62 protein-coding genes (2 of these 62 cut by a window edge) are annotated in these 55,250 nt (G+C 68.0%); 37 read left to right on the forward strand and 25 right to left on the reverse strand.

Annotated features, from left to right (window positions below; genetic code table 11):
- The 4 genes in view from prfA to prmC are tightly spaced (at most 22 nt apart) and all read left to right on the forward strand, a layout consistent with a single transcriptional unit that may run on beyond the window.
- Positions 1–616: the 3' portion of a peptide chain release factor 1 gene (gene prfA / locus AOM45_RS12525; RefSeq protein ID WP_030472470.1), read on the forward strand. Its footprint begins 449 nt before the window's first position; the window shows 616 of its 1,065 coding nt (coding positions 450–1,065); its start codon lies off the left edge, out of view; the stop codon is at positions 614–616.
- 22 nt (positions 617–638) lie between these two features.
- Positions 639–1,847: an acyl-CoA thioesterase/bile acid-CoA:amino acid N-acyltransferase family protein gene (locus AOM45_RS12530; protein ID WP_051784545.1), complete on the forward strand. Its 1,209-nt coding sequence runs from the start codon at positions 639–641 to the stop codon at positions 1,845–1,847.
- An 11-nt stretch (positions 1,848–1,858) separates the two neighbouring features.
- Entirely contained in the window at positions 1,859–3,244 is a 1,386-nt protein-coding gene (gene lpdA / locus AOM45_RS12535; RefSeq protein WP_030472468.1) for a dihydrolipoyl dehydrogenase, read from the forward strand.
- Between the two features lie 20 nt (positions 3,245–3,264).
- Positions 3,265–4,131, forward strand: coding sequence for a peptide chain release factor N(5)-glutamine methyltransferase (prmC, locus tag AOM45_RS12540; protein WP_030472467.1), 867 nt, complete (start codon positions 3,265–3,267; stop codon positions 4,129–4,131).
- Here the strand turns inward: prmC and AOM45_RS12545 are convergent.
- From AOM45_RS12545 to AOM45_RS12555, 3 genes are read right to left on the reverse strand one after another with little or no spacing between them, the layout of a single operon-like run.
- Complete coding sequence (locus AOM45_RS12545; protein WP_030472466.1) at positions 4,128–4,451, reverse strand: hypothetical protein; 324 nt, start codon at positions 4,449–4,451, stop codon at positions 4,128–4,130. The genes prmC and AOM45_RS12545 overlap by 4 nt on opposite strands.
- Entirely contained in the window at positions 4,448–6,151 is a 1,704-nt protein-coding gene (locus tag AOM45_RS12550) for an AbeC-like domain-containing protein (RefSeq protein ID WP_030472465.1), read from the reverse strand. The genes AOM45_RS12545 and AOM45_RS12550 overlap by 4 nt, the downstream gene beginning before the upstream one ends.
- 18 nt (positions 6,152–6,169) lie before the next feature.
- Positions 6,170–6,817, reverse strand: coding sequence for a serine/threonine kinase C-terminal domain-containing protein (locus AOM45_RS12555; protein WP_156094304.1), 648 nt, complete (start codon positions 6,815–6,817; stop codon positions 6,170–6,172).
- A gap of 125 nt (positions 6,818–6,942) precedes the next feature.
- Here AOM45_RS12555 and AOM45_RS12560 point away from each other — a divergent pair, with 125 nt between their 5' ends.
- A complete protein-coding gene (locus tag AOM45_RS12560) occupies positions 6,943–7,476 on the forward strand; it encodes a hypothetical protein (RefSeq protein WP_030472463.1) in 534 nt (177 codons plus the stop codon).
- Positions 7,473–8,429 carry a TIR domain-containing protein gene (locus AOM45_RS12565; RefSeq protein WP_030472462.1) on the forward strand — a complete coding sequence of 319 codons (957 nt, stop codon included), beginning with the start codon at positions 7,473–7,475 and terminating at the stop codon, positions 8,427–8,429. The genes AOM45_RS12560 and AOM45_RS12565 overlap by 4 nt, the downstream gene beginning before the upstream one ends.
- A 112-nt stretch (positions 8,430–8,541) precedes the next feature.
- Here the strand turns inward: AOM45_RS12565 and AOM45_RS12570 are convergent, their stop codons facing one another.
- From AOM45_RS12570 to AOM45_RS12610, 11 genes are all read right to left on the reverse strand, one after another.
- Positions 8,542–9,132, reverse strand: a complete 591-nt coding sequence (locus AOM45_RS12570) for a hypothetical protein (protein WP_030472461.1) — start codon at positions 9,130–9,132, stop codon at positions 8,542–8,544.
- A gap of 38 nt (positions 9,133–9,170) precedes the next feature.
- Complete coding sequence (locus tag AOM45_RS12575; protein WP_030472460.1) at positions 9,171–10,418, reverse strand: WXG100 family type VII secretion target; 1,248 nt, start codon at positions 10,416–10,418, stop codon at positions 9,171–9,173.
- Positions 10,415–10,717 (reverse strand): type VII secretion target, encoded by a 303-nt coding sequence (locus tag AOM45_RS12580; RefSeq protein ID WP_030472459.1) that lies wholly within the window; start codon positions 10,715–10,717, stop codon positions 10,415–10,417. The genes AOM45_RS12575 and AOM45_RS12580 overlap by 4 nt, the downstream gene beginning before the upstream one ends.
- Positions 10,714–11,178, reverse strand: a complete 465-nt coding sequence (locus AOM45_RS12585) for a YbaB/EbfC family nucleoid-associated protein (protein WP_051784544.1) — start codon at positions 11,176–11,178, stop codon at positions 10,714–10,716. The genes AOM45_RS12580 and AOM45_RS12585 overlap by 4 nt, the downstream gene beginning before the upstream one ends.
- A gap of 10 nt (positions 11,179–11,188) precedes the next feature.
- A complete protein-coding gene (locus tag AOM45_RS12590; protein ID WP_030472457.1) occupies positions 11,189–11,941 on the reverse strand; it encodes an ESX secretion-associated protein EspG in 753 nt (250 codons plus the stop codon).
- Positions 11,938–13,161 (reverse strand): hypothetical protein, encoded by a 1,224-nt coding sequence (locus AOM45_RS12595; protein WP_030472456.1) that lies wholly within the window; start codon positions 13,159–13,161, stop codon positions 11,938–11,940. Before AOM45_RS12595 ends, AOM45_RS12590 begins: the two co-directional genes overlap by 4 nt.
- Positions 13,162–13,184: 23 nt before the next feature.
- Positions 13,185–13,709: a DUF3558 domain-containing protein gene (locus AOM45_RS49435; protein ID WP_081902656.1), complete on the reverse strand. Its 525-nt coding sequence runs from the start codon at positions 13,707–13,709 to the stop codon at positions 13,185–13,187.
- Positions 13,706–14,149, reverse strand: a complete 444-nt coding sequence (locus tag AOM45_RS12605; RefSeq protein WP_156094303.1) for a hypothetical protein — start codon at positions 14,147–14,149, stop codon at positions 13,706–13,708. Before AOM45_RS12605 ends, AOM45_RS49435 begins: the two co-directional genes overlap by 4 nt.
- A 100-nt stretch (positions 14,150–14,249) precedes the next feature.
- Positions 14,250–14,603, reverse strand: coding sequence for a DUF397 domain-containing protein (locus AOM45_RS53780; protein ID WP_308202661.1), 354 nt, complete (start codon positions 14,601–14,603; stop codon positions 14,250–14,252).
- Positions 14,597–14,725, reverse strand: coding sequence for a hypothetical protein (locus AOM45_RS53455; RefSeq protein WP_269083639.1), 129 nt, complete (start codon positions 14,723–14,725; stop codon positions 14,597–14,599). Before AOM45_RS53455 ends, AOM45_RS53780 begins: the two co-directional genes overlap by 7 nt.
- Before the next feature lie 206 nt (positions 14,726–14,931).
- Positions 14,932–16,140 carry a hypothetical protein gene (locus AOM45_RS12610; RefSeq protein WP_030472453.1) on the reverse strand — a complete coding sequence of 403 codons (1,209 nt, stop codon included), beginning with the start codon at positions 16,138–16,140 and terminating at the stop codon, positions 14,932–14,934.
- Between the two features lie 115 nt (positions 16,141–16,255).
- Here AOM45_RS12610 and AOM45_RS12615 point away from each other — a divergent pair, with 115 nt between their 5' ends.
- The 12 genes from AOM45_RS12615 to AOM45_RS52285 all read left to right on the forward strand — a co-directional run bounded on the left by AOM45_RS12615 (position 16,256) and on the right by AOM45_RS52285 (position 28,580).
- Positions 16,256–16,906, forward strand: a complete 651-nt coding sequence (locus AOM45_RS12615) for an L-threonylcarbamoyladenylate synthase (protein ID WP_030472452.1) — start codon at positions 16,256–16,258, stop codon at positions 16,904–16,906.
- An 83-nt stretch (positions 16,907–16,989) separates the two neighbouring features.
- Positions 16,990–18,129 (forward strand): glycosyltransferase family 4 protein, encoded by a 1,140-nt coding sequence (locus AOM45_RS12620; RefSeq protein WP_030472451.1) that lies wholly within the window; start codon positions 16,990–16,992, stop codon positions 18,127–18,129.
- A gap of 89 nt (positions 18,130–18,218) precedes the next feature.
- The gene (locus tag AOM45_RS12625; RefSeq protein WP_035913245.1) at positions 18,219–18,674 is read left to right on the forward strand and encodes a Cg1360 family ATP-synthase-associated protein; all 456 of its coding nucleotides are present in this window, start codon (positions 18,219–18,221) and stop codon (positions 18,672–18,674) included.
- Positions 18,675–18,824: 150 nt separating this feature from the next.
- Positions 18,825–19,604 (forward strand): F0F1 ATP synthase subunit A, encoded by a 780-nt coding sequence (gene atpB, locus AOM45_RS12630; protein ID WP_030472449.1) that lies wholly within the window; start codon positions 18,825–18,827, stop codon positions 19,602–19,604.
- 64 nt (positions 19,605–19,668) lie between these two features.
- On the forward strand, positions 19,669–19,923 hold the full coding sequence (locus AOM45_RS12635) for an ATP synthase subunit C-like protein (protein WP_030472448.1): 255 nt from the start codon (positions 19,669–19,671) through the stop codon (positions 19,921–19,923).
- Between the two features lie 29 nt (positions 19,924–19,952).
- Entirely contained in the window at positions 19,953–20,501 is a 549-nt protein-coding gene (locus AOM45_RS12640) for a F0F1 ATP synthase subunit B (protein ID WP_169774299.1), read from the forward strand.
- A gap of 3 nt (positions 20,502–20,504) precedes the next feature.
- Positions 20,505–21,338 (forward strand): F0F1 ATP synthase subunit delta, encoded by an 834-nt coding sequence (locus AOM45_RS12645; protein WP_156094302.1) that lies wholly within the window; start codon positions 20,505–20,507, stop codon positions 21,336–21,338.
- A 46-nt stretch (positions 21,339–21,384) separates the two neighbouring features.
- Entirely contained in the window at positions 21,385–23,031 is a 1,647-nt protein-coding gene (atpA, locus tag AOM45_RS12650) for a F0F1 ATP synthase subunit alpha (RefSeq protein ID WP_030472445.1), read from the forward strand.
- 8 nt (positions 23,032–23,039) lie between these two features.
- On the forward strand, positions 23,040–23,954 hold the full coding sequence (locus tag AOM45_RS12655; protein ID WP_030472444.1) for a F0F1 ATP synthase subunit gamma: 915 nt from the start codon (positions 23,040–23,042) through the stop codon (positions 23,952–23,954).
- Entirely contained in the window at positions 23,947–25,383 is a 1,437-nt protein-coding gene (gene atpD, locus AOM45_RS12660; RefSeq protein WP_201779939.1) for a F0F1 ATP synthase subunit beta, read from the forward strand. The genes AOM45_RS12655 and atpD overlap by 8 nt, the downstream gene beginning before the upstream one ends.
- Positions 25,384–25,518: 135 nt before the next feature.
- The gene (locus tag AOM45_RS12665; RefSeq protein WP_081902655.1) at positions 25,519–27,030 is read left to right on the forward strand and encodes an ABC transporter transmembrane domain-containing protein; all 1,512 of its coding nucleotides are present in this window, start codon (positions 25,519–25,521) and stop codon (positions 27,028–27,030) included.
- Entirely contained in the window at positions 27,027–28,580 is a 1,554-nt protein-coding gene (locus tag AOM45_RS52285; protein WP_051784542.1) for an ABC transporter ATP-binding protein, read from the forward strand. Before AOM45_RS12665 ends, AOM45_RS52285 begins: the two co-directional genes overlap by 4 nt.
- Here AOM45_RS52285 and AOM45_RS12675 read toward each other — a convergent pair.
- Entirely contained in the window at positions 28,539–29,579 is a 1,041-nt protein-coding gene (locus AOM45_RS12675; RefSeq protein ID WP_059362379.1) for an IS630 family transposase, read from the reverse strand. The genes AOM45_RS52285 and AOM45_RS12675 overlap by 42 nt on opposite strands.
- 167 nt (positions 29,580–29,746) lie before the next feature.
- Between AOM45_RS12675 and AOM45_RS50780 the strand changes: the two genes are divergently transcribed.
- Positions 29,747–29,920, forward strand: coding sequence for a hypothetical protein (locus tag AOM45_RS50780; protein WP_201779940.1), 174 nt, complete (start codon positions 29,747–29,749; stop codon positions 29,918–29,920).
- Here AOM45_RS50780 and AOM45_RS12680 read toward each other — a convergent pair.
- Together AOM45_RS12680 and AOM45_RS12685 are read right to left on the reverse strand one after the other, a co-directional pair.
- A complete protein-coding gene (locus AOM45_RS12680; RefSeq protein ID WP_030473714.1) occupies positions 29,917–31,131 on the reverse strand; it encodes a hypothetical protein in 1,215 nt (404 codons plus the stop codon). The two genes, AOM45_RS50780 and AOM45_RS12680, sit on opposite strands and share 4 nt — an antisense overlap.
- Positions 31,122–31,610, reverse strand: a complete 489-nt coding sequence (locus AOM45_RS12685) for a SigE family RNA polymerase sigma factor (RefSeq protein ID WP_035913906.1) — start codon at positions 31,608–31,610, stop codon at positions 31,122–31,124. Before AOM45_RS12685 ends, AOM45_RS12680 begins: the two co-directional genes overlap by 10 nt.
- 106 nt (positions 31,611–31,716) lie before the next feature.
- Here AOM45_RS12685 and AOM45_RS12690 point away from each other — a divergent pair, with 106 nt between their 5' ends.
- Positions 31,717–32,082: a F0F1 ATP synthase subunit epsilon gene (locus tag AOM45_RS12690; protein ID WP_030473712.1), complete on the forward strand. Its 366-nt coding sequence runs from the start codon at positions 31,717–31,719 to the stop codon at positions 32,080–32,082.
- A 22-nt stretch (positions 32,083–32,104) separates the two neighbouring features.
- Complete coding sequence (locus tag AOM45_RS12695; RefSeq protein ID WP_030473711.1) at positions 32,105–32,536, forward strand: DUF2550 domain-containing protein; 432 nt, start codon at positions 32,105–32,107, stop codon at positions 32,534–32,536.
- Positions 32,537–32,590: 54 nt separating this feature from the next.
- On the opposite strand, the gene AOM45_RS12700 is transcribed toward AOM45_RS12695, so the two are convergent.
- Positions 32,591–33,163 carry a cob(I)yrinic acid a,c-diamide adenosyltransferase gene (locus tag AOM45_RS12700; protein WP_030473710.1) on the reverse strand — a complete coding sequence of 191 codons (573 nt, stop codon included), beginning with the start codon at positions 33,161–33,163 and terminating at the stop codon, positions 32,591–32,593.
- A gap of 34 nt (positions 33,164–33,197) precedes the next feature.
- Between AOM45_RS12700 and murA the strand changes: the two genes are divergently transcribed.
- A complete protein-coding gene (murA, locus tag AOM45_RS12705; RefSeq protein WP_030473709.1) occupies positions 33,198–34,463 on the forward strand; it encodes a UDP-N-acetylglucosamine 1-carboxyvinyltransferase in 1,266 nt (421 codons plus the stop codon).
- Here murA and AOM45_RS12710 read toward each other — a convergent pair.
- A complete protein-coding gene (locus AOM45_RS12710) occupies positions 34,460–34,747 on the reverse strand; it encodes a hypothetical protein (RefSeq protein ID WP_030473708.1) in 288 nt (95 codons plus the stop codon). The genes murA and AOM45_RS12710 overlap by 4 nt on opposite strands.
- 126 nt (positions 34,748–34,873) lie before the next feature.
- On the opposite strand from AOM45_RS12710, the gene AOM45_RS12715 reads away from it, so the two are divergent.
- Positions 34,874–36,868: a protein meaA gene (locus AOM45_RS12715; protein ID WP_030473707.1), complete on the forward strand. Its 1,995-nt coding sequence runs from the start codon at positions 34,874–34,876 to the stop codon at positions 36,866–36,868.
- Positions 36,869–36,885: 17 nt separating this feature from the next.
- Entirely contained in the window at positions 36,886–37,644 is a 759-nt protein-coding gene (locus tag AOM45_RS12720) for an enoyl-CoA hydratase-related protein (protein WP_059362382.1), read from the forward strand.
- Here AOM45_RS12720 and AOM45_RS12725 read toward each other — a convergent pair.
- The gene (locus AOM45_RS12725) at positions 37,559–38,413 is read right to left on the reverse strand and encodes a helix-turn-helix transcriptional regulator (protein ID WP_051784772.1); all 855 of its coding nucleotides are present in this window, start codon (positions 38,411–38,413) and stop codon (positions 37,559–37,561) included. The two genes, AOM45_RS12720 and AOM45_RS12725, sit on opposite strands and share 86 nt — an antisense overlap.
- Before the next feature lie 102 nt (positions 38,414–38,515).
- On the opposite strand from AOM45_RS12725, the gene AOM45_RS12730 reads away from it, so the two are divergent.
- Positions 38,516–39,214 carry an SDR family oxidoreductase gene (locus AOM45_RS12730; RefSeq protein ID WP_030473703.1) on the forward strand — a complete coding sequence of 233 codons (699 nt, stop codon included), beginning with the start codon at positions 38,516–38,518 and terminating at the stop codon, positions 39,212–39,214.
- On the opposite strand, the gene AOM45_RS12735 is transcribed toward AOM45_RS12730, so the two are convergent.
- Positions 39,211–39,618, reverse strand: a complete 408-nt coding sequence (locus tag AOM45_RS12735) for a hypothetical protein (RefSeq protein WP_030473702.1) — start codon at positions 39,616–39,618, stop codon at positions 39,211–39,213. The two genes, AOM45_RS12730 and AOM45_RS12735, sit on opposite strands and share 4 nt — an antisense overlap.
- Positions 39,619–39,705: 87 nt before the next feature.
- On the opposite strand from AOM45_RS12735, the gene AOM45_RS12740 reads away from it, so the two are divergent.
- Positions 39,706–40,623, forward strand: a complete 918-nt coding sequence (locus tag AOM45_RS12740; protein WP_030473701.1) for a helix-turn-helix domain-containing protein — start codon at positions 39,706–39,708, stop codon at positions 40,621–40,623.
- On the opposite strand, the gene AOM45_RS12745 is transcribed toward AOM45_RS12740, so the two are convergent.
- Positions 40,620–41,156, reverse strand: a complete 537-nt coding sequence (locus AOM45_RS12745; RefSeq protein ID WP_030473700.1) for an NUDIX domain-containing protein — start codon at positions 41,154–41,156, stop codon at positions 40,620–40,622. The genes AOM45_RS12740 and AOM45_RS12745 overlap by 4 nt on opposite strands.
- Positions 41,157–41,210: 54 nt before the next feature.
- Here AOM45_RS12745 and nucS point away from each other — a divergent pair, with 54 nt between their 5' ends.
- Entirely contained in the window at positions 41,211–41,870 is a 660-nt protein-coding gene (gene nucS, locus AOM45_RS12750) for an endonuclease NucS (protein WP_030473699.1), read from the forward strand.
- Here nucS and AOM45_RS12755 read toward each other — a convergent pair.
- On the reverse strand, positions 41,822–42,403 hold the full coding sequence (locus AOM45_RS12755; protein ID WP_059362385.1) for a hypothetical protein: 582 nt from the start codon (positions 42,401–42,403) through the stop codon (positions 41,822–41,824). The genes nucS and AOM45_RS12755 overlap by 49 nt on opposite strands.
- Positions 42,404–42,611: 208 nt before the next feature.
- Here AOM45_RS12755 and AOM45_RS12760 point away from each other — a divergent pair, with 208 nt between their 5' ends.
- From AOM45_RS12760 to AOM45_RS12780, 5 genes are all read left to right on the forward strand, one after another.
- A complete protein-coding gene (locus AOM45_RS12760) occupies positions 42,612–43,436 on the forward strand; it encodes a hypothetical protein (RefSeq protein WP_156094448.1) in 825 nt (274 codons plus the stop codon).
- Positions 43,437–43,578: 142 nt separating this feature from the next.
- Entirely contained in the window at positions 43,579–45,270 is a 1,692-nt protein-coding gene (locus tag AOM45_RS12765; protein WP_030473696.1) for a sodium:solute symporter family protein, read from the forward strand.
- 11 nt (positions 45,271–45,281) lie between these two features.
- The gene (locus AOM45_RS12770; RefSeq protein ID WP_030473695.1) at positions 45,282–45,530 is read left to right on the forward strand and encodes a hypothetical protein; all 249 of its coding nucleotides are present in this window, start codon (positions 45,282–45,284) and stop codon (positions 45,528–45,530) included.
- 199 nt (positions 45,531–45,729) lie between these two features.
- On the forward strand, positions 45,730–46,734 hold the full coding sequence (locus AOM45_RS12775) for a DUF3558 family protein (RefSeq protein ID WP_156094447.1): 1,005 nt from the start codon (positions 45,730–45,732) through the stop codon (positions 46,732–46,734).
- A gap of 76 nt (positions 46,735–46,810) precedes the next feature.
- Positions 46,811–48,316 (forward strand): aldehyde dehydrogenase family protein, encoded by a 1,506-nt coding sequence (locus AOM45_RS12780; protein ID WP_030473693.1) that lies wholly within the window; start codon positions 46,811–46,813, stop codon positions 48,314–48,316.
- A gap of 59 nt (positions 48,317–48,375) precedes the next feature.
- On the opposite strand, the gene AOM45_RS12785 is transcribed toward AOM45_RS12780, so the two are convergent.
- Positions 48,376–49,371: an ABC transporter substrate-binding protein gene (locus tag AOM45_RS12785; protein ID WP_030473692.1), complete on the reverse strand. Its 996-nt coding sequence runs from the start codon at positions 49,369–49,371 to the stop codon at positions 48,376–48,378.
- Positions 49,372–49,514: 143 nt separating this feature from the next.
- Here AOM45_RS12785 and dhaK point away from each other — a divergent pair, with 143 nt between their 5' ends.
- The 5 genes from dhaK to AOM45_RS12810 all read left to right on the forward strand — a co-directional run bounded on the left by dhaK (position 49,515) and on the right by AOM45_RS12810 (position 54,796).
- Complete coding sequence (gene dhaK, locus AOM45_RS12790; RefSeq protein ID WP_030473691.1) at positions 49,515–50,507, forward strand: dihydroxyacetone kinase subunit DhaK; 993 nt, start codon at positions 49,515–49,517, stop codon at positions 50,505–50,507.
- A gap of 1 nt (position 50,508) precedes the next feature.
- The gene (dhaL, locus tag AOM45_RS12795) at positions 50,509–51,147 is read left to right on the forward strand and encodes a dihydroxyacetone kinase subunit DhaL (RefSeq protein WP_030473690.1); all 639 of its coding nucleotides are present in this window, start codon (positions 50,509–50,511) and stop codon (positions 51,145–51,147) included.
- Between the two features lie 53 nt (positions 51,148–51,200).
- Entirely contained in the window at positions 51,201–51,851 is a 651-nt protein-coding gene (gene dhaM / locus AOM45_RS12800) for a dihydroxyacetone kinase phosphoryl donor subunit DhaM (RefSeq protein ID WP_051784773.1), read from the forward strand.
- Positions 51,852–52,392: 541 nt separating this feature from the next.
- On the forward strand, positions 52,393–54,168 hold the full coding sequence (locus tag AOM45_RS12805) for a 3-hydroxyacyl-CoA dehydrogenase family protein (RefSeq protein WP_030473688.1): 1,776 nt from the start codon (positions 52,393–52,395) through the stop codon (positions 54,166–54,168).
- 43 nt (positions 54,169–54,211) lie between these two features.
- Positions 54,212–54,796: a hypothetical protein gene (locus tag AOM45_RS12810; RefSeq protein WP_030473687.1), complete on the forward strand. Its 585-nt coding sequence runs from the start codon at positions 54,212–54,214 to the stop codon at positions 54,794–54,796.
- Here AOM45_RS12810 and sigJ read toward each other — a convergent pair.
- Positions 54,793–55,250: the 3' portion of an RNA polymerase sigma factor SigJ gene (gene sigJ / locus AOM45_RS12815; RefSeq protein ID WP_030473686.1), read on the reverse strand. It continues 415 nt past the right edge of the window; only the last 458 of its 873 coding nucleotides appear in the window; its start codon lies off the right edge, out of view — the gene reads right to left on this strand; its stop codon occupies positions 54,793–54,795. The two genes, AOM45_RS12810 and sigJ, sit on opposite strands and share 4 nt — an antisense overlap.

The following is a 55,250-nucleotide window of genomic DNA, read 5'->3' on the forward strand; positions in this document are numbered from 1 at the left end:
TGGGTTCAAGGACGTCACGGTCGCCATCAAGGCCAAGAGCGCGACGCCCGACGGGGTGTGGAGCCGGTTGAAGTGGGAGGGCGGCGTGCACCGGGTGCAGCGCGTGCCCGTCACGGAGTCGCAGGGGCGCATCCACACGTCTGCCGCCGGCGTGCTCGTCTTCCCCGAGGCCGAGGAGGTCGGGGAGGTCGAGATCGACGAGAAGGACCTGCGCATCGACGTCTACCGGTCGTCGGGCAAGGGTGGTCAGTCGGTCAACACCACCGACTCCGCGGTGCGCATCACGCACCTGCCGACCGGCATCGTCGTGTCGTGCCAGAACGAGCGCAGCCAGCTGCAGAACAAGGCCCGCGCCATGCAGGTGTTGCAGAGCCGTCTCGCCGCGCTGGCCGAGGAGCAGAAGGCGCAGGAGCAGTCGGATGCCCGGCGCACCCAGATCCGCACCGTCGACCGCAGTGAGCGGGTCCGAACCTACAACTTCCCCGAATCGCGAATTTCCGATCACCGGGTTGGGTACAAAGCACATAACCTGGACCAGGTGCTCGACGGTGACCTGGACGCGGTGGTGGACGCGCTGGCCGCCGCCGACCGGGCAGAACGGCTCGCAGGCGGGTAATCCGACGTGAGAGGGGCGCGTTGTGGCCGAGATCCTGGTGAATCCGCAGTCCGCGCCTCTCGACCAACCGGTCGACGTTGTCGTCGTCGGCCTCGAACCCGGTCAGGCGATCTCGGTCCAGCTCTCCACGGGCGACCGGGCCTCCCACGCCTTCTTCACCGCTGACGATCGCGGTGTCGTCGACCTGACCAGGCACGCTCCCGTCGAGGGCAGCTACCACGGCGTTGACCCGATGGGGTTGTTCTGGTCGCTGGAACGCACGGGCGGGAAGTCGGCGCCCATGTGCCTGTCGGTGGAGGGCGTCGGTGACCGCGTCCTCGAACGGCTGAGCGTGCCCGAGGGCGTCGAGCGGCTGGAGGTCAGGGAGAACGGTCTGGTCGGCACGCTGTTCGCCCCTGAGGACGACGGAGGCGAGCTGCCGGGCGTGATCGTGCTCGGTGGGTCGGAAGGCGGCATCCACGAGACCGACGCGGCTCTGCTGGCGGCGTACGGGTTCGTCACGTTCGCGCTCGGCTACTTCGGCGTGAAGGGGCTGCCCGAGCACCTCGTGGACGTCCCGCTCGAGTACATCGGCACCGCGATCGAGTACCTGTCCGAACGGTGCGGCGAGATCGGCGTGGTCGGCGGCTCGCGCGGTGGTGAGCTGGCGCTGCTCGCCGGAGCGACGTTCCCGCAGGTCAGGGCTGTGGTCAGCGTGGTGGGCAGCGGCGTGGTGACGCAGGGCATCGGGCCCGGCGCGAACCTGCTGCAGAAGCTCTCGTACGAGGCGGCGTCCTGGACGTGGAAGGGCGAGCCGCTGCCGTACCTGCCCTACTACGTGAGCGACGAGCTGCGGGCGAAGATCGTGAACGACGAACCGGTGCCGTTGCGGCTCGCGTTCGACACGAGCGACGGCATCCCCGAGAACACCGAGATCCGCGTCGAGAACACCGTCGGGGGTGTGTTGCTCATCTCGTCCGGACACGACGACGGGTGGCCCTGCGTCGAGCTGAGCGAGGTCGCGATGCGGCGGTTGAAGGACCACGACCACCCGTTCCCGTACGAGCACGTCGTGTATCCCGAGGCAGGACACCTGATAGCGGGCCCGCCGCACCGTCCGGCGACCGACGTGACCTATCCGGGGCCCGGTGTCACCTTCTCGGGTGGTGGTGTTCCGCAGACCACAGCGCACGCGCGTGCGGACGCTTGGAAACGGACGGTTGAGTTCTTGCAGGAGCAGCTCGGGACCTAGGGTGTGTGCTTATGAGCGCACACTTTGATGTCGTCGTCGTGGGTGCGGGTCCCGGCGGGTACGTCGCCGCGATCCGGGCGGCTCAGCTCGGGCTGAAGACCGCCATCGTGGAGGAGAAGTACTGGGGCGGTGTCTGCCTGAACGTGGGCTGCATCCCGTCGAAGGCTCTCCTGCGCAACGCCGAGCTCGCGCACATCTTCACGCACGAGCAGAAGACGTTCGGCATCAAGGTCGACGGCACCGTCAGCTTCGACTACAGCGCCGCGTGGCAGCGCAGCCGCAAGGTCGCGGACGGCCGCGTCAAGGGCGTGCACTTCCTGATGAAGAAGAACGGCATCACCGAGTACAACGGGTGGGCCAACTTCACCGACGACCACACGCTGACCGTCGGGGACGAGACGATCACCTTCGGCCACGCGATCCTCGCCGTGGGCGCCACGACCCGGATGCTGCCGAACACGCAGAAGTCCGACCGCGTCGTGACCTACGAAGAGCAGATCATGACCGAGGACCTGCCCGAGTCGATCATCATCGCCGGCGCGGGCGCGATCGGCGTCGAGTTCGCCTACGTGATGCACAACTACGGCGTGAAGGTCACCATCGTCGAGTTCCTCGACCGGATGGTGCCGCTCGAGGACGCCGAGGTGTCCGCCGAGCTCCTCAAGCGCTACAAGAAGATGGGCGTCGACGTGCGCGTCGGCACCCGCGTCGAGTCGATCGACGAGTCGGGCCCCAAGGTCCGCGTCACGGTGTCGAAGAACGGCGCCCAGGAGGTCCTGGAGGCCGACAAGGTCATGCAGGCCATCGGTTTCGTGCCGCGCGTCGAGGGCTACGGCCTCGAGAACACCGGCGTGAAGCTGACCGACCGTGGCGCGATCGACATCGACGGCCGCGGCCGCACCTCCGTGCCGCACATCTTCGCCATCGGTGACGTCACCGCGAAGCTGATGCTCGCGCACACCGCCGAGTCCATGGGCATCATCGCCGCGGAGACCATCGCGGGCGCCGAGACCATGGAGCTCGACTACGTCATGATCCCGCGGGCCACGTTCTGCCAGCCGCAGATCGCCTCCTTCGGCTACACCGAGGAGCAGGCCCGCGAGAAGGGCTTCGACGTCCAGGTCGCGAAGTTCCCGTTCACCGCGAACGGCAAGGCGCACGGCCTCGCCGACGCCGGTGGCTTCGTGAAGCTGATCAGCGACGGCAAGCACGGCGAGCTGCTCGGCGGCCACATCATCGGCCCCGAGGCGACCGAGCTGCTGCCCGAGCTCACGCTGGCCCAGCAGTGGGACCTCACGGTGCACGAGGTCGCGCGCAACGTGCACGCGCACCCGACGCTGTCCGAGGCCGTCAAGGAAGCGGTGCACGGCCTGGCCGGGCACATGATCAACTTCTGAGATAGCTTCCTCTGACGATGATGAACCGGCAGCCGCTCCGCCTCGCGATCTCCGAGGCGGCCAAGATCCTCGCCGAGGCGGGCGTGGACAGCCCGCGCGTCGACGCGGAGTACCTGGCCGCGCACGTGCTCGGCGTGGAACGAGGGCGGCTGCCGCTCATCCCGCTGGTCGATCCGCCGGTGATCGACCAGCTGCACAAGCTCGTGCGCGTCCGGGCCTCGCGGATTCCGTTGCAGCACATCCTGGGCTGGGCGCCGATGGGTGCCATTTCGGTCGAGGTCGGGCCGGGGGTGTTCGTGCCGCGGCCGGAGACCGAGCTGCTGATGGAGTGGGGCCTGAAGGCGCTGGTCGGCGTTTCCTCGCCGGTCGTCGTGGATCTGTGCACGGGGACCGGTGCGCTGGCGTTGTCGATCGCGCACGCCCGCCCGGACGCCGTGGTGCACGCGGTGGAGATCGACCCGCAAGCGCTTGCGTGGACCCGACGCAACGCGGACGCGCGCGCGGCGGCGGGGGACACGCCGATCCGCCTGCACTCCGGCGATGCCACGGATCCGTCACTGCTGTCCGATCTGGACGGTCTGGTCGACCTCGTGGTCTGCAATCCGCCTTACGTGCCAGAGGGAACACCTGTGCAGCCCGAGGTGGGCGTGCACGACCCGCACCACGCGGTGTTCTCCGGCGCGGACGGCCTGGACGTGATCCGGCACGTCGTGTCGGCGGCCGCGCGGTGGCTCAAGCCGGGTGGGGCCGTCGGGATCGAGCACGACGACACCCAGGGCGAGTCCGTGCCGGCGTTGCTGGCCGCACGCCGGGTGCTCACGGACGTCGCCGGCCACACCGACCTGGCGGGGCGACCGCGGTTCGCGACCGCCCGCAAGGTTTTCTAGAAGAGCGCGTCGAAGGCCTTCGCCAGGTCCTTCATCTGTTCGCCGAGGCCGCGGTCGGCCAGCTTGTCCATCAGGTGAGCCGTGACGTCCTTGCTGGGCTTGGGTTTGCGCGCCTCGACCCGCAGGTCGTCGACCGCCTCGATGGTGGACGTGGGCGCCTTGGCGTCGTTGAGGTCCTCGCGGAGCTCGTCGAGCAGCCGCAGCACGGCGCTGACGTCCTTGATGTGTCCGATGTGGACATCTCCGGTTCTGGCTCGTCCGCTGGTGCCGACGTTGCTGCCGACCACCGGCCCGTGGATCTCGAAGTTTCGCTCGTTCATCGCTTCTTGCCCCTGCCCGTGCTGACGTTGCCCGTGCGCGCCCGGCCCGTCGTGGCGATGTTGCTCGCGATCACGGGCCCGGTGATGTGCACGTTGTTGTTCGTGACCTGCATGGCCTGTTCCATGAACTCGGTGACCGAGATTCCCTTGCTCTGCAGGAACTCGCCGATCGTGCGCAACAACCGTGCCTCCAGCACCTTGATGTAGCGCTCGACGTCCGTGAGCTGGAAGTAGTTGTCGACCGACGGTTCGGAGGCGAGCTCGCGGATGCTGACGCGGGCGCCGTACTTGTCCGACACGAACGTGCCGGGCGGCTGGTCGATCGGCGCCATCCACATGACCGCGTTCGAGAACCGCTTCGGCAGGGTCGCGGGAAACCTCAGCAGATCCAAGAGCGCCTCGCCGAGCGGTCGCAGCGACTGCGGCGACCACTTGTCGATCTCGCGGTGCTTCGCCTCGATCGGGGTCAGCACGCACGGCGTCCACTCGATGTAGAGCATCTCGTTGTCGAGGCCGAGCGTGAGGTACGCCGACACCACCACGTCGCGGTCCCACGTCTCGACCTGGAAGGAACGGAAGTGTCGCATCCACTCCTTGGGCCTGTTGACGAGATCGTCCACAACGGACCCGTCGACGGTCCGCACCGGAGCCTTGTCCTTGTCCGGCAGGACGATCTGCGTCTCCGGGTCGCCGAGGTGGTCGATCAGCTCGACCGCGGACGCGACGACGCGGTCGCCGAAGGTGAGGTCGCGCAACCGGTGGCCTGGCGACAGCGACGGCGACCTGCCCGTCGTCACCAGGTCGTTCGTGACGTGGTCGTAGAGCTCTGTCAGGGTGAAGCCCAGTCTCGGCTTGGCTTCCTCGTCCTCGGCGGGCTTCAGCGGCAGCGCCATCGACCAGGGCTCGAACATGGTGCCCGAGCCCACGAACGGTTCGTAGCCGCGGTAGACGATGACCTGCGCCCGGCCGGAGTCGTCAGGAGCGTGCTCGTCCTCCTCGTCCGGGTAGAGCCGCAGCGCGTTGGCGTAGATCCCGTGCCCGAGCTGCCGCACCTTCCACTCGTTCTGCCACAGCTCCTGGCCCGGCCTGGTGCGGAACCTGTTGCGGCGGAAGCTCTTGGTGAGCAGAAGCCACACCACCACGCGGTCGGCCAGCAACACGCCGAAGATGAGAACGAGGGTGATGATCGCGATGACGGTCTCGGCGTCGCTGGAGTCGCTGTACCGCGGTCCGTAGCGGGTGCTTTCGAAGGCCGATCCCGCCTTGATCAGCACGATGCCCAACGCGATTGATCCGCCGATGGTGCCGACGATGAGCGGCCCTCGCCCGGTGGGCATCGACAGCTGCCGCACCAGTGGCCGGATGGTGAAGCCGGCGGAGGCGAACGCCAGCGGCAGAGCGGCGATCAGCCAGGGCACGAGTGCGATCGCGGTCGCGGTGAGCAGCAGCACGAGCGTCAGCACCAGCAGTGCGCTGTCGCGCATCTTGCGCCGCATGCGCCCGGCCACGGCCTCGCGCAGCACCGCCCCCGTGTTGACGCCGGGTGAGCGCGGAATCAACCGTGTCTTCTCCACCAAGTACTCGCGAATGGCCGCGTCCGCGAAGTGCTCGTCGCGGTGCGCGGCCCCGCAGAGGAAGCGGGTCGTGTCGTCGCGCAGCTTCGGTGAACCGGTGTTCGCTGTCGTCGCCGGAGATGACATTGTTGTGTCCACTTTCTGTCATGGTTTAGCGTGGGTTGTCATCAAATTGAGCAACTTTTCGGCCGTTGCTCGTCCGGACAGCGGTGAGACAACGAACAGGACATATTCGATACCGCCCGCCTCCCACCAGGCTCCTGTGCAGAACTGAGACGTTCCGTTCGATGTCGTGGTGTAGCTCCACTCCACCGCGGGATAACCGTGGAAGCGGGTGTCGCGCAACGTTTCCATTGCGTACGAGTTCTTGCCCAGCTTCGCCTCGTGAGCAGTGGAGATGCGTTCGAGCAGGGTTTTCGCGGGTTCGTCCGGCGGCGCGCCGCCGAGGCGCACCTCGTAACCGGGCATGGTGTCGCTGCGTGCGACCGACACCGTCGACACGTCGCCCTGGCGGACCGACCACCCTTTGGGGATGGCTGTGACCAGCTCGTATGCACCGTTCACCAGGTCGTAGCTCGTATCGGCGGTGGTCGTTGTGGTTCTCCGTGCGGGCCGCGTGGTCGTGGTCGTGGTCCCGGTGGCGGTCGTGGTGGTGTAGTCGTAGGTCGTCGCGTCCAGTGCGTGCGGCTCAGGTTTCTGTTCCGTCATCAGCGCGATACCTGTCAGTGTCGAAACAACCAGGTATGCCGACGCGAGAGCAAGTGCGAGCGAACGTGAGCTGAGCTTTTCCATGGGACATCCTCCGCGTTCTGGCACAATAGCCTTTCGATGGCCGATTCCTGGCGAAGTCGGGTGATCTGGTGAATGTCAATGCGCCGAATGAGTGTCAAGAACTGCTTGCCGGGCAGATTGAGCGCTTGCTCAGCTCCGACGACCCGCGCGGTCGCCCTCACGAACTGCTGGCCGTCATTTCGGCGACCGGCGTCTCCGACGAGCGCATCGAGGAACTGGCCGGCCTGCCGGATGCCGCGGATCACCTGGCCGTGGCGCTCGCCCTCCGGTCGGTCTCGCTGCGCGCCGTGACCCACGAGGGCGAGTTGGTGATGGTCGAACGGGCTCAGGTGGACGGCTGTGACCGCATCGCCACCCGCATGCTCGAACTGGGGGTGACGGGCGAGCTCGCGACGTTCGCCGCGGACCTGCGTCGCGAGGTCGAGGCGAGCCGCGAGTGGACGTGGGGCTACCGCGGGATGCCCGTGCTCATCCTGCTGATCAGCCTCAGTGCACTGCTCGTCCTGTTCGGCGGCGCCTACGCGTCGGTGCTGGTGCTGGCTGCCGGTGGGTTGCTGGGCGCGGGCTTGCTCTACGCATTGGTTGTCCGCCAACGCAAACAGCGTTGGATGTGGTTGTCGGACGAGGTCACCCCGCTGCTGTCGAGGGTGGGCGAATGACCTCCTTGGACGCGCCGCCGATCCGTTGTTTTCTGAGTTACGCGCGCAAGGACGACGTCGTGATGAACTTCGTCGACCCGTTCATCCAGTCCTTGCGTCAGTACGCTTATGCGGACCGAGGCCGCGAGCTGGAGATCTTCCTGGACCGCACGTCGATCGGCTGGGGCGATCTCGCGCAACCGGTCATCAGGTCGGCCGTCCGCAGCGCCACCGTCTTCATCCCGGTGGTGACCCGCCGCTACTTCGATCGCCCGTACTGCCGCGAGGAACTCTTCGTCTTCTACAACCAGGCTGTCGTCGACGACGCGCGTTCGCTGCTGCTGCCCGTCGTGCTGCTCGGCGACAACTACCTGACCGAGGACAACCCGGACCTGGCCGTGCAGATCATCGTGGAACGCCAGCACCGCGCGCTGAGGGAGGCGTGGCTCGAGGGCGCTTCATCGCCCGCGTGGCGGCGCACCGTGCTGGCGTTGGCAGGTGAACTGGTTGATCGGGTGGAAGAGGCTGAGCGCTCGCTGGTCTCCGCACCACCGGCCGCCGACGTGGACGTGTCCGCCGAGCGGGCGAGGTTCTGCCGCGACATCGCCGACGTGTCCGACGCGACGGCGTCGGTGACGACCGAGTTCATGGCGCTCGTCGACGCGGGCGCCGACGCCCGGCAATACCTGCCGGGTGCGGCGCGGCTGCGGGACGCCGGGCGGCGGTTCGAGCGGCGGGCCTTCGAGGTGGATCGACTGATCCGGGCGGCAGGCGACCCGCTGGGCCCGTTCGACGAGCTGGACGAGGGCTTCGTGGAGGGCGTCGAGGCGTTGCTGATGAGCACGCACCGGATGGAGGCGGCGGACGTGTCGATGAGGCGGGCGATGGTGCCGTTCAGGGAGGGGCTCACCGCGCTGCGGAGCGGGCTGCGGCTCGTGGAGTCGTGGAAGGAGTTGACAATTCCTGGCCAATAAGAAGACGTTTGGGCCCATTCGGGGTAAACGGTCGTATGTTCTCTGGTCGGGGAGGGCACGCGGTCACGCGCTGGAGGAACCGCCGCCTCGCGCGTGACCGCGTGTGCGCCTCTCAGAGGAAGTCGTTGTTGATCTGATTCTTCCGGCCTGATGTCCTCTTGCGCGGTTTCCACCGCGGCAGTCGCAGGACAACGACCACGAAGGCAACGCCGGACACCGCCGCAGCCGGTGCGAACAGGCTCCGCCACCACGTCACCGACCCCGTTTCTCGAACCCGAACCATCCCCGTCACGTCCACAACGAGGTCGACGCGATCGCCAGGCTTCCGGAGTTCGTCCTGGCCGCCGTCCGGGAAGTGGTCTGCGACCCGTCGTGACTTGCACATCAGGTCGTTGCTGTACGAGTCGGGTGACTTGCGGCTGGTGTGAGTGTTCACCGAGACGACTTCACAGCCCTTTTCCTGTTCGCCGAACATCGTCAACCACAAGGAGCCGCTGCCGAAGACGCTCAGCCCGGTCACGACCAACACGGCGATCGGGGCCGCCAGAAGACTGGTCGAGCTCGGTCGGAGCTTCAACATCGCGTAGCCGGCGACGAAGGCGCAGAGGATGACGACGGGCACAGCCACGAGCGGAACCAAACCCGGCATGCTCGTCATGAAACCCGCGACGAAACCGCCGAGCAGTGCCAGGCTCAGAGCCACTGCGAACCGCCGTCGGCGGGGGCTCGGTTCAGTGGCGTTCACAGGTCCAGGTATCCCTGTTGCCGTTCGAACGCAGGCTTTTGGTCCTTCTCCAGGCCTTCCAGTTGCAGCTCGTCCTGTTTGGACGTTTCACGGAGGATGTCCGCTCCCAGCTTGATCTGGTAGCCGCCGTCCACGACGTTCGGCACCGAGTGGGGAGTGACGGATCCGTCGGCCTTGGTGATCGGCTTGAACGGTGTGTACGCGTCGACGGCATCCTGTTGCCACGGCTTGGAAGGAACCTTCTCGCCGTACGGTTCCTCGTACTTGTTCTTCCAGGTGTTGCCGGCGTCCAGGTAGCCGTCCTTGAGCTCACGCCCGCCCTGTTTGAGCTTGTCGAACGCTTCGCCTGCGGTGGGTCGCGTCCGACTCCAGTCCTCCAACCGCTTGCCCGCGTCGCTCACGGCGTCTGCCCGCGGGGTCGCGGGCGTGTGGGGAGCGCTCGGCGCGTCCACTCCGCGTCCGCCCCTGCCGAATCGGGCGAGCCGCGCCAGCACGTCACCCAGCTTGGAGAAGAGGTCCTTGAGCCTGCCGGTGATCCTCGTGATGACCTTCATCAGCTTGGCGATCTGCTGAGTGATCTTCCCGAGAACGGCTGCGCCGCGTCCGACGGCCCAGGCCGAGAACGCCGCAATCGAGCTGCCCAGCGACACGTACGACGAGGCGAGCGCGATGATAGCGTTGCGGATGACCTCGTAGATGAACATGGCGATGAGGTCGCGGAGCATTCCCCGCACCGCAGCCGTGATCGTGCCCGCGGTGGCGATCTGCTCGCCCACCGCCGCACACGACTTGCTGACGGCGGCGATCTCGTCGGCGAGCTGACCCTGGCTCGACCGGAAGCGTTCGGCGGCGGCCTCCTGCCACGAGCCGACGTGGCTCTGCACCGCCTTGTTCTGCTCGTCCGCGACCTGCGCGATCGCGACCGACACCTGGTTCCACGTGCCGACGGCAGCTTTGATCTTGTCGCTGTTGCCCGCGAGCAGGTCCAGCGGTTCACGCAGGAAGCTGAGGTGCTCGATGAGCCAGCCGATGCCCGCAGTTGCCAGCGCTCCGACCGGGTCCATGAACACGCCGAGCGCATCGAGACCCAGTGCAGCCGCGTTGAGCCCCAACTCAGTGGCGTCTCCTTCACCGAGTCTGCCCATCGAGTCGACTGTCTGGGCCAACGACTCGAAAACCCCCGCACCCGCGAAGTTGTCAGGGTTGGCCCATTTGTCGCCGCCCTCCAGCCCCGTGAAGGTCATCGCGGGCCTCCGAACCGATCGCGGTTGACGTCTTCGTGTTGCTCGTAGGACGACGCGGTGGTCTGGGTGTTCTCCGCGGCCTCGCCGACTCCCTTGGCCAGCTCGCGGATGGCCTCAACCGTCCTGTGCGCCGCCTCTTCTGCGTCGTTGGCGAAGAACTGCAGCAACACGCCGAACGTGTCGCCGCCGAGGCTCACCGCGGCGGCCTTGGACGCCGCCGCCTCGAGTGCCTGCTGTCGGGAGAACTGGTTCTTGGCGAACGAGTGCAACTCTGCCGGGTCGACGTTGAAGGCGGTCACCGGAGCACGCTCCCGAAGCCGTCGTCATCGTCCTCCGCCGGCCGCTGCGGCCGTGGTGCTGGCTTCTGCGCCGGTCCGTTCCACGAGACCTCGCGCATGACCTGGCCTTCGTCCTGCGGCGGCGGAGGTTCCTCTTCCTCCTGTTGCGGGATGAAGCTGCGTAGGAAGTCCATCGCCTCGGTGCCGCCGAACTCGGGCTCCACAATGGACGCAACTTGTTCGGCGGACTGGATCTGGGCCTTCTGCACCGTCTGCATGACGAGCTGGCTCAGCTGGACGTGGGTCAGGCGCATCGCGGCCGGCGAGAACTCGATGTGCTGCAACGCGCCGTTCGGTGCCACGCGCACTGTCACCGCCTCGTTGGGGGAGGTGAGGGTGCTGCTTGCGTTCTGGATCTGCTCCTGCATCTGCTGGGAGCGTTGCTGGAGCTGCTGTGCCCTTGACTCGAGGCCCGCGATCATCTGTTCCGGGTTATCGTTCGCTCGTCATCGCCAGCACCTGCCCGAGGTGTCGTGCCAGGCCCATGTTGTCGGCTGGGCTGATGGTGTACCAGCCCTTGCGGGTCTCGACGTTGCAGTAGCGGCCCTGCCTGGTGTCGACCCAGGTGACGGGCGGGAAGTCGCGCTTGGTGCGGCCCTGCCCTATCTGCACGAGGAAGCTGCCGCTGCCGATGGCAGGGCCGGTCAGCATCTGCTTGGCGATGCGGACGTCGTCGTTCACGGTGGTGCGCACGGCTTGGCGGAAGCCCTGCTGTTCCTGCGGCTGCTGCTCGAACGCCTCGCCGGGCACAGTCACCGGCTTGCCGGGGCCGGGGCGGCCGGGCGGCATGGCGTTGGCCAGGCTGGTTGCGATCTCGTTGGGCTGCACCAGGTTCAGCGTGACGGTGGTGTCCTCTTGGGTCACCAGCACCGCGTAGCCGCCGCGTGCCACGACGCTGGCGCCGATCTGCTTCTCTTGGTTGATGTCCGGGATGTACGTGGCGATGACGCGCAACTCGGGGCGTGCCAACAGGTTCAGCGCGTCTTCCAGGTCCGGCTCCGGCCTGCCGCGCCGGGCGAGGTTGCGGCGTTCCAGATCGGCGTGCACCGCGGCCTTGATGCGCGCGCGCTCGTCGAGCGTCTCGCCGTGCTGCCTGATGTCGAACGGGTAGGGCAAACTCCCCGCCCGCAGGTCCTCCCAGAGGACCTCGAACGCGGGCAGGGAGAGCTGCGCGAGCTGCCTCATCCGCCGATCACCGGCGGCGCGACCATGCGATCGTCGTCGAAGAACTCGTCAGTGGGGACGAGGTAGTTCGACTTGTGCTCCTTGTCCTCCTCGCCGCCGCCCTTGCCGGCCCCGGCGCCACCAGCACCCGCACCACCGGCGCCGGCCGCACCCGCACGCCCTGCTGAGCCCGCGCCACCAGGTCCACTGCCCATGACACCCGCGCTGCCGCCCGGATTGGACGGCCCGAAGCTGCCCGCGTTGCGCCCGACACCGGCCATGCCGCCAGGCCCCGTGCCGCGTGCGCCCGCGCCACCGGGACCGCCTCCGCGCATGCCTTGCCCGCCACCAGGAACCCGGCCCTGACCGCCACCGGGCGGCCTGCCCTGCCCTGCACCGCCGGGCGGGATCCGGCCGGGCGGAAACGCGCCAGGGCCACCTGGGAGGCCGGGACGGTTCTGGTTGCCGCCGGGCCTGTTCGGGTCGAGGTTGCCCGGCAGGTTCGGGTCCTTCGCCTGCGGCGCGACCCACGACGGGTTCGTGGTGCCGTTGCCGGTGTTGGGCGGCGGGATGCCCGGCATGCCGGTGTTGGCCGGGGGCCGGTACTGGCCGACGTTGTTGAGGCTGCTCGTGCTGGTGGTGCTGCTGGTCTGCGTCGTGCCCTGGTCGTGCGTGACCTGCGGGGTGGCGTCCATGACAGGCATGGACTGCGCGGCGGCCATCATCGTGGTGTCACGCTCCTGCATGACCTGCACCGCGTACTGTTTGGCCTCTTGCTTTTCGTTGTAGGTGTTGTAGGCCTCGACGGCGCCGCCGACCATGGCGCCCGGCACGATCACGGCGGCGGGGCCCCATTTACCCGCGATCTTCCACGGTTCGAACTTGACCGGCTCCGGCATGGTCCGGTTCGCCTGCACCGCCGCATCGCGCTGTGTGGCGATGGCCTGGGCCGTGGCGTGGAACGCGTGCCCGGTGTCGTCCGAGAACTTGCCGACCTTGCTCAGCGCCTGCCGAACCCCCTCGGCAGCCGCCCCGCTCCACCCGCCCTGCGAGTCGTTGACGATCTTGTTGAAGTCGGCGGCGAGCTCACGGAACTTGGTGCCGAACTTCACCCACGCGTCGATGACCTCGGTCGCCGCATTCGGGTCGTAGTTCTCGACGGTCAGGTTCTTCATGCGCTCGTGTTCTTGCGCCGGGTAGTTCTCCGTCGACGGCTGGACGTTGGGCCTGACGGGTGCCATGAGAATTCCCCCCTCGGGCGTTGTTACGGCAGCTTCGCGGCGACCAGCGTGGCCGCTTTGGTGGCGCGTTCACACGACGCGGCAGTGTCTTCGCGCCCACCGCTCAGGTTGGAGAGGATCGCCACCGACGAGCCCTCAGTCACCGAGAGGACGATGGTGCAGGTGTCGGCGCTGCCGTCCTGGCCTTCGACCTTGGTCGCGGTGAACTTGCCGACCTTGATCTCGTACTTCTTGTTGCCTTCGAGATTCAGGTCCTTGACTCCCCTGGTTGGGCGTACGGCGACCACGACGCCGCCATTGCCACTGACCTTCCAGTTGCAGGCATCTGCGGAACCGAGCTTTTCTGGTTCGCCAGAAGAGGTAACGCCGAGTTCCTTCGTTTCAGCCTCGGTCATCAACTCGCAAGGCTTCGTCGAATCGAGGCCGGACGCGGTTCCAGACGTCGGCGTCGTGCTGGTGGGGTCCGGCTTGGCTTCGCCCGTAGTACCTGAGCAACCGGCAGAGAGCGCTGCGAGACCGAATGCAGCGGCGATCAGGGTGAGTTTCATGACTTCCCGTTGAGGTTCTTGAGTGAGTCGGAGCTGGTCTGGTCCACGTTGCGGTAGGAGTCGCGGCTCTTCTCGATCTGCGTCCGCAGGGATTCGATCTCGCGCTCGACGTCTTTGAGGTGCTGCGTCGCGGACTGGCCGAAGTCCTTGTTGATCTGGCTGATCGCAACCGCGTACCCGCCACCGAGTTTGGTGTCGTGGCTCAACACGCCTGACTTTCTGCGCACATCGCTGACGATGTCCTGCAGTTCGAGCAGCTTCTTCAGCATGCTGTCTACCACCGCTGGGTCGACGGCGAACGTCCCAGACCCGGCAGCCGCGGCTACCGCCTTGCTAGCTGCTGCGATGTCCGCGGCGCCAGTGCCCAGCACGGCTTGCGCGCGGTTGTTCGGCACCATGCTTCGTCCGGCCTTGGCGAACGATGTTCCTTCCTCAGACACAGAAGCTCGACCCTCCCCGATTGCGCTCTGTGGTCGGCTCATGACCTTACAGTTGTGCGCCCGTTTGGGGGATAAGTTGAACTACTTAGCCCTGTTTGGGTTAAAACTTTGCCCTGGTCAGGAAGGCTTTGAACGCGCTAAGTGAGAAGGAAAGCGCAGGTCCAGAGGGGCGCTTGGAGTCTCGGACCACTGCGTGGATGGTGGTCAACGCCACCTCTACGCAGTTCGGCTCGCTGCCGCTGTAGCTGCTCTTACGCCAGTTCACCCAGTTCCATCGACGCGCCAGTTCGGTGATCACCAGTACTGATTCTCCCGCAGGCAGCGCACGTCGGACCAGAAGCTGAATGGCTCTCTCGTAAGCCTCGATCTCCTCGGGCTCGTCGAGGATCGCTTCGAGGGCGGTCGCAAGAGGGCTGTGTGGTGGTGCTGCCTTGCTGGTGTGCAGGGTCACCACGACCGGCAGGTCGGGCTTCCGCAGCGGGCGAACTCGCCCACCTCCTCCAGACCGGTGCCCGGCCAGGCAGCGCGGAGCGCGATGATCTCCTCGCCGAGTTTCACAAGATCGGGTTCTGGCATGGAAGGCCTCCAAGAAGGTTCAGCCCACGCGCCGGAAATGGCCAGCACTGACGTGCACGACCAGCCGTTCCAGGAGGTCCATCGGCACGGTGTCGGTCGACCACGCGTTGAGGCACAACCGACAGATGGCGTCCACCTGGTCCTCAAGTAAGCCTGCATCGAACACGGAGCAGGAAGGCTTTGCCTCACGGGCAAAGCCGTTCAGGTCAGTGGTTCACGCCGAACTCCACCATCGCCAGCGCCGCCGGCACGACCCGGTCGCCGACCTCCTCCGCGGTCCCGCCGAGGCCAGGGGTGCTGACGCGGATGTTGACCTGGTCGAGCTGGAACCAGAGCGCCCAGTCGTCGCCGGTCTTCACCAGGCAGCTGCGGCCGGGGCCGACCGACGGGGTCGCGTCGACGACTTCCGGATGAGCGGATCTGTCGCACAGCCTGGCGTTCTCGGTTCGGGCGGCCTGTTCGTTGTCCGCGACCACGTACTCGACGCGCAGCGAGCGGTGCTCCGCCTTGTTGAGGCTTCCGTTTCGCACGATGTTGCTGCGCGTGCAAAACATCAGGACTTCCCCAGGACGCCTCGTGGGGTGGTAGGTGCCGCTGACGATCGACGGCGGGCCGGTGTGGGACGGGAAGGCTCTGTCGAACGCCGCGAAGTTCGCCACCTCGCACGGGTTGCGCAGTCTGCTGAGCGGGTCGTCGTAGTAGTGCTGCTCGTGGGCGACCGGGCCGGTGGTGATCGCGGTCTTCACGAAGGGTTCGAGTTGTGCCGCTACGGCCCTCGCGTCCATTCCGTTGGCCGGCCAGGGTTTGCTCGTGCCCACGGAGATTTCGACCAGCAGGTCCCGCTTCCAGACGTTCAGCCTCTGCGCGTTCGACAGGGCGTCGTGCCACTGCGCGACCGAGAGATCGTTCTCCGTCCGCGACGTCGCACCGGCGCGGTGTCCCGCCTGCTGCAGGGACTCCAGGTCGGCTGGGGCGGTGGACGGCGTCTGGTGGACGGTCACCGTGAGCCTGTTGCCGTTGGCCAGCGGGTAGGAACAGTGGGCCGCGTCCTCGGGGCCTTGGGGGAGGGCGTGCTCCGGCAGCACGCCGCCGTCCACGCGTTGTTGGATGACGGGCTCGTTCTCGGCGAGCGGAACGCCCAGGCCGTTCAGGTGCTGAAGCGAGATCACCGAGCAGGCGTCGTGCAGCACGGTGTCGCCGTACGACGGTGCCGAGTAGCTGGCTATCTGGTTCAGGATTCCTACTCCGGGCGACGGCATCTCAGGGCGCACGTTTCCGGCCAGGTGGACGTACCCGAGGGCTGCCGTGACGAGTCCCGCCGCCAGCAGGCCGCCGACGAGCCCGACGAACTGGCCCCGGCGTGACGGAGGTGGGGCCGTTCGAGGTCTGGGTGCCCACAGGTGCTGTTCGTCCACGATCCCCCCAGATGCGCGCGAGTTGCCGAAAGGTAGCTCCTCCCGGCGCCGTTGCCCAGAGTCGTCGGACGGGCCTTGCGTCACCCGATCGGGACGGCTGGCTAGGCTTACCGAGGTGAGCACGGTCTACGACTGCAGCGAACCCAGCAATCGCGCGGCGGGACTTGCCGCCGCCGCCGGCGCGGTGCGGAGCGGGCGACTCGTCGTCCTGCCCACCGACACCGTCTACGGGATCGGCTGCGACGCGTTCGACGCCGAAGCCGTCCGGAGCCTTCTCGAGGCCAAGGGGCGCGGGCCCGACATGCCCGTGCCGGTGCTCGTCGGCTCCTGGACCACGATCGACGGCCTGGTCCTCAGCGTGCCCCGGCAGGCGCGGGCGCTCATCGAGGCGTTCTGGCCCGGCGGGCTGAGCATCGTCCTGCCGCACGCGCCCAGCCTGGCGTGGGATCTCGGGCAGACGCGCGGCACGGTCATGTTGCGCATGCCGTTGCACCCGGTCGCCCTCGAGCTGCTGCGCGACGTCGGTCCGATGGCCGTGTCCAGCGCGAACAAGACCGGGCACGCGCCGGCGGCCAGCGCGCAGGAGGCCCGCGACCAGCTCGGCGACTCCGTGCCCGTGTACCTCGACGGCGGGTTGAGCGGCGAGAACGTCGCCTCGACCATCGTCGATCTCACCGGGCCGGACGCGCTGATCCTGCGCGAGGGCGCGGTCAGCAGGGAAGAGGTCAACGAGGTGCTCGGCATCGAGGTCGAAGTGGCGCGGTAGGGCGCTGCTGCCAGAATTGATCATGTCGCCGCGGGTACCGTGGCGAGCACCCCGCCGATTTCCCCCGATTGATTGGTAGGCCCGTGGGGCCCGCATCCTCGTTCGTCCTTCCCGTGCGCGAGTACCTCCTCGTCGCGTTGATCGCTGCCGTGGTGACGTTCCTGCTCGTGGGTCTCGTGCGCGCGCTGGCGTTCCGTCTCGGCGCGGTGGCCTACCCGCGGCAACGTGACGTGCACGTGCAGCCGATGCCGCGCATGGGTGGTGTCGCCATCTACGGCGGCGTGCTGTGCGGCATGTTCGTGGCGCACCAACTGCCGGTGCTGCGGGCGGCGTTCGACTTCTCCAACGACCCGTGGGGCGTCATCGTCGCGGGCGGCGTCATCGTGCTCGTGGGTGCGATCGACGACAGGTTCGAGCTCGACTCGCTCACCAAGCTCGCCGGGCAGGTCACCGCGGCGGGCATCCTGGTGCTGTTCGGTCTCCAGTGGATGATCGCGTGGGTGCCGTGGGACGGCGGCGCCACCATCTCCCTCGACCAGAACCAGGGCGCGCTGCTGACCGTCCTGCTCGCGGTCACCATGATCAACGCGATGAACTTCGTCGACGGCCTCGACGGGCTGGCCGCCGGCATCGGCCTCATCGCCGCCGCGGCCACCTGCGCGTTCTCGATCGGGCTGCTCGTCGAACGCCAGGGCGCGGTGGAGGCCTACCCGCCCGCCCTGATCGCCGCGGCGCTGGCCGGCGCGTGCCTGGGCTTCCTGCCGCACAACTTCAACCCCGCGCGCATCTTCATGGGCGACTCGGGCTCGATGCTCATCGGCCTCATGCTCGCGGCCGCCACCACCAGCGCGTCCGGCAAGATCAACCAGGCCACCGGCAGCGCCGCCGACCTGCTCGGTCTGCTCTCGCCGCTGATCGTCGTCGCCGCGGTGCTGTTCGTGCCGCTGCTCGACCTGCTGATGGCGATCATCCGCCGCACCCGGCGGGGGGAAAGTCCCTTCTCGCCGGACAAGATGCACCTGCACCACCGGCTGCTGGAGATCGGGCACTCGCAGCGTCGAGCGGTGCTGCTCATCTACTTGTGGGCGGGCGTGCTGGCGTTCGGCGCGGTGGCGCTGACGTTGTTCGACCCGATCATCGTGGCCACCTGCTTCGTCATCGGGCTGATCGTGACGTTCGTGGTGTCGGTGATCCCGAGGCTCAGGGACGCGCGCAAGCCGTAAACGGCGTTCATCTTGTTTGGGCCCGCTTAACCGGCGTTAACCAGGGGCTGCTTGCAGGTGGCCGAATGCGAGTTCCTACACTTCAGTGCATGAGCGGCAGCAACGATGCAGCCAAGGCCGTCACGCACGAGCTGGTCGTCCAGCGGCTCGCCGGGGAAATGTTCCGCGCGGCCGCCTGGGCCGCACTCGGCACGTTTGTCCTCGGCGTCGTCGTGTCAACGGTGATCTGGGGGACCGCTGGTCTCATCGGATCATTGATCGGTGGTGCGATTGCCATCGCTTCGAGCCTCGTGACGCTGTTGTTGATGCGCAAGACCGCGGCGCTCGATCCGATGTTCGTGATGGTCGCCGCACTCGGTGGATTCACGGGAAAGCTGATGGTCCTGCTGCTGGCGGTGATCTTGCTGCGCAACCAGCAGTGGCTTGAACCCAAGGCACTCGGAATCACCCTGGTCGCGACGGTGCTCGTGACGTCGTGGCTGGAGGCCAGAGCCTCCAAGCGCAGCCGTAGTCAGATGGTGGTCCCCGCCTCTCAAGGCACCTGAGACCTGCTGATATGGTCCGCGCAGACCAGGGACACCCGATAGCAGGGGTGCCTCTGGTAGTCGCTTGCGAACCGTAAGGTACGTTAAGTCCAGATCGTGACGATTCCCCCGGCGGAGTGAACGCCGGCCGGGAGAACCGGAAGGAACACAGTGACCGACGTGGTGCTGGCCTCGGGTGACAAGTTCGTCGCCCCAGGAGTTGCGGACTTCTTCCTCCCGCCGATCTTCGGCTCGGTCACGAAGCCGATGGTCCTGCTGGTGCTGTCGATCTTGATCATCGGCGCCTTCTTCATCGCGGCGACCCGCAACCTCAAGCTGGTTCCCGGCAAGTTCCAGTTCGCCGCGGAGTCCCTTTACGACTTCAGCCGCAACGGCATCGCCAGGGAACAGATCGGCGCGAAGGACTTCAAGCCGTTCATCCCGCTGGTCCTCACGATCTTCACCTTCATCCTGGTGAACAACCTGTTCGGGCTCATCCCGATCGTCCAGTTCCCCACGATGTCGCACATCGGCTTCCCGCTCGCCGTTTCGTTGCTCGTCGTTTACCCGGTGTACCACTTCGTCGGGTTCAAGCGGCACGGCTTCGTGGGTTACTTGAAGCACCAGACGATTCCGCCGGGCGCGCCGTGGTTCGTGCTCCCGCTGCTGATTCCGATCGAGTTCTTCCAGAAGTTCATCCTGAACCCGCTCACGCTGGCGATCCGAGTTTTCGCGGCCATGTTCGCGGGTCACCTCCTGCTGCTGGTGTTCACCCTGGCCGGTGAGTTCCTGCTGCTCAACGGCGGGCTGACCGTCATCGTGGCGCCGGTGTCCTTCGCCTTCGCCATCGCGCTGACCTTCCTGGAGGCACTGATCATGTGCCTGCAGGCCTACATCTTCGCGCTGCTGTCTGCCAGCTACATCGGCATGGCGCTGGCAGAAGAGCACTGAGAAACAGCACTAAGCCTCCGATCCGCGAACTCTCGCGGACCGAGTTGGAAAGGGAACAGCAACAGTGAGCGCTCTCCAGATCGCCCAGGACGCCGCCGCCAACATCAACCCGGGTCTTGCGGCCATCGGTTACGGCCTCGCCGCCATCGGCCCCGGCATCGGCGTCGGTCTGATCTTCTCCTCGGTCATCAGCGGCACCGCCCGCCAGCCCGAGGCTCGTGGCGTCCTGCTCAGCCTCGCGTGGACCACCTTCGCCATCGTCGAGGTCCTCGCGCTGATCGGCTTCGTCGTGTACTTCATCGCGACCGCCGGCGCCTGACCTAACCCTTCATCGCGTTAGGAGACGTCGTGAACCGCACCCTGATCCTGGCCGCGGAAGGTGGGCACAACCCCGTCGTTCCGCAGCTCGCTGAGGTCATTCTCGGTCTCGTCGCGTTCCTGCTCCTCTTCTTCGTCATCAAGAAGTTCGTGTCGCCGAGGTTCGAGGCGCTGTACGCGGAGCGGACGGCCAAGATCGAGGGCGGCATCGAGAAGGCGGAGCAGGCCCAGGCCGAAGCTCAGCGCACGCTCGAGCAGTACAAGGAGCAGCTGGCCGAGGCTCGCGCCGAGGCCGCGCGCATCCGCGACGACGCGCGGGCCGAGGGCCTGCAGATCATCGAGGAGCTGCGCGAGCAGGCGCAGGCCGAGTCCGCGCGCATCGTCGCGCAGGGCCAGCACCAGCTGGACGCTCAGCGCGCCCAGATCGTCGCCGAGCTGCGTGCCGACCTCGGTCGCACCGCCGTCGAGCTGGCGAGCAAGGTCGTGGGCGAGTCCCTCGAGGACGAGGCCCGCCGCCGCGGCACCGTCGACCGCTTCCTCAACGAGCTGGACGCCGTCGCGGCGCCGGCGAGCAAGTAGAGGCTGCCGATGACGTTGCATGCCGCTAGTCGTGAAGCTCTGGCAGCCGCGGAACTGCGGCTGCTGGAGCTGGCCGACGCCACCACGTCGACGGATGAGCTCGCCAAGCTGGGCGAGGAGCTCTTCGCCGTGCTGGGCCTGCTGATCGAGCAGCCCTCGCTGCGCCGTGCTGCCGCCGACGCCTCGTCGCAGCCCGCCGGTCGCGAGCAGCTCGTTCGCGGTCTGTTCGCGGGCAAGGTGAGCGACGCGACCCTGCAGGTGCTGGTCGCCGTCGTGACCGCCCGCTGGTCCAGCCCGCGCGAACTCGTCGACGGTGTCGAGTCGCTCGCCCGCACCGCGCTGCTGGTGCGTGCCGAGCGCGACGGCCAGCTCGACTCGACGGAGGACGAGCTGTTCCGGCTCGGCCGCATCGTCGCCGGTTCGAACGAGCTCGAGCTGCTGCTGGCGGACCCCGCCGGCTCTGTTCCCGGCAAGGTCGCGCTGGTCGACTCCCTGATCGAGGGAAAGGTCAGCCCGGTCACCAAGACGCTGGTGGACCAGCTGGTTCGTCACCCGCGCGGGATGCGCGTGGCGGACGGACTGGCCGAGCTCGCCGACCTGGCGGCCAAGCGCCGTCAGCGTTCCGTCGCGCACGTCCGGTCCGCGGTGGAGCTGACCGCGGAGCAGATCGACCGCTTGACCGCGACGCTGACCACGATCTACTCGCGCCCGATCGCCCTGCACGTCGAGGTGGACGCCTCGCTCGCGGGTGGTCTCCAGATCAAGATCGGCGACGAGATCATCGACGGAAGCATCGCCGGCCGGTTGGCGGCACTGCGCCGCAATCTCACCAGCTAGCCCCCGAGCCCTTTCCCAAGAACGAAGAAGTGAGAGCAGGAACGACATGGCGGAGCTGACGATCTCGTCGGACGAGATCCGCAGTGCGATCGAGAAGTACGTCTCGAGCTACTCCCCGGAGGTCAGCCGGGAAGAGGTCGGTACCGTCTCCGAGACCTACGACGGCATCGCCATCGTCGAGGGCCTTCCGGGCACGATGACCAACGAGCTGCTCGAGTTCCCCGGTGGCGTCCTCGGCGTCGCCCTGAACCTCGAGGTCCGCGAGATCGGTGCGGTCATCCTCGGTGACTTCGACAAGATCGAAGAAGGCCAGGAGGTCCGCCGGACGGGCAAGGTCCTCTCCGTGCCGGTCGGCGACGGCTTCCTCGGCCGCGTCGTCAACCCGCTGGGTCAGCCGATCGACGGCCTCGGCGACATCGTCGCCGACGACAACCGCGCCCTGGAGCTGCAGGCCGCCACCGTGCTGCAGCGTCAGCCGGTGTCCGAGCCGATGCAGACCGGCATCAAGGCCATCGACGCGATGACCCCGATCGGTCGCGGCCAGCGCCAGCTGATCATCGGTGACCGCAAGACCGGCAAGACCGCGGTCTGCATCGACACGATCATCAACCAGAAGAAGGCCTGGGAGTCGGGCGACCCCAAGCAGCAGGTCCGCTGCGTCTACGTCGCCATCGGCCAGAAGGGCTCCACCATCGCGGGCGTCAAGGCCGCGCTGGAGGAGGCGGGCGCGCTCGAGTACACGACGATCGTCGCCGCCCCGGCTTCCGACTCCGCCGGCTTCAAGTGGCTGGCGCCGTACACCGGCTCCGCCATCGGCCAGCACTGGATGTACCAGGGCAAGCACGTCCTGATCATCTTCGACGACCTGACCAAGCAGGCCGAGGCGTACCGCGCGATCTCGCTGCTGCTGCGCCGCCCGCCGGGCCGCGAGGCCTACCCCGGCGACGTCTTCTACTTGCACTCGCGTCTCCTCGAGCGTTGCGCGAAGCTGTCGGACGACCTCGGCGGTGGCTCGATGACGGGTCTGCCGATCATCGAGACCAAGGCGAACGACGTGTCGGCGTACATCCCGACCAACGTCATCTCGATCACCGACGGTCAGTGCTTCCTCGAGTCCGACCTGTTCAACGCCGGTGTCCGCCCGGCTGTCAACGTGGGTATCTCCGTCTCCCGCGTCGGTGGTGCCGCGCAGATCAAGGCGATGAAGGACGTCGCGGGCTCGCTGCGTCTCGACCTGTCGCAGTTCCGCGAGCTGGAGGCCTTCTCCGCGTTCGCGTCCGACCTCGACGCCGCCTCGCGCGCCCAGCTGGACCGCGGTGCCCGTCTGGTCGAGCTGCTCAAGCAGGGCCAGTACTCGCCGGTCGCCGTCGAGGAGCAGGTCGTCGAGATCTTCGCCGCGACCAAGGGCCACCTGGACGACGTCCCCGTGGGCGACATCCGCCGGTTCGTCGCCGAGTTCAAGGACTCGCTGCGCCGCAACCACGCGGACGTGCTCGGCGGTATCGTCGAGACCAAGAAGTTCCCCGAGGACGCGCAGAAGCGTGTCGTTGCCGCCATCGCCGAGTTCAAGAAGCAGTTCACCGCTTCGGACGGCACGACGATCGTCAACGAGGCCCCGGAGAAGGCGATGGACGCCGACAAGGTCGCGCAGGAGTCGGTGAAGCTTCACAAGCCCGAGCCCACCAAGAAGTGATCTGAGCCATGGGTGCACAGATTCGGGAGCTCCGCCAGCGGATCCGAACGGTCAACTCGACCAAGAAGATCACGAAGGCCTACGAGCTCATCGCGACGTCTCGCCTCGCGAAGGCGCAGACCAGGGTCGCGGCTTCCCGGCCGTACGCGGACGAGATCACTAACGTGCTCTCCGCGTTGGCCGAGGCCTCGGCGAACCTCGACCACCCGCTGCTGACGGAGCGCCCGAACCCGAAGCGCGCCGCGGTGCTGGTGATCACGAGCGACAAGGGCATGTGCGGCGGTTACAACGCCAACGTCCTCAAGGCCGCGGAGCAGCTGCTGCAGCTGATCCGGTCCGAGGGCAAGGAGCCGGTGCTGTACGTGACCGGCCGCAAGGGCCAGGGCTACTACCAGTTCCGCCGCCGCGAGGTCACCGGGTCGTGGAGCGGGTTCTCGCAGACCCCGCACTACGTCAACGCCGTCGAGGCGGGTGACGCGCTGGTGGAGGCGTTCCTGGAGGGCACGGAGAACGGTGCGCAGGGCGTGGACGAGATCCACATCGTGTACACCGAGTTCAAGTCCATGCTGAGCCAGATGCCGACCGCCCGCCGGGTCGCGCCGATGGAGGTCGAGTACACCGGCGAGACCCCCAAGGGTCCGCGCGCGGTGTACGACTTCGAGCCCAGCGCCGAGGCGCTGCTCGGTGCGATGCTGCCCAAGTACGTGAAGACCCGGCTGTTCTCCGCCATGCTGGAGGCCGCGGCTTCGGAGTCGGCGGCCCGTCGTACGGCCATGAAGGCCGCGACGGACAACGCGACGGAGCTGGTCCGGAACCTCAGCCGGGCGGCGAACTCGGCCCGTCAGGCCCAGATCACCCAGGAGATCAGCGAGATCGTCGGTGGCGCTGCCGCGCTTACCGGTGGCGCAGGAAGTGATGAGTGACATGAGTGCTACTGCCACCACCACCCGCACCGGCCGTGTGGTCCGGGTGATCGGTGCGGTCGTCGACGTGGAGTTCCCGCGCGACGCCGTGCCGGAGCTGTTCAACGCCCTGAACGTGGAGATCACGTTCGAGGCCGTCGCCAAGACGCTGACCCTCGAGGTCGCGCAGCACCTCGGCGACAACCTCGTCCGCACCATCTCGATGCAGCCGACCGACGGCCTGGTCCGCGGCGCCACGGTGTCCGACACCGGTGCCGCGATCTCGGTGCCCGTCGGCGACATCGTCAAGGGCCACGTGTTCAACGCCCTCGGCGACTGCCTCGACCAGCCGGGCCTCGGCCGTGACGGCGAGCAGTGGGGCATCCACCGCAAGGCTCCGTCGTTCGACCAGCTCGAGGGCAAGACCGAGATCCTCGAGACCGGCATCAAGGTCATCGACCTCCTCACCCCGTACGTCAAGGGCGGCAAGATCGGCCTGTTCGGCGGCGCGGGTGTCGGCAAGACCGTTCTGATCCAGGAGATGATCACGCGTATCGCGCGTGAGTTCTCCGGCACCTCGGTCTTCGCCGGCGTCGGTGAGCGCACCCGTGAGGGCACCGACCTGCTGCTGGAGATGGACGAGATGGGTGTCATCCAGGACACCGCCCTCGTCTTCGGTCAGATGGACGAGCCGCCGGGCACGCGTATGCGCGTCGCCCTGTCCGCTCTGACGATGGCGGAGTACTTCCGCGACGTGCAGAACCAGGACGTGCTGCTCTTCATCGACAACATCTTCCGCTTCACCCAGGCGGGCTCCGAGGTGTCGACCCTGCTGGGCCGCATGCCTTCCGCCGTGGGTTACCAGCCGACGCTGGCGGACGAGATGGGTGAGCTCCAGGAGCGCATCACCTCGACCCGCGGTAAGTCGATCACCTCGCTGCAGGCCATCTACGTGCCCGCGGACGACTACACCGACCCCGCGCCCGCCACGACCTTCGCCCACCTGGACGCGACGACGGAGCTCTCCCGTCCGATCTCCCAGAAGGGCATCTACCCGGCCGTCGACCCGCTGTCGTCGTCGTCTCGAATCCTCGAGCCGTCGATCGTCGGCGAGGAGCACTACCGGGTCGCTCAGGAGGTCAAGCGGATCCTGCAGAAGTACAAGGAGCTGCAGGACATCATCGCGATCCTCGGTATGGACGAGCTCTCCGAGGAGGACAAGGTCCTCGTCGGTCGCGCGCGTCGTCTCGAGCGCTTCCTGGGTCAGAACTTCTTCGTCGCGGAGAAGTTCACCGGCCAGCCCGGGTCGTTCGTACCGATCAAGGACACGGTCGAGGCGTTCGACCGGGTCTGCAAGGGCGAGTTCGACCACTTCCCGGAGCAGGCGTTCTTCTCCTGCGGCGGGTTGGACGACGTCGAGGCCAACGCCAAGAAGCTGGCTGGTAACTGACCTGGTTTCCGCTGGTTCGTGAAAGGGCCGTCTCTCCACTTTGGAGGGACGGCCCTTTTGCTTTGTGCGGGTCAGGGGCGTGCGGGTCGGGCGAAATTGGTCGTGCCGCACATGAGGTGATGGCACAGTCGGGTCATGTCCCGACATGCGCCGTACGACGATCCGGGTGCGCCCGATGTTCGATCGCCCTGGCGGTACCTGTGGTGGCTGGTGAGGATGCAGCGCTGGCGGGTGCTCGCCGGGGCTTGGTGGGGGTCGCTGTGGATGTGCGGGCTGATCGTGCCGCCGTACCTGATCGAGCGGGCCATCAAGGACGGGTTGCGCGGCGGTGACCGTGCGGCGCTCGTGTGGTGGTGCTCGGCCTTGGTTGTTGTGGCGGCGTTGTTGGCGCTTCTTGGCGTTGCGCGGCACCGCACGATGACGTTGGTGCGGACCGATGCGTCGTTGCGGACGGCGCAGGTGGTGGTCAGGCACGTCACGCGGCTTGGCGGGGTGGTGCGGCGCAAACTGTCCACAGGGGAGTTGACGTACCTCCAGAACGGGGACACCGCGCGGATCGCTCACGCGCTCACCAGCACTGGGCCCGGCGTGGGGGCGGTGATCGCGTATGCGGTGACGGCTGTGCTGCTGGTGCGGATCTCTCCCCTCGTCGCTGTGGTGGTGTTGTTGGGCGTACCGGTGTTGGCGGTGGTCACCGGGCCCGTGTTGAGTCGCCTGCACGCGGTGGAGACCGGGTATCGGCACAGCCAAGGGGAGTTGAGCTCGCGGGCCGGGGACATCGTGGCCGGGCTGCGGGTGTTGTCCGGTATCGGTGGGAAGCCCGCGTTCGAGGAGCGGTTCCGGGCGAAGTCCCGTGAGGTGCTGCGCGACGGCTACCGGGTGTCCGGGTGGCTCAGCTGGGTGCAGGCGTTGACGTGGGGGCTGCCGACGTTGTTCCTCGCGGTCGTCACGTGGATCGCGGCGCGCATGGTGGTGACGGGTGCCATCTCGATCGAAGAGATGGTCGCCGTCTACCTGTACGTCACGACGTTGATCGTGCCGGTGAGTTTCTTCATGGAAGGTGCGGACGCGATTCCGCGCGCGTTGGTGTCCGCACGGCGTGTGATCGACCTCTTGCGATTGCGGCCGGACGACGGTGACGGCGACGCCTCGGTGTTGGACGTGAAGAGTGGCGTGCTGACAGTGGTCGTGTCGGCCAACGCGACGGCGGCGCGTGAAGCCGTGGAACGGTTGCCGGGACAGGTCGTGGTGGCGGACAACGACGACTACCTGTTCGCCGGCACGGTGCGTGAGGCGGTGTCGGTTGCCGAGCACGACGACGCGGAGCTGGAACGGGCCGTGTGGGCAGCAGCCGCGGTGGACGTCGTGGAGGCGTTGCCGGACGGGCTCGACTCGCACCTCGAACCCAAGGGGCGCAACGTTTCCGGTGGTCAGCGGCAACGGCTCAGGCTCGTCAGGGCGTTGCTGAGCGAGCCGGAGGTGCTGGTGCTCGTGGAACCGACGTCGGCGCTCGACGCGGTGACCGAGGCCGCGGTGGCCCAGCGGGTGAAGCAGGCGCGGCTCGGGCGGACGACGGTGGTCGTCTCGTCGTCGCCGCTGTGGGCGGGGCAGGCGGATCAGACTGTGCACCTGGAGGAGAGCCGGTGAACCGGTTGCCGATCGCGGACCGGCGTCAGGTGCGGCAGGCGGCCGTGCGGTTGATGCGACGTGAACGAGGTGCGTTGACCGTCGTTCTCTCCCTCACCGTGCTGACCGCGTTGTCCGGTCTCGTGGGGCCGTACCTGCTCGGGAAGATCGTGGGTGGCGCGGAACGCGGCGAGCTCACCTTGTCCACTGTGGACTGGCTTGCGCTGGGAGTGCTGCTCGCGGCTGTGGTGCACCTGTTGCTGGTGCGGTACAGCGCGTTGCAGACGACGAGACTCGGCGAACGGCTGTTGGCGTCGTTGCGCGAGGAGGCGGTGACGCGCTCGATGGCGTTGCCTGCGCGGGTGGTGGACCGGCTGAGCACCGGTGATCTGCTCGCCCGCGTCACGAGCGATGTCGGGACGATCGGTCAGGCGCTGCGGGACAGCGTGCCCGAGGTGTTCACGGGCGTCGTGCACCTCGTGGTGGTGTTCGTTGCGCTGTTCGTGTTGGATCCGGTGCTGGGTCTGGTCGCGCTGGCAGGGGTGCCGTTCCTCGCGTGGGTCCTGCGCTGGTACCTCGTTCGTGCGCGCGCCGCGTACCTCGCGGAGAGCGAGGCCAACGGTGATGTGGCGGAGATTTCGGCGGCCGTCGGTGAGGGCAGCCGGACCATCGAGACGTACGGGCTGCGGGACCGGATGGTGGCGGCCGCGGACGACACCATCGCGCGTTCGTACCGGACGCGGCTGCGCACGCTGCGGCTGAGGAACGTGCTGTTCCCGGTAGCGGGCTTCGTGAACACCCTGCCGACGGCGTTGGTGCTCCTCGTAGGCGGACTGTTCTACGCGACGGACAGCGTTCGGATCGAGGTCGTCGTCACGGGCAGTCTCTACGTGTGGCGGCTCATCGAACCGTTGGACCGCATCCTGTTCTGGGTCGAGTTCCTGCAGCGTGGTGGTGCGTCGTTCGCACGGGTCGAGGGGATCGGCGCCAACGTCGAGCCGGCACCCGAAGTTGCGGAACCGGACGACGACCGCATCGAGGTGCGCGGGGTTCGCTTCTCCTATGTGGACGGACACGAGGTGCTGCACGGCGTCGATCTCGTGGTGCAGCCGGGTGAACGGCTCGCGATCGTCGGCGTGTCCGGTGCCGGCAAGTCGACGCTCGGCAGGCTGATCGCCGGTGTCGACCGGCCCTCGGAGGGGTCCGTGCACGTCGGCGGAGTGCCCGTGGCGGATCTCGCAGCAGCAGGAGAGCAACGGATCGTGCTCGTGACACAAGAGCATCACGTGTTCATCGGCACGTTGCGCGAAAACCTAGCGATGGCCGCACCGGACGCTCCGGACGAACGGCTCGTTGAAGCCCTACGCACCGTTGATGCGCATTGGTTCGACGAACTGGAGGACGGCCTCGACACGGTTCTTGGCGCGGGTGGGGTCGAACTGGATCCCGCGCAAGCACAACAACTAGCGCTCGCACGGGTGGAGGTAGCCGATCCACACACGTTGGTGCTCGACGAAGCGACGTCGTCTCTAAGCACGTGGCCAGAAGTCTTGTCCGAAACCTTGGGGTAGCCAGGGGCTGGTCCAGGGTGCGGCGGTGGTGAGGTTCTGTTCGGTGGTGCGGTCGCGGAAGTAGGCGTGTGCCTGGCGGACGCGGCCGGCCATGGTGGCGGGTGCGGTATTGGCGATGTGGTGTTTGAGCCCGGCCCAGATGCGTTCGACGGGGTTGTCCTGCGGGCTGTATTTCGCGCCTTCGATCAGCATCAGGCGTGGTTGTTCGGTCAGCCAGCGGCGGGTGATTCCACTGTGGTGGGTGCCGCCGTTGTCACAGATCACCGCCACGACAGGCGCGTCGGGATAGGCGTCGAGCAGCGTCTGCAGGAAGTAGCAGAACACCACCGAGACGTTCTTCACCGAGACGTGGTGGTGCCAGGCACCGGTGGCGAGGTTGATCGCGCCGTGCACGGTGCGGCGGATGTTGCTGCCAGGGGTGAGAAGCCGGTGCCGCAGGCCGGTGGGCATCCAGCAGGAACGGACTCGTGGCAGCAGATCGAGGTGGGTCTCGTCCTCGGCCAGCACCGCCGATCCTGCCGGGAGTGCGGCGATGCGGGCTTGGATCGTGGCGCAGGTGGTGTCGTGGTCCGGATCGCCTTTGGCGATCAGCCGAGGTCTTCGCCAGCTGCCCTGTTCGCGGAGACGCCGGTAGAAGGTGCGCAGGCTCATCTGCGGTCGTCGGGCGGCGCGCCAGAGTCGTGCGGTGGTCCAGGCTTTCGGTGTCTGCAACAAGGTGTGGATGCGTTGTCCGAGCCGGGGGCTGCCGATGCGGGGACGTCCGCTGCGCGGCCGGTCGGGAAGTCCTGTGATGCCGTCGCGGGTGTGTCGTGCGATCCAGCGGCGCACCGTGACCGGCTCGTAGTGCAGGAGCTCGGCGATCTCCGGTGCGCTCATCCCGGACGCGGACAACAAGACGATGACCACGCGGGCGGCGACCCGCCACGGGCCGTGCAGCGCGGTGATCAGCTCGAGGTGCTGGGCAGGGGTCAAGTCGGCGTAGACATGCGCGGGGCGCATACTGGTGAAGGCCTCGTCGTGGTGGGTTCAGGTGTGGTAACCGAATCCAACCCGACGAGGCTCTTCACGTTCACGGCAAGGTCAACTCACGTGAGTTACAGACACAACTTCTGGCAAGGCGCTTAGACCCGGCCACGGCCAGGCACGCCGAGCGCGCGATCGCGGCCGTGCGGGAGAGGCGCACGGTGATCGCGATCGCGCACCGGCTGCAGACCGCGCGTGACGCCGACCGGATCGCCGTCGTCGACGCGGGCCGCGTCGTGGAGTTGGGGTCCCACGACGACCTGGTGGCCAGGGACGGCACCTACGCGACGCTCTGGCGCTCCTGGCACGGCAGCTAGAGCGGCACGACCGTGGACGAGTCACCCCGCACGATCGTCACCTCCTTCGTCCCGGCCGGAGCCAGCCAGAAGTCAGGGCGCTGCTCCGGCCCGACGAGGGCGCCGAAGTCGGCGACCATCGTGCCCTGGCTGTCGGGCAGCGCGAGCCGCACGGGCGCCACGGTGCCCTTGACCGCGGGCCCGCCGATGATGGCGGCGCTGAAGTCGCCGTCCGCCGTGTAGAGCGCGCCGTAGACCTGGCCGAACGCCTCGAACGCGAGCGCGTAGCGGCCGTCCGGCGTCCACGTGCAGGCGACCCAGCTGCCCAGGGAGTCGCGGCTCACCAGGAAGTCGACGTAGGCGCGCGCCTGCATCTCCGACTGCGCCTGCGCGGGCGAGTGCAGGTTCCGCGGAGCGGTGACCTTCTTGCACTGGTCGCCCGTCCAGCCGAGGCCGGTGCGCGGCGTGAACGCCTTGCCCAGGCCGAGATCCGCCTTCGTCCGCACGGGGTTCACGGCGAAGACGTCCGGAGCCGGCGGGGAGTCGGCACGCACGAACACCGGCTTGCTCTGCGGCGGCGCGTGCACCACGGCGACACCGAACTCGCCCCTCTCGAGCTCCCGCCACTGCCGCGTCAGCCGGTTGTCCTGGCCCCGCACCGGGTCCTGGGACAGGTAGATCCTCTTGCCGAGGCTCAACGCCACGTACGTCGAGGAGTCCGCGCCGAACTGGAACAGCCCACGCTGCTCGCCGGACACGAGCTCCCGCTCCACCACCGCGCCACCGGCGACCAGGCCGACCGCGACCTGCGGGACCGCGTTGTCGCGCACCATCACGCCCTGCACGACCAGGGCGGCGGGACCGCTCGGGGTGTTCCCGGCCCAGAAGACGTTCGACTGCGCCGTGAAGTCCGTCACGTTGTCGTACGGGCCCCACCCGACGGTCTTGTTCGCCCACGCGGCTCGCGTCTGCTCGATGAACTGCGTGTCGCCCGCCAGGTCACCGCTCGTCGGCCTGGTGAAGCGCGCGTCGGACGAGGCGGGGGTGACGGGTTCGGAGGAACGTGTCACCAGCACCCCCGTCGTCACGCCCGCGAGCAGCGCCACCGCCGCGGTCACCGCCACCAGCCTGCGCGTGTGTCGTCGCCGAGCTCCGGTCATCACGTCCCCCACGAATCCCGGCCGCACGTCCAGGTCCGCCGTCGCGGCCTCCATCGCCTGCTTCAGTTCCACGTCAGCACCTGCTCACCCATCAGTTCCCGCAGGCGGGCGAGGCCGCGCGAGGTCTGGCTCTTCACCGTGCCGATGCCGCACCCGAGCGTGCGTGCCGTCTCGGCCTCGCTGAGGTCTTCGAAGAACCTCAGCACCAGAACGGCGCGCATCTTCTTCGGCAGCTGCGCCAGCGCACGCACCACGCTGTCCGCGTCCACGACCTGCTGCTCGTGTCCCCGTGCCGGAGGTACCGCCCCCAGTTCCAGCGGTGCCTCCGGTTTCCGGGAACGACGACGCCAGCGGTTCGCCGCGGCGTTGGCCAGCGCGGTGCGCGCGTAGGCCTCCGGAGAGGTCCTGATGCGGCGCCACTTGCCGTACATGCTCATGAGGACGTCCTGCAGAATGTCCTCAGCGGCACCTTTGTCACCGCCGCACAGCAGGTAGGCGGTGCGCAACAGAGCCTGTGAACGCAACGCCACGAAGTCCTCGAAATCCTGCATGTGTCCCCTTCGGCGGCTGTCGGAGGTACTGACACCGGGCGGGGCGGCAAGGTTGCCAGGCGACCGTTTAGACTCAGTTCGACTCCAGACGACGAGGGAGATACGCGTGGCCGAGATGACCGTTGAACTGGTCGCCGTTGAACGCCGCCTGTGGTCCGGCACGGCCACCTCTGTTTCGGCTCAGACGACCGAGGGCGAGATCGGCATCCTGCCCGGTCACGAGCCCGTTCTCGGCCAGCTGGTCGAGGGTGGCGTGGTGCGCATCCGCACGACGGACGGTGGCCTGGTCACCGCCGCCGTGCACGGTGGCTTCCTCTCCGTGACCGGCACCGGCGTATCGATTCTCGCCGAGGACGCCGAGCTCGCGGGTGAGATCGACGTGACCGCGGCGCGATCGGCGCTGCAGGACGCGGACGACGCAGAGCGCGCACGTGCGGCAGCGCGCGTGCGGGCCGTGGAACAGTCGGCCTGAGACCGGGCGCGAGGGCCCAGCCGTGGGGATCACCGAGATTGCCGGACTGATCCTGCTCGCCGTGGCGGTCGTCATAGCGGGCTTCGCCTGGCGCCGCATCCGGCTGCTGCGGGAAGGCGGCGTGCACGTCGCGCTGCGCAGCCAGTTCGACGACCGCGGTCGTGGCTGGCACCTGGGCGTGGGGCACTACCGGGGCGACAAGTTCGCCTGGTTCCGGGTGCTCTCGCTCGGGTCGGGCCCCAACCAGCTGATCTCCAGAGACGGGCTCGAGATCGACGCACGCCGTGAGCCGACAGGCCCGGAGGCGTACGCGATGCCGGTGGGCGCGACGGTGCTGCGGTGCCGTTCCGCCTCGGGCGAGGTCGAGATCGCGATGGGCCCGGACGCGCTGACAGGATTCCTGTCCTGGTTGGAGTCAGCGCCTCCGGGCCGCTCCATTCCCTGGGCTTCCTAGAACGATGAACGGCGCTTTGTGCACGCCAGGTGCACAAAGCGCCGTTCATCGTTTTCAGGCGTTCTCGCCGGGCTGCCAGAGCACGTCACCGTCCGGGTTCGCCACGCGGGCCAGGATGAACAGCAGGTCGGACAGCCTGTTCAGGTACTTCGCCGTGAGCACGTTCGTCTGCTCCGGCTCCGCCTCGATGAGCGCCCACGCACGCCGTTCCGCGCGCCGTGCGATCGTGCGCGCCTGGTGCAGCAGGGCCGCGCCGGGCGTGCCGCCGTTGAGGATGAACGAGTCGAGCTTCCCGAGCCGCTCGTTGAACGTGTCGCAGTACCCCTCCAGGCGGTCCACGTACGCCTGGGTCACGCGCAGCGGCGGGTACTTGGGGTCCGGCACGATCGGCGTGCAGAGGTCCGCTCCGACGTCGAACAGGTCGTTCTGCACCTTGCGCACGACCTCGTGGACGTCCTCGGCGAGTTGTCCCAGCGCGAGGGCCACGCCCAGCGACGCGTTGGTCTCGTCGACGTCCGCGTACGCCTCGATGCGAGGGTCGGTCTTGGGAACGCGGGAGAAGTCGCCGAGTCCGGTCGTGCCGTCGTCGCCGACCCGCGTGTAGATCTTGGTGAGATGCACCGCCATACCGGCACTGTAGGGCCGTACGTAGGATTGCCGCGTGAGCGAGCATTTCCGGGTACACGGCGGCGCGCGTCTGGTCGGCGAAGTTGATGTCGTCGGCGCCAAGAACAGCGTCCTGAAGCTGATGGCGGCGGCTCTCCTGGCCGAGGGCACCACAACCATCACCAACTGCCCGGACATCCTCGACGTGCCGCTGATGGGCGACGCGCTGCGGAGCCTCGGGTGCGAGGTCGAGCTCGACGGTGACGTGGCGAGGATCACCACTCCCAAGGAGCTCAGCTACCACGCCGACTCCGAGGCCATGGGCAAGCTGCGCGCCAGCATCTGCGTGCTGGGGCCGCTGGTCGGCCGGTGCAAGCGCGCGGTCGTGGCGTTGCCGGGTGGTGACGCGATCGGGTCGCGGCCGCTCGACATGCACCAGAGCGGCCTGGAGAAGCTCGGCGCCAAGACCTGGATCGAGCACGGCTGCATCGTCGCCGAGGCAGAGGGCCTGCACGGCACGCAGATCTGGCTCGACTTCCCCAGCATGGGTGCGACCGAGAACATCCTGATGGCGGCCGTGCTGGCCAACGGCACGACGGTCATCGACAACGCCGCGCGCGAGCCGGAGATCGTCGACCTCTGCCTGATGCTCACGCAGATGGGCGCGAAGGTCGAGGGCGCCGGTACTTCCACCCTGACCGTTCACGGCGTGACCGAGCTCAAGCCGACCGAGCACCGGGTCATCGGCGACCGGATCGTCGGCGCCACCTGGGGCTTCGCCGCCGCCATGACGCGGGGCGACGTGCGGGTGCGCGGCGTCAACCCGCACCACCTCGACCTCGTGCTGGAGAAGCTGCGCATGGCGGGCGCCGAGGTCACCGTCTACGAGGGCGAGGACGAGGGCTTCCGCGTCGTCATGGAGGGCAGGCCCAAGGCCGTCGACTTCGTGACGCTGCCGTACCCCGGGTTCGCCACGGACAACCAGCCGTTCGCGATCGCGCTGTCCACGGTCTCCGAGGGCACGTCGATGATCACCGAGAACCTGTTCGAGTCCCGGTTCCGGTTCATCGACGAGATGATCAGGCTCGGGGCCGACGCGCGCACGGACGGGCACCACGCCGTGATCCGCGGCATCGAGAAGCTGTCCAGCGCGCCGGTGTGGGCGTCGGACATCCGTGCCGGTGCGGGGCTCGTGCTCGCCGGCCTGTGCGCCGACGGGGCGACCGAGGTCTACGAGATCTTCCACATCGAGCGCGGTTACCCCGGCTTCGTGGAGAACCTCCGCAAGCTCGGCGCCGACGTGGAACGCGTGAGCTCCTAGGTCTTCAGCACCAGCCGCGCGTTCGCGACGTCCGCCGGCCAGACCATCACCCGGTAGGGCGCGTTCCGCGAACGCGTGGCACGCACCCCGTTCGCCTTGAGCTTCTGCACGAGCACGTTCGCGGCCTCCTCCGTGGGCACGAGCGCGACCTCGCTCAGCAACCCGAAGTCCGTGCCGTCCAGATCCGGTACGGGCCGTTTGTCGTTGCCCACGAAGTACCGCAACGCCAGAGCCAGCAGGCCGATCACCCCGAACACGACCACTGTCTGGTAAATCGCCGTCACTCCTCCATCATGCTCTTGCGGTCACGATTCAGTGAGCAATCGCACGCGCAGCAACAGTTACTGGCCAGTACCCTTCGAGGAAATCAACACAGCGGAGAACGGCGTCGCTGTTTTTGGGAGGTTGCTGTGCCGTACCCAGCTGACCGCGAACGCGACCGCCCCTGGGTGATGCGCACGTACGCGGGTCACTCCTCGGCCGCGGCGTCCAACGCGCTCTACCGCCGGAACCTCGCCAAGGGGCAGACCGGCCTGTCCGTCGCGTTCGACCTGCCGACGCAGACCGGTTACGACCCCGACGACGAGCTCGCGAAGGGCGAGGTCGGCAAGGTCGGTGTGCCGATCAGCCACATCGGCGACATGCGGCAGCTCTTCGACCAGATCCCGCTCGGCGGCGCCAACACGTCGATGACGATCAACGCGACGGCCATGTGGCTGCTCGCGCTCTACGTCACCGTGGCCGAGGAGCAGGGCGCGGACCCGTCGGCGCTCGCCGGCACCACGCAGAACGACATCATCAAGGAGTACCTGTCCCGCGGCACGTACGTGTTCCCGCCGGGACCGTCGCTGCGGCTGATCACCGACATGGTCGCGTGGACCGTGTCGAACGTGCCGAAGTGGAACCCGATCAACATCTGCAGCTACCACCTCCAGGAGGTCGGCGCGACGCCGGCGCAGGAGGTCGCGTACGCGATGTGCACCGCGATCGCCGTCCTCGACTCGGTGCGCGACTCGGGTCAGGTGCCGCAGGAGAAGTTCGGTGACGTCGTCGCCCGCATCTCCTTCTTCGTGAACGCCGGTGTGCGGTTCATCGAGGAGATGTGCAAGATGCGCGCGTTCGCCCAGCTGTGGGACGAGATCACGCGCGAGCGCTACGGCGTGGAGAACCCGAAGCACCGCCGGTTCCGTTACGGCGTGCAGGTCAACTCGCTGGGACTGACGGAAGCACAGCCGGAGAACAACGTTCAGCGCATCGTGCTGGAAATGCTCGCGGTGTCGTTGTCCCGCAACGCCCGTGCGCGCGCGATCCAGCTGCCGGCGTGGAACGAGGCGCTCGGCCTGCCACGCCCGTGGGACCAGCAGTGGGCGTTGCGCATGCAGCAGGTCCTCGCGTACGAGACGGATCTTCTCGAGTACGACGACATCTTCGACGGCTCGCCGGTCATCGAGGCGAAGGTCAACGAGATCCTCGCCGGTGCGCGCGAGGAGATCGACCGGGTGCAGGCGATGGGCGGTGCCGTCGCGGCCGTCGAGTCCGGCTACATGAAGTCGCAGCTGGTTTCCTCGCTCGCCGACCGGCGCCGTCGCGTCGAGTCCGGTGAGGAGATCGTGGTCGGTGTCAACAAGTTCGACACGACCGAGCCGTCGCCGTTGCAGGCGGAGGGCGCGAACGCGATCGAGACCATCGACCCGATCGTCGAGATGCACGCGGTCGAGGCGATCCAGCAGTGGCGCGCCAACCGCGACAACGCCGCTGTGGCCGAGGCTCTGGACGCGCTGCGCGAGGCCGCGAAGACCGACCAGAACCTCGTCGAGGTGACGCTGGCGTGTGCGCGCGCAGGCGTGACGACCGGTGAGTGGTCGCAGGCGTTGCGTGAGACGTTCGGCGAATACCGTGCGCCGACGGGTGTTTCCGGCGCTTCGGCGTCGGGCGAGGCCGGTTCGGAGATCGCGCGCGTGCGCGACCGGGTCCGCGCGACCGGCGAGGAGATCGGCGAGCGGCTGCGCATGCTGGTCGGCAAGCCGGGGCTCGACGGTCACTCCAACGGCGCCGAGCAGGTCGCCGTGCGTGCTCGCGACGTCGGTTTCGAGGTCGTCTACCAGGGCATTCGCCTCACACCGTCGCAGATCGTGGCCGCGGCCGTGCAGGAGGACGTGCACGTCGTGGGCCTGTCGATCCTGTCCGGATCGCACCTGGAGGTCGTGCCGGCGGTGGTCGACGGACTGCGGGCGGCCGGTGCCGGGGACATCCCGGTGATCGTCGGCGGCATCATCCCGCCGGACGACGCGGCGAAGCTGCGCGACCGGGGCGTGGCGCGGGTCTTCACGCCGAAGGACTACGAGCTGACCGAGATCATGGACGAGATCGTCACCGTGATCCGTGAGGTGCGTTCTCTGCCGTAGAAGCCTAGATTCACGGCATGGTCGACGTTGCGCGTGAGGGTTCGGTAGTTCGGATCACGATGAACCGTGCGGCGAAGCGCAATGCGTTGTCCGCCGAGCACCTGACGGAGTTGCTGGAGGCGTTCCGCGAGGCGGGCACCTCGGACGCGGCGGGCATCGTGCTCGCCGCCGAGGGGCCGGTTTTCAGCGCGGGCCACGACTTCGCGGACGTGCACGCACGTGACAGGGAAGGCGTGCGGCTGCTGCTGGAGCTGTGCACGATGCTGATGAAGACCATCCAGTCCGTGCCGCAGGTCGTGATCGCGCGGGTTCAGGGGCTGGCGACGGCGGCCGGGTGCCAGCTGGTGGCGTCGTGCGACCTCGCGGTGGCGTCGCTGGACGCGGGGTTCGCGCTGCCCGGCGGGAAGGCCGGGTGGTTCTGCCACACGCCCGCGGTGCCGGTGGCGCGGTCGATCGGGCGCAAGCGGTTGATGGAGATGGCGCTCACGGGCGACGTCGTGGACGCGGCGACGGCGGTGGAGTGGGGCCTGATCAACAAGGCCGTGCCCGCCGACGAGCTGGACGCCGAGGTCGACGCGTTGCTGGCGCGGGCGACGCGGGGCAGCCGGGCGTCCAAGGCAGCGGGCAAGCTGGCCGTCTACGCGCAGCTGGACCGGCCAGAGGCCGACGCGTACGAGATCGCGCTGGCCGTCATGGCCGAGACTTCGCAGTCCCCGTCAGCCAAAGAGGGGCGGGCGTCGTTCCTGGAGAAGCGGCCGCCCGTGTGGCCCGACTAGTCGCGAGGAGCTTCAGCGCGTCCGCGTTCGGGCCGGGCTCGGCCTGGTAGATCACCAGGAACTGACCGGGCGCTTCCCGCACGTCGAACGAGTGGTAGTCGAGCTTGAGCGGGCCGACCGCGGGATGCACGAACTCCTTGGCGTCCTGGGTCTTCCCGCGCACCTCGTGCTGTTCCCAGAGCTCCTTGAACACCGGGTGCTGGTTGAGCTCGGCCACCATCTGCTTGAGGCGTTGCGACTTCGGGTCCGCGGTTCCCCTCAGGTGCGCGACGGTGCTCTGCGCGACCCAGTGCCAGCGCGGGTAGAAGCTCGTCGCGACCGGGTCGAGGAACGTCATCCTGGCGGCGTTGTCGGCAGGCGTGAACGGCTCGTACAGGGCTTCTGCCAGCGCGTTCGTGGCGAGGATGTCGAGCAGGGAGTTCATCACGAACGCCGGCATGTCGTGCATGCCGCTGATGAGCCGCAGCAGCTCCGGGCTGACTTTGTCAGGCGCGTGACCTTCCTCCGCGACCACTCCCGCCAGCCGGTGCAGGTGGGCTCGCGCGTCGGAGTCGAGCCGGAGCGCCCGGCTGAGGGCGTCGAGGACCTGCGCCGACGGGTTGGTCTCGCGGCCCTGTTCGAGGCGGGCGTAGTAGTCGGCGCTCACGCCGGCCAGGACCGCGACCTCTTCCCTGCGCAGGCCCTTGACCTTGCGCTGGGTGTGGCTGGGCAGGCCCGCGTCCTGGGGGTTGACGCGGGCGCGGTGGGCTTTCAGGAACTCGCCGAGCACGTCTTCGAGGTTATTCGTCCGTTCAGCACTTTGCCCGGGTGTGGCACACCTAGGCAGAAGGTGTCCTGGTTGGCGGTGGTTCTCCTGTCGATCGTTGTGGCCATGAGCAAAGTTGTGTTGATCAGTGGAGCTTCCAGCGGTATCGGTGAGGCGACGGCACGTGTGCTGGCCGCGGCCGGACACCAGGTGTTCCTCGGGGCGCGCCGGGAGGACCGGCTGGCGGCGCTGGCGGACGAGATCGGCGGTGCGTACGCGCCGTTGGACGTGACCTCTCGTGAATCCTTCCAGTCCTTTGTGGACGCTGCGGTCGAGCGGTACGGACGTGTCGACGTGCTGGTGAACAACGCGGGCGTGATGCCGTTGTCCCTCATGAGTTCTCTGAAGCTCGACGAGTGGGACCGCATGGTGGACGTGAACATCAAGGGCGTGCTGAACGGCATCGGCGCGGTGCTGCCCAGGTTCACCGACGGCGGGCACGTCGTGAACGTCGCGTCGATCGCCGCGCACATGGTCATGCCCACGGCGGCTGTCTACTGCGCGACGAAGTACGCCGTGTGGGCGTTGTCCGAGGGGTTGCGGCAGGAGAGCGAGAACCTGCGCGTCACCGTGATCTCGCCCGGTGTCACGGAGTCAGAGCTCGCGGACACCATCACCGAGGAGTTCTCGGCGTCGATGATGGAGGACTTCCGCAAGGTCGCGATCCCCGCGTCGGCGATCGGTGACGCCATCGCGTACGCGATCTCGCAGCCCGAATCCGTCGACGTCAACGAGATCGTGGTGCGGCCGACCGCGCAACGTTAGGCGCCGGTCGTCGAGCCCGGCCTGAGGATCATCAGCACGGTCACCGTCGCCCACAACAGGTTGAAGACGCCCGTGTACACGGCCAGGTGCTTGACGTCCTTGGTCCTCAACGCCTTCTCCTGACCGGGGATGACCTTGAGGGCCAGCACGAACGCGGCGGCGGTGGTGAGCGCGATCGAGATGATCACCCACGGGTGACCGGTCACGCCCATCACGCCGGCCGTCGCGAACCCGAAGACCGGCACGGAGACGCCGACCAGGGCGTAGACGCGGCAGATCCGGTGCAGGAGCTCGGGGTTGCCGTCGTTCGTGACGGCTTTCGGGAACGCGCTGGCGGCCACCGTCACCGGGCCGACGGCGATGATGGCGGCGAGGACGTGCAGCGACAGGAAGAGCTTGCTCACGATCAAGACGGTAGGAGTGCTCGCGCCGACGGAGAACTGGCTGGAATGCCATGTTCCAACGGATTCTCGCCAGCTACGGTGGTGGACGTGCACGAGGTGGCAGTGGTGGTGATGGACAGCGTTGTCCCGTTCGACTTCGCGACGCCTGTCGACGCGTTCAACTGGACCGGCCGGTACCGGGTGCGCGTCTGCGGTCCGAAGAGGACGGTCGACGCGGGCGCGTTCGAGCTGAAAGTGCCGCACGGCCTGGGTTTGCTGGCCGAGGTGGACACGATCGTGCTGCCCGGCCACGACCCGGCCCTGGTGGTTCCCGGGCCGTTGGTCGAGGCGCTCCGGCAGGCCGCCGCTCGGGGAACGCGGATCGCGTCGATCTGCTCGGGCGCGTTCGTGTTCGCGGCCACCGGGTTGCTGGACGGGTTGCGGGTGACCACGCACTGGCGTGCGGCCGAGGAGCTGGCGGCGCGGTTCCCCGCCCTGGAGGTCGACCCGGACGTGCTCTACGTCGACAACGGCCAGTTCCTCACGTCCGCGGGTGCCGCGGCGGGCCTCGACCTGTGCCTGCACATGATTCGGCGTGATCACGGGTCCGCGGTGGCGGCCGATGCGGCACGGTACGCCGTGATGCCCCTCGAGAGAGAAGGCGGACAGGCGCAGTTCATCGTCACACCGCCCGTTGCGCCGCAAGGTTCTCAGCTCGAACCCCTGCTGCGGTGGATGGAGACCAACGCCGTGCGCGACCTGACGCTGGACGACCTGGCGAAGCACGCGGGCATGAGCACGCGGACGTTGAACCGGCGGTTCCGCGAGCAGACCGGCACGACCCCGTTGCAGTGGCTGCACCGGGCGCGGGTCCGTCAGGCCCAGCACCTGCTGGAGACGACGAGGGATCCGGTCGAGCTGATCGCGAGCCGGGTGGGCTTCGGCTCGGCCACGGCGTTCCGCGACAGGTTCAAGCGGATCGCCGGCACCTCACCGCACGCCTACCGGGCGGCGTTCCAGGGCTAGGGCTGGGAGTGCTCGTGCAGGAGCAGGAGCGTGTAGGCGGCGATCGACTGGGCGTCGGTGATCTCGCCCTTCGAGATCATCGTCTCGAAGTCGGCGCGGGGGAACCAGGCCGAGCGCATGTCCTGCTCCTCGTGTTCCCGCTCGTGGAAGCCCTCGGTGAGCTGGGTGGCGAGGAACACGCGCCCGCGCTGCGACGACATGCCCGGCGCGACGTCGAGCACACCGAGCTCGATCATCTTACCGGCCCGCAGCCCCGTCTCCTCGCGGAGCTCGCGCGTGGCCAGCTCCAGCGGGTCGGCGTCGGCGCGGTCGGGCGCGGTGCCCTGGGGAAACTCCCAGCGCCGCAACCCGAGCGGGTAGCGGAACTGCTCGACGAGCCGCACGCGCTCGCCGTCGAGCGGGATGACCAGCGCGAAGTCGGGCTTGTCGACCACGCCGTAAATGCCGCTCGAACCGTCCGCGCGCCGGATCTCGTCCTCGCGGACGGTCATCCACGGGTTTGCGTACACCTGACGGGTGCCGAGGCTTTCCACGGCACGGACCGTACCTAACGTCCGGATTCTGGACACACCCCGTAGCCTGTCGCGGTGCGTCTCGTCATCGCTCGCTGCCAGGTCGACTACGTAGGACGACTCACCGCCCATCTGCCCATGGCTCAGCGCCTGCTGCTGATCAAGGCCGACGGCTCGGTGTCGATCCACTCCGACGACCGCGCGTACAAGCCGTTGAACTGGATGAGCCCGCCCTGCTGGCTGATCGAGGACCCGGACATCTGGACCGTGCAGAACAAGGCGGGGGAGAAGCTGATCATCACCCTCGAAGAGGTGCTGCACGACTCCAAGCACGAGCTCGGCCCGGAGCCCGGCCTGCAGAAGGACGGCGTGGAAGCCGACCTGCAGAAGCTCCTCGCCGAACACGTCACGACCCTGGGCGACGGCTGGACGCTGGTGCGCCGCGAGTTCCCGACCGCCATCGGCCCGGTGGATCTGATGTGCCGCGACGCCGCCGGCGGGTCCGTCGCGGTGGAGATCAAGCGCCGCGGCGAGATCGACGGCGTGGAGCAGCTGACCCGGTACCTCGAACTGCTGAACCGGGACCCGTTGCTGGCGCCGGTGCAGGGCGTGTTCGCGGCGCAGCAGATCAAGCCGCAGGCGCGGACGCTGGCCGAGGACCGCGGGATCCGGTGCGTGGTGCTGGACTACGACGCGTTGCGCGGGATCGAGCCGGACGAGTTCCGGCTGTTCTGATAGGCCACCATCAGCGTGTAGGTCCACGAGTCGAGCCGGTTGTGGTCGAGGTCCCGCAACCGGTGGATCGCGTTGTTCACGTCGCCCGCGTCGGCCATCGCGCCGACCTCGTCCCGGACGGCCTGCGGCAGCGCTTCCCAGCTCGGTCCTGAGCCGCAGGGCGCGCAGATCTCGCCGCGGGTCTCGTCGCAGCCCAGAAGCGGCCGGCCGCAGGACGGGCACGACCAGCTCACGTACCCGTGGTCGACCTCCGCGCAGGAGCAGGTTCTCCTCCGCGCCCTGCTGCCGTAGAAGGCCAACTTCATGTACTCCATGGTGGGGCGCTGATGGCCGTCGAGTTCCGCCAGCAGGTAGCCGGCCGGGACGGCGCTCTTCGAGTCGATCATCGCGCCGACCTCGTCCCGCACGGCCTGCGGCAGCGCTTCCCAGTCCGGTCGCAGTCGACACATGTCACAGATCTCGGCGTTGCCGGGCGTGCCGTTGATCGTCACCGTGCGGCACAACGGGCACACCCAGGTCGTCTGGTAGGTCACCGGGTCAGTGTCGGTGGTCGGAAGCGCCGCCGCAGGTGGTTTTTCGTGCCGTAACAGTCCAGACGGACTCGGCGACAGGCTGAGCGTGTTCGAAGGAGTGCCGTTCAACGCGGCCACGCTGTCAGTGGCGGCGTTGGGCGTTCTCGTCGCACTGGCTGGAGCATTTTTCGCCTGGCGTGCGCTGTTTCCTCCGAGACGGCGCCTGACCGTGACCGAGCAGTCGGTCGTCTCCATGCTGTCGAACGCCTCGCACGAGATGACCGGGGTCGAGGTCACCCGCGGCGGCCAGAAGCTGGTCGACCCGCACATCGTCTCCGTGACCGTGAACAACGCCGGCCGGCACGCGGTGACCAGCGACCACTTCGACCAGGGCCGGCCCGTGGTGATCGACCTCGGTGTACCTGTGATCGAGGTCATCAAGTCCTGCTACGGCGGGAAGTCCGGCTTCGTCGACGTCAGGTGCTCGGTGAACGGCACCGCGGTCGCGCTCGGGCCGGACCTGCTGCCGCGCAAGTCCGAGCTCGTGGTCCAAGTGCTGACGAGCGGTAGGCCCAAGCTGACGTCCGTCGACCACCGGCTCGTCGACACCGCCGTGCAGGTGGTCGACCGAGGCCGTGAGGTGTTCGTCACCCCGCGTGTGGCGCTCGGTGCCGCGGTTGTCGGCATGGTGGTCTCGACGCTCGCGGGCGCGTGGGCCATCAAGGACATCAAGTTCCCGCCGATCGTCCAGATCGCACCGATCACCAGCAGCGGGGTGGTCGAAGAAGGTTCGTCCGCCGTCGTCCTGGGTGTCGGGTTCGCGGCGGACGAGCGCGTCCGCTACGCGATCACGGACAGACAGGGCCAGGTGCTGCGCCCCGGCGCGGAGATGCGCGCCGACTCGGAGGGCGTTCTCCGGATCCCGTTCATCGCACCGGTTTTCGACGACGTGGGGCGGGCGGCGTCCGCCGCACCCGCGAGAACCCTCGTCTTCGAGATGGTGCGTGAGGACGGCGCGAAGGTGGCCGAGCCGTTCGTTCTCGTCGGCGTGTAGCCCCAGCGCCGGACTTCATTGAGCGCCCCACATCACACCGTGGTTTGGTGATCACGCACACGGGGTAAGACCCCACGCACCTGGAGTAACGTTCCCTCCTGGTCGGTGATGTTCGACTTTGTGGAAGTCTGGGAGGTGGGCGGTGTCGGTGTTGGCCGAGGCGGACCTGCGGCTCGACGCGGGACCGATCGACTACGCGTTGCTCGTCATCTACTTCGTGGTGGTGCTCGGCATCGGCGTGATGGCGCGACGATCCGTCTCCTCCAGCCTCGACTTCCTGCTGTCCGGGCGGTCGCTGCCGGCGTGGGTCACCGGACTCGCGTTCATCAGCGCGAACCTCGGTGCGCTCGAACTCATGGGCATGACGGCCAACGGTGCGCAGTACGGCATGGCGACGGTGCACTACTACTGGATCGGCGCCATCCCCGCGATGGTGTTCCTCGGTCTCGTGATGATGCCGTTCTACTACGGCTCCAAGGTGCGCAGTGTTCCCGAGTTCATGCGCCGGCGGTTCGGCAAGCCCGCTCACCTGGTCAACGCCATCAGCTTCGCCGTCGCGCAGATCCTGATCGCCGGCATCAACCTGTTCGCGCTGGCGGTGATCATCGACGCGCTGCTCGGGTGGCCGCTGCCGGTGTCGATCGTGGTCGCGGCGCTGGTGGTGCTCGCCTACACGACGTTGGGTGGTCTCAGTGCCGCCATCTACAACGAGGTGCTGCAGTTCTTCGTCATCGTGGCCGCGCTGGCGCCGCTCACGATCGTCGGGCTGATCAAGGTCGGGGGCTGGCAGGGGCTGGTCGAGAAGGTCACCGACAAGGAACAGCTCAGCGCGTGGCCCGCGACAGAACTCACCGGAATCGACAATCCGGTGTGGAGTGTCATCGGGTTGGTGTTCGGTCTTGGCTTCGTGCTGTCGTTCGGCTACTGGACGACGAACTTCGCCGAAGTGCAGCGCGCGATGAGTGCGAAGTCGATGTCCGCGGCCAAGAGGACGCCGATCATCGGTGCGTACCCGAAGGCGCTCATCCCCGCGATCATCATCATCCCGGGCATCATCGCCGCGGTGATCGTGCCGGAGATGGCACAGCTCAAGTCTGGTGACACGAGCAGTGGCGTCGTCTACAACAACGTGCTGCCACTGCTGATGCGCGACCTTCTGCCCAACGGCATCCTCGGCATCGCGATCACCGGTCTGCTGGCGAGCTTCATGGCCGGTGTAGCGGCGAACGTCAGCTCGTTCAACACCGTCTTCACATACGACCTGTGGCAGGACTACGTGAAGAAGGACCGGCCTGACGAGTACTACCTGAGGGTGGGGCGTCTGGCGACGGTCGGTGCGTGTGTGTTGGCGATCGGCACGGCGTTCATCGCGGCGGCGCTCGGCGGGTCCAACATCATGGACTACATCCAGGCGTTGTTCTCGTTCTTCAACGCGCCGTTGTTCGCGACGTTCATCGTCGGCATGTTCTGGAAGCGGATGACGCCGACGGCCGGTTGGGTCGGTCTGCTCGCGGGCACGTTCACCGCGATGTTCATCTACGCGATCTCGGAGCCGTCGTTCGGCATCAAGTGGCTGGAACTGCCCGGTCAGGGCGCCAGCTTCCTCGGCGCGGGTCTCGCGTTCGTCGTGGACGTCGTCGTCTCGGTCGGCGTCAGCCTGGTCACCCGGCCGAAACCGGACAGCGAGCTCGTCGGGCTGGTCTACAGCCTGACGCCCAAGAAGGACAGGTCGCACTCCACCACCGGCGAGGACGCGGGCTGGTACCGCTCGCCCGCCCTGCTCGGCGGCGGAGTGCTGGCGCTGACGACCGTTCTCTACGTCATCTTCGGCTGAGGGAGGCCGTCATGAGGTTGTTCGACCTGCGACTGATCATCGCTTTCCTCTTCGGCCTGTACGGCGTCGTACTGGTCGTCGTCGGTCTCGGATTCACGTCCGACGACGACCTGAAGAAGGCCGAGGGGGTCAACATCAACCTGTGGGCCGGCGTAGCCATGGTGGTGCTGGCGGCGGCGTTCGCCGCGTGGGCGACGTTGCGGCCCCAGTTCGCCAAGACGGCGACTACGACTGCGGACGACCTGGGTAAACGGGGTTGAAGGCCTCGATCGTCCACGCGTCGAGCCAGTTGAATGCGCGGCGAATTCGGTTGCGCACGTCTCTCCTTCTTCTCGGGGTCTTCACCAGGTACATCGCGTTGATCTTCTGAATCGTTCCCGTAGCGCTGCGTGACATGTGCCACGAGGGAACTCGGGGTACTGCCCACGAGCGCGCGCGAAGGTCGCTACCGTGCACGTCGTGCCTCGTTTTCGTGCCACCGCCGTGGTCGCCGCCGCCGCGTTGCTGATGGCCGGTTGCTCCACCGGTCCCGGTCTTGCCAAGACCAACTCGCCGCGCCGCACCGTGCAGGCGGGCGCGGACGCGAGCTCGACCGATCCGTCGGTCAAGCCGTCGGCGCAACCGAACAAGCCGGTCGACCCGGCGTTCGCGTCGGAACGGCTGCGGCTGATCAACCCGTGCGCGTTGATCGAGAAGGAGCTGCTGCAGACGGTCGGCACGCCGTCGAAGTACTCGAGCAGCTCGTACACGCGCTGCTCGAACTACATGAAGGACAAGGCGGGCAAGACGCTCGCCATCACGCTGGACATCGGCTACACGTTGTCGTCCAGCGAGGTGAAGAACGCGACCAAGCAGCTCGCGGGTCTGAAGAGCGGTGAGCAGAAGCTGAGCAGCTCGTGCTTCATCACCGCCGTGACGCAGGAGAACCCGGCACAGGCCGTGCGCATCCAGGTCAGCGCAGGAGAGGGCGCCGCCGACCCGTGCGAGCCGGGGCGCAAGGTGCTCGAGGGCGCGGTGCGCAAGCTCAAGGGCAACCCGCAGAAGTACAGTCCGCCCAAGGGTTCGCCGGTCGAGGTCGACCCCTGCACGATCGTGGACAAGGCGACGCTCGCGCCCGTGCTCGGTGCCTCGCCGCGGAGCACGCCCTTCGGTCTGCACCAGTGCTCGTGGAGCGGCCAGAGCGCGCAGATGCAGCTCGAGTTCAGGACGACGCGCATCCCGAAGGACGGCAAGTTCGACAGCAAGTCCGTCGAGGTGGACCTCGGCGGCGTCAAGGGCTACCAGGCGTTCAAGGACAACTCGTTCCCGACCTGCGAGCTGATCGTGGTGCGCACGAAGGACAGCAGCGACGCCGGTGAGATCGCCGAGTTCACGGTGGCGGCGTCGAAGGAGAAGGAGCTCGACCGCTGCCAGGCGGCCCAGACCTTCGCGAAGGCAGTGCTTCCCAGCCTCCCCGCCGCCTGACGGGGCCAGGCGGGGGCTGAAACTTGGTGGAGTACGCGTTAGTGTCGTAGTTACTGGCGAGTACCTGGAGGGCCCCATGACGCAGACCGCTTCGGACAGCGCGCTGTCGGCCGATGGCGAGCAGCGGCGGTTCGCATCACTGGACCCGCGCACGGGTGAGGTCGTCGCGCACCACCCGATCCACACGGCCGCAGAGGTCGAGGACGCCGTGTCGTCGGCACGCGAGGCCGCCGCGTGGTGGGCGGGTCTGGGCTTCGAGGGCCGCAAGACCAAGCTCGACGCGTGGCGCAAGATCCTCTCGCAGCGCTCGGACGAGTTCATCGCGCTGATCAGCTCGGAGACCGGCAAGCCCGCCGACGACTCCCGCGTCGAGGTCGCGCTCGTCATGGACCACCTGCACTGGGCCGCGCGCCACGCCGGGCGCGTGCTCGGCAAGCGCCGGGTGTCCTCGGGCATGCTGATGTTCAACCACAGCGCGACGCTGGAGTACCGGCCGTTGGGCGTTATCGGCGTCATCGGGCCGTGGAACTACCCCGCGCACACGCCGATGGGGTCGATCTCGTACGCGCTGTCGGCCGGCAACGCCGTGGTGTTCAAGCCGTCGGAGTTCACGCCGGGCGTCGGCACGTTCCTCGCGTCGACGTTCACCGAGGCGGTGCCGGAGTACCCGGTGTTCCAGGTCGTCACGGGCTTCGGTGAGACGGGCGCGGCGCTGTGCGCGGCGGGTGTCGACAAGATCGCTTTCACCGGCTCCACGCGGACCGGTAAGAAGGTCATGGCCTCGGCCGCCGCGACGCTGACGCCGGTGCTGGTCGAGTGCGGTGGCAAGGACGCGCTGATCGTCGACGCGGACGCCGACCTGCACGCTGCCGCCGAGGCAGCGATCTGGGGCGCCGTGTCGAACGCGGGCCAGACGTGCGCGGGCGTGGAGCGGATCTACGTCGCGGAGGAAGTCGCCGACGAGTTCACCGAGATCGTCGTGAAGAGGGCGCGCAAGCTCAAGCCGGGTGGCGAGCCGAACGCGAACCTCGGGCCGATCACGATGCCGGCGCAGGTGGAGATCATCCGCGAGCACGTGCAGGACGCGATCGACCGCGGTGGCAAGGCGCTGGTCGGCGGGCCGGAGTCGATCAGGCCGCCGTACGTGGAACCCGTGGTGCTGACGGATGTTCCCGAGGACTCGCTGGCGATCACCGAGGAGACCTTCGGGCCGACCGTGGTGATCAACCGCGTGCCGAACGCGCTGGAGGGTGTGCGGCTCGCGAACCAGTCGAAGTACGGGCTGGGCGCGGCCGTCTTCTCCAAGTCGCGCGGTGAGGAACTGGCTTCCGAGCTCCGCGTCGGCATGGTGTCGGTCAACTCGGTGCTGACCTACGCGGCGATCGCGGGGCTGCCGTTCGGTGGTGTCGGCGACTCCGGGTTCGGGCGGATCCACGGCGAGGACGGGCTGCGCGAGTTCGCCTACGCCAAGGCCGTCACGAAGAAGAAGTTCGCGTCGCTGATCGACATGGCGACGTTCGACCGGTCTTCCATGGCGGGCAAGCAGATGCTGCGCCTTGCCCGGATGCTCTTCGGACGCTGAACGATGAACGGCGCATTTGTCCACGTGAGGTGGTCAAATGCGCCGTTCATCGTCAGCTGCTAGGCGCCCAGCTGCTTCTTGAGGTCGTCGAGGACCACGTTCGCGGCGAGCACGCCGAGGCCGAGGAAGTAGGTCTCGTCGAGCACGGGCTTGGCCTTGCCCGCCTTGACGGCGTTCAGGCCGGTCCACAGCGGACCGCCGACGACGGAGCCCTGCGCGGTCTTGGCCGGGTCGCCGTAGGTGGAGTAGACGATGAAGTCGGCGTCGGCCTTGCCGATCTGCTCCGCGCTCACCTCGGCGGCCAGGTCGTCCACCTGGGACGGGGTCGGCTGCGGGATCTTGGCGTCGATCAGGATCGTGCCGATGAAGGACTTCTTGGCGTACAGGCGGATCTTGCCCGGCATGAAGCGCAGTGCCGTGACGGTCGGGCGCACGCCGAGCTTCTTCTCGATCGCGGTGCCGGTTTCGGTGGCCTTGTTCGTGTAGTCCTCGAGCATCTTCGCGGCGTCGGCCTGGCGGTCGAGCGCGGCGGCGTTGAGGAGGAAGTTCTCCTTCCACACGTAGCCGGGGCGCACGCTGAAGACGGTCGGCGCGATCGCGGACAGCTTCGGGTAGAGGGCTTCCGCGCGCAGCTGCGAGCCCAGGATGAGGTCCGGGTTCAGCTTGGTGATCGCCTCGAGGTTGAGGTTGTTGATCGTGCCGACGTTCTCCGGGGTGCCGCCCTTGTCGCCGATGTAGGACGGCATGGTGGGCGAGCCGTCGGTGTAGGCGATACCGACGGGCTTGATGCCCAGCGCGACGACGTTGTCGAGCTCGCCGGTGTCGAGCACGATCACCCGTTCGGGTTTCTTCTCGAGCTTCGTCTCGCCCATCGCGTGCTTGATCGTGCGGGGGAACTCGCCCGGCTCGGCCGTGGTGCCGAAGCCGTTGCTCAGCTGCGTGGCCTTGCCGAAGTCCGCGCCGCCCTGGGCGACCGTGGGCTTGTCCGGCGTGCTCTGGGAGCACGCGGTGAGGGTCAGGGCGACCGCGACGAGCAGCGCTGCTCTCTTCGACACGACGTGGTTCCTCCACTACTGGCAGTGATGTTGACCTGCTTTTCTTAGGGCAGGCTAACGATAGCGGGGACGTTTGCCCGTTCCGAGTGTCAGACCCCCGGAGTAAGAAGGAACACGGTCACCGCCGATCGGGAGGTCCTTCGATGAAGAAGATCATCAATGATCCGGAAACCGTGGTGCAGGACGCGCTGCGGGGCATGCAGGCTGCCCATCCCGATCTGCTCTCCGTGCACTACGACCCCGCCGTGGTGGTGCGTGCGGACGCGCCGGTGCGGGGCAAGGTCGCGATCATCTCCGGTGGAGGGTCGGGCCACGAACCGTTGCACGGCGGGTTCGTCGGCCGCGGCATGCTCGACGCGGCCTGTCCCGGCGCGGTCTTCACGTCGCCGACGCCGGACCAGGTGCTCGACGCGGTGTCCCGGTGCGACGGCGGTGTGGGCGCGTTGCTGATCGTGAAGAACTACACGGGCGACGTGCTGAACTTCGAGACCGCCGGTGAGCTGGCGGAGTCCGAGGTGCGCAGCGTCGTGATCGACGACGACGTGGCGGTGAAGGACTCGCTGTACACAGCGGGTCGTCGCGGTGTGGGCGGCACGGTGCTGCTGGAGAAGATCGTGGGCGCGGCGGCGGAGCGCGGTGACGATCTGGCGGCGTGCGTGGCACTGTCCGAGCGGGTGATCGCCTCGGTGCGGTCGATGGGTTTGGCGCTCACGTCGTGCACGGTGCCGCACGTGGGTTCGCCCTCGTTCGAGCTCGCCGACGACGAGATGGAGATCGGCATCGGCATCCACGGCGAGCCCGGCCGCCAGCGCGTTCCGGTGGGGACGGCGTCGGAGATGGTGTCGGCGCTGCTCACCCCGATCGTGGAGGACCTGCCTTTCGAGGCTGGTGACCGGGTGCTGTTGTTCACGAACTCGATGGGCGGAACCCCGTTGATCGAGCTGTACCTGGCGCACGGCATCGCGGAGCAGTTGCTGGCCGATCGGGGGATCACGGTGGAACGCAGGCTCGTCGGCCCGTACATCACGAGCCTGGAGATGCAGGGGATGAGTCTGACGTTGCTCCGGCTGGACGACGAGATGGTCGAGCTGTGGGACGCACCGGTGCACACGCCCGCGCTGCGGTGGGGAGTCTGAGGTGGGGTGCACGGCGGCGGACGTCGTGGCGGCCCTGCGAGCCGCGACCGCGGTGGTGCGGGAACACCGCGACGAGCTGGTGCGCCTGGACCAGGCGATCGGCGACGCGGACCACGGCGAGAACATGAAGCGCGGCTTCACCGCGCTGCTGTCGCGTTTGGACGGTGAGGACCTCACGACTCCCGGCAAGGTGCTGAAGATGGTCGCCACCACGCTGATCTCGACGGTGGGCGGCGCGGCGGGCCCGTTGTACGGCACGGCCTTCCTGCGCGCGTCGGCCGCGGTGGGGGACGCGGCCGAGCTCGACTGCGAGGCGGTGGCGCGCGCGTTGCAGGCGGCCCTGGACGGCGTGGTGGCGCGCGGCAAGGCCGTGGTGGGCGACAAGACGATGGTGGACGCCCTGACCCCGGCCGTGGCCGCGGCCTCGTCGGTGAACGGTTCGGTGGCGGCAGTGCTGTCCGCGGCGGCGGACGCGGCAGCCGAGGGCGCCGAGTCGACCATCCCGATGGTGGCGCGCAAGGGCCGCGCGTCGTACCTCGGCGAGCGCAGCGCCGGCCACCTGGATCCGGGCGCGAGGTCGACGGAGTTGCTGCTGCGCGCCTTCGCGGACGCGGCACGGGGCGAGGGAGCGGCGACGTGACGGCAGCGTCGGAACCGGGCCGGGTGGGCCTGGTGGTCGTCTCCCACAGCGACATGCTCGCCAACGGCGTCGCCGAACTGGCCGCCCAGATGGCCCCGGACGTGGCTGTGCTCCCGGTGGGCGGCACCGAGGAGGGCGGCCTGGGCACCGACTACGGCGCGGTGGTGGAGGCCCTGGCAGACGCCGACTCCGGCAACGGCGTGGTGGTCCTCTACGACCTCGGCAGCGCCAAGATGACAGCGGAGATGGCCGTCGAATCGGCAGACGACCCGTCCCGCTACGCCGTGGTGGACGCCCCACTCGTAGAGGGCGCGGTGGCCGCCTCCGTAGCCGCCCAAGGCGGCGCCTCACTCTCCGACGTGGCCGCAGCAGCCGAAGGCGCCTCAGGCGAAACCCCGGCGGCCGCCCCCACCCGCCCCGCCCTGCACGTGGTACCCGACGCCGTGACGGCAGAGGTGCTCCTGACCAACGAGGTGGGCCTGCACGCCCGCCCAGCAGCCCTGCTGGCCCGAACCGTCGCCGAACTCGACGCCGACGTGGTCGTCCGCTACGGCGACGAGGAGGCGAACGCGGCCAGCGTCCTGGCGCTCATGGGCCTGAGCGCGCCGGGCGGCAAGTCGATCACCGTCGTGGCGACGGGCAAGGACGCGGGGGAGGCGGTGCGGCGCATCGAGGAGCTGGCGGAGAGGGGGTTCGACGACTAATTGCCGGTTCGAGCGGCGCCATGGCGTGGACGCTTGCCGGGGCGCGGTGAGGCGTGCGGAGACGCGGGCGTGGCGTGCGGAGATGCGGGCGTGGCGTGAGGCTGGGCGTAGAAGCGGCGGAGGTGGGGAAGCTCGGGAGGTACTGGATGGCGGCAGGCCGGTAGGCCTGCGACGACACCGGGATCAGATGCGGGCTGGTGTCCGTGATCGGCCTCGGGCGTTCGGGATCCGGGCACAAGCCCGTTGTGTCCGCGGACGTGATCGTGTGTGGGCACGTCTCGCGTCCGTTGGTCTGGCCAGCCGAGTCCCAGCACCCCACCAAAGCGGGTGAAAACCACCCCGTCCTCAACCCGGATGGCGCAACTCCCCGCTCCCCCACACGGGTTCATCAGGCAGAACTCACCGCAAAGGCGTTTCCTAGACCGATAACTGTTTCGATCCCGATGGCGAAGCTCACGGCCGCCCCGCACGTCAGGAGTGGCATAGTCGCCCGCAAGTTACTCCTTGGTAGCCCACGCTTTACCCCGCAGGGAGGTCTGCAGTGGCGCGCGAAATCAACACCGTCGGAGTCGTCGGCTTCGGAACCATGGGCGCGGGCATCGTCGAGGTACTCGCGCGCACCGGGCTCACGGTGAAGGTGGTGGAAGTCGACGCGGCCGGCGTCGAGCGCGGCCTCGGGCACCTCGAGCACTCGACCGCGCGGGCCGTCAAGCGCGAGAAGCTGACCGAGGACGAGAAGGCCGCGATTCACGGCAGGGTCACCACCAGCCTCGACCTGAAGACCCTCGACGGCTGCGACCTCGTCATCGAGGCCGTGCCCGAGAACGTCGAGCTCAAGGCCGGCATCCTCAAGGAGCTCGACGGGATCCTGGCGCCTGAGGCGATCATCGCGTCCAACACGTCGTCGCTGTCGATCACCGAGATCGGCGTGCACACCCGCAGGCCCGGCAAGGTCGTCGGGCTGCACTTCTTCAACCCCACTCAGGTGTTGAAGCTCGTCGAGGTCGTGCGCACGGTCGTCACGGAGCCGGACGTCATCACCGACGTGGTCGCGTTCGCCGAGCGGCTGGGCAAGTCGCCGGTCGTCATCGGGGACAGGGCCGGCTTCATCGCCAACGCGTTGTTGTTCCCGTACCTCAACCACGCGGTCAAGATGCTCGAGTCCAAGTACGCGACGCGCGAGGATCTCGACGCGGCCATGCGCTACGGCTGTGGGTATCCCATGGGGCCGTTGGCGCTGTTGGACCTCATCGGGCTCGACACCGCGTACGAAATCCTCGACACGATGTACCACCAGTCGCGCAACCGCCTGCACTCGCCGGCGCCGCTGCTCAAGCAGATGATCACGGCGGGGCTGCTCGGGCGGAAGAGCGGGCGCGGTTTCTACACCTACGACGGGCCGGACTCGCCTGTTGTCGTCAAGGACGCGCAGACGCCGTCCGAAGTGGACGGTGGTGCGCAGACCCGTGAGGTTCAGCGGGTCGGTGTCATCGGCACGGGCACCATGGCGACCGGTATCGCCGAGGTGTTCGCGAAGCGCGGGTACGACGTCGTGCTGCGGGCTCGGAGTCTCGAGAAGGCCGAGGCCGCTATCGGTGCGGTGCGCAAGTCGCTGGACCGCGCGGTGTCGAAGGGCAAGCTCGCGGAGGCCGACCGGGACGCCGTTCTGCAGCGGATCACGCCTGCTGTGGAGTTCGTCGAGCTCGCGGACTGCGACCTGGTCGTGGAGGCCGTGGCCGAGGAGATCGGCATCAAGAAGGAGGTCTTCGCGGCGCTCGACGAGGTGTGCAAGCCCGGCGCGGTGCTCGCGACGACCACGTCCTCGCTGCCGGTCATCGAGGTCGCCGCGGCGACGAGCCGTCCGCAGGACGTCGTCGGCCTGCACTTCTTCAACCCGGCGCAGGTCATGAAGCTGGTCGAGGTCGTCGAGACCATCTCCACGGGTGCCGACGTGGTCGCCACGGCCCGCAAGATCTGCCTCGACCTCGGCAAGCACCCGGTGCACTGCGGGGACGTGGCGGGCTTCATCGTGAACGCGCTGCTCTTCCCGTACCTCAACGACGCGGTGAAGATGCTGGAGGCCCACTACGCCGAGGCCGACGACATCGACAACGCCATGAAGGTCGGCTGCGGCCTGCCGATGGGGCCGTTCGCGCTGCTGGACGTCGTGGGTCTGGACGTGTCGCTGGCGATCCAGCGGACGCTCTACAACGAGTTCCGCGAGCCCGGTTTCGCGCCGGCGCCGCTGCTCGAGCACCTGGTCACCGCGGGCCGCCTCGGCCGCAAGACCGGCAAGGGATTCCGCGACTACTCGTGAGCCGCTCACAGGAGCACCATGTCTCGTCTGGCATGGTGGTGTCATGCGTCGACTGGTGCTCCTGTTGGCTGTCCTCGTGCTCGCGTCCGGCTGTGCCAGGGCGACCGTCGAGGGCAGTCCGGTCGCGCAGGCGCCGCTCGACGTGACGTCCCCGTTCGACCAGGGGAGCTCGACGGATCCCAGCACCTCCGAGGAGCCGGAACCGTCACCGATCGACGGCCAGGTCACGCCGGTCTGCGCGAAGCTCAAGTGGACCGACCTGCCCTACCCCGGCGCCAAGGCCGACACGCCGCCCACGCAGTACACCTACGACTCGTCGTTCGACGAGTCCTGCCGCTGGACGACGAAGATCGACGGCGTCGAGGTCGGCGTCTCCCTCCGCTACCGCGCGGGCAAGGCCATCACGATCGAACGCACCACCGGTGACTGGGACGTGAAGGGCCACAAGGTCACGTACCTCGACCGCTCGGACGAGCAGGAGGTCGAGCCGTCGTGCGTGCTCGCCCTGCCCTACGAGGGCGGCGGGCTCGGCATCATCATCATCGACTCGACCGGCAAGTTCGGCACCGTGTGCGACCAGGGGCGCAAGGTCGCCGAGGTGATGATCGAGCGGGAGAACGCCAACTAGAGCCAGGCCCTCAGCTTCTCGGGGTTCCGCACCGCCCAGATCCTGGTGATCCGGTCCTCGGTCACCTCGAACGCCGCCACCGTCACCGGGACGCCGCCGACCGTCGCGACCAGGCCCGGCGCGCCGTTGACCGTCCTGCCGAGGATCGTCAGGTCCGGCGCCACCTTCGCGATGCCGATGAGGTAGCGCGCGATCTGCTCGCCGCCTTCCACCGGCCTCAGCACGGTGCTCGCCTGGCCGCCACCGTCGGCGACCATGACGGCGGACGGGTCCAGCAAGGCGATCAGGGCCTTGATGTCCTGGGCTTCCCAGGCCCGCCTGAAGTCCTTCACGACGTCCGCCTGCCCCGCTGTGGGAGGCTGCGAGCGCCGCGACGCCTGGACGCGCCGTCGTGCAGACGTGGCGAGCTGCCGGCACGCCGCAGGGCTGCGGCCCACGATCTCCGCCACCTCCC

Origin of the sequence: Lentzea aerocolonigenes (assembly GCF_000974445.1) — a bacterium.
Lineage (GTDB): Bacteria > Actinomycetota > Actinomycetes > Mycobacteriales > Pseudonocardiaceae > Lentzea > Lentzea aerocolonigenes.

Bases quoted from the DNA above. Each gene is read 5' to 3' on its own strand.
- lpdA (WP_030472468.1), top strand. From the start codon at position 1,859: ATGAGCGCACACTTTGATGTCGTCGTCGTGGGTGCGGGTCCCGGCGGG.
- prmC (WP_030472467.1), top strand. From the start codon at position 3,265: ATGAACCGGCAGCCGCTCCGCCTCGCGATCTCCGAGGCGGCCAAGATC.
- AOM45_RS12545 (WP_030472466.1), bottom strand. From the start codon at position 4,451: ATGAACGAGCGAAACTTCGAGATCCACGGGCCGGTGGTCGGCAGCAAC.
- AOM45_RS12550 (WP_030472465.1), bottom strand. From the start codon at position 6,151: ATGTCATCTCCGGCGACGACAGCGAACACCGGTTCACCGAAGCTGCGC.
- AOM45_RS12555 (WP_156094304.1), bottom strand. From the start codon at position 6,817: ATGGAAAAGCTCAGCTCACGTTCGCTCGCACTTGCTCTCGCGTCGGCA.
- AOM45_RS12565 (WP_030472462.1), top strand. From the start codon at position 7,473: ATGACCTCCTTGGACGCGCCGCCGATCCGTTGTTTTCTGAGTTACGCG.
- AOM45_RS12575 (WP_030472460.1), bottom strand. From the start codon at position 10,418: ATGACCTTCACGGGGCTGGAGGGCGGCGACAAATGGGCCAACCCTGAC.
- AOM45_RS12585 (WP_051784544.1), bottom strand. From the start codon at position 11,178: ATGATCGCGGGCCTCGAGTCAAGGGCACAGCAGCTCCAGCAACGCTCC.
- AOM45_RS12590 (WP_030472457.1), bottom strand. From the start codon at position 11,941: ATGAGGCAGCTCGCGCAGCTCTCCCTGCCCGCGTTCGAGGTCCTCTGG.
- AOM45_RS12595 (WP_030472456.1), bottom strand. From the start codon at position 13,161: ATGGCACCCGTCAGGCCCAACGTCCAGCCGTCGACGGAGAACTACCCG.
- AOM45_RS49435 (WP_081902656.1), bottom strand. From the start codon at position 13,709: ATGAAACTCACCCTGATCGCCGCTGCATTCGGTCTCGCAGCGCTCTCT.
- AOM45_RS53455 (WP_269083639.1), bottom strand. From the start codon at position 14,725: ATGCCAGAACCCGATCTTGTGAAACTCGGCGAGGAGATCATCGCGCTC.
- AOM45_RS12625 (WP_035913245.1), top strand. From the start codon at position 18,219: ATGAGCGGCAGCAACGATGCAGCCAAGGCCGTCACGCACGAGCTGGTC.
- atpA (WP_030472445.1), top strand. From the start codon at position 21,385: ATGGCGGAGCTGACGATCTCGTCGGACGAGATCCGCAGTGCGATCGAG.
- AOM45_RS12655 (WP_030472444.1), top strand. From the start codon at position 23,040: ATGGGTGCACAGATTCGGGAGCTCCGCCAGCGGATCCGAACGGTCAAC.
- atpD (WP_201779939.1), top strand. From the start codon at position 23,947: ATGAGTGACATGAGTGCTACTGCCACCACCACCCGCACCGGCCGTGTG.
- AOM45_RS12665 (WP_081902655.1), top strand. From the start codon at position 25,519: ATGTCCCGACATGCGCCGTACGACGATCCGGGTGCGCCCGATGTTCGA.
- AOM45_RS12675 (WP_059362379.1), bottom strand. From the start codon at position 29,579: ATGCGCCCCGCGCATGTCTACGCCGACTTGACCCCTGCCCAGCACCTC.
- AOM45_RS12685 (WP_035913906.1), bottom strand. From the start codon at position 31,610: ATGCAGGATTTCGAGGACTTCGTGGCGTTGCGTTCACAGGCTCTGTTG.
- AOM45_RS12700 (WP_030473710.1), bottom strand. From the start codon at position 33,163: ATGGCGGTGCATCTCACCAAGATCTACACGCGGGTCGGCGACGACGGC.
- AOM45_RS12720 (WP_059362382.1), top strand. From the start codon at position 36,886: ATGGTCGACGTTGCGCGTGAGGGTTCGGTAGTTCGGATCACGATGAAC.
- AOM45_RS12730 (WP_030473703.1), top strand. From the start codon at position 38,516: ATGAGCAAAGTTGTGTTGATCAGTGGAGCTTCCAGCGGTATCGGTGAG.
- AOM45_RS12770 (WP_030473695.1), top strand. From the start codon at position 45,282: ATGAGGTTGTTCGACCTGCGACTGATCATCGCTTTCCTCTTCGGCCTG.
- AOM45_RS12780 (WP_030473693.1), top strand. From the start codon at position 46,811: ATGACGCAGACCGCTTCGGACAGCGCGCTGTCGGCCGATGGCGAGCAG.
- dhaK (WP_030473691.1), top strand. From the start codon at position 49,515: ATGAAGAAGATCATCAATGATCCGGAAACCGTGGTGCAGGACGCGCTG.
- dhaM (WP_051784773.1), top strand. From the start codon at position 51,201: ATGCTCGCCAACGGCGTCGCCGAACTGGCCGCCCAGATGGCCCCGGAC.
- AOM45_RS12810 (WP_030473687.1), top strand. From the start codon at position 54,212: ATGCGTCGACTGGTGCTCCTGTTGGCTGTCCTCGTGCTCGCGTCCGGC.